The sequence below is a fragment of the Mycobacterium sp. TY814 genome, assembly GCF_030755175.1.
Classification (GTDB): Bacteria; Actinomycetota; Actinomycetes; order Mycobacteriales; family Mycobacteriaceae; genus Mycobacterium.
The window spans coordinates 230,686-288,356 of sequence record NZ_JAUFRY010000005.1; the positions used below are offsets into that span (position 1 = coordinate 230,686).

A 57,671-nucleotide genomic window follows, 5' to 3' on the forward strand; every position below is an offset into this window, starting at 1 on the left:
CTGCTCGAGCATGACCCGCCCGGCCGCCTGACTGACCAGCCACGCGCCCCGCACGTTGGCCCCCATCACCTTGTCGAAGTCCTCGACGGCCATCTCGGTGATGGGCTGGACGTGGTTCATGCCGGAGGCGACCAGCACCCCGTCCAGCCGTCCGTGACGCGCGACGGCAGCCTCGACCATGGCCTGTGCGTCGGCCGGGGTTTCGGGCCGGCACGGAACCACCACCGCACCGTCGATACCGGCGTCGTCGACCAGGTCGGCCAGGCCGGCCGCATTGCCGCCGGCCAGGGTCAGCCGGGCTCCCGCGTCGGCGAGCGCCCGCGCCGCGACACGGCCGAGTGAACCGGTCGCTCCGGTGATCAATATCGACTTGTCCCGGACGCTGAACCGCGTCTGGCTTTTGCTGAGAGCCTGCTGCGTCGTCATCGGAATACCTCGCTAATCCCACGATGCAGTCATCTATATCCGCTATACGAGAGATGTTAGGAAGCGTCGTCCGCGCATGTCAACGGCATATTCCTGTGACGTAGCTTTCTATGCCCGCATCGTGGGAATCATCAATGCGGGAGCGATTAAGCGGGTGCGATCAGCGGCGCTTGGCCGAGCGCTTCTCCCGCATGCGCACGTTGATCCGGATCGGGCTGCCCTCGAATCCGAACGTTTCGCGCAGCCGCCGCTCCAGGAACCGGCGGTAGCCGGCTTCCAGGAATCCGGTGGTGAACAGCACGAACGTCGGCGGGCGGGCAGTGGCCTGAGTGGCGAACAGGATGCGTGGCTGCTTGCCCCCGCGCACCGGCGGCGGCGTCGCCGCCACCACCTCCTTGATCCAGCTGTTCAGCGGCCCGGTCGGAATCCTGGCGTCCCACGAAGCCAGCGCGGTTTCCATCGCGGGCACCAGCTTCTGCACCGCCCGGCCGGTCTTGGCGGAGATGTTGACCCGCTGGGCCCAGCGCACCTGCACCAGCTCCCGGTCAATTTCACGGTCCAGCAGGTCGCGCCGATCCTCGTCGACGAGGTCCCACTTGTTGTAGGCGATCACCAGCGCGCGGCCGGCCTCGATCACCATCGACAGCACCCGCAGGTCCTGTTCGGTGAGCGGCTGCGAGGCGTCGATCAGGATGATCACCACTTCCGCCGCGTCGATGGCGCCTCGGGTGCGCACCGAGGCATAAAACTCGTGACCGCTGGCCTGCCCGACCTTGCGCCGTAGACCGGCCGTGTCGACGAACCGCCACACCTTGCCGCCCAGCTCGATCAGCGAGTCCACCGGATCGACCGTCGTTCCGGCGACGTCGTGGACCACCGATCGCTGGTCGCCGGCCAGCTTGTTCAGCAGGGAGCTCTTGCCCACGTTCGGTTTTCCGACCAGGGCTACCCGGCGCGGGCCACCGCCGCTCGACGTGACCTCCGAGACCTCGGGCACCGCGTCCAGCACCGCGTCGAGCAGCTCGGCGACGCCGCGACCGTGCATGGCGCTGATCGCGAAGGGCTCGCCCAGACCCAGAGACCACAGCTCGGCGGCGTCGGATTCGGCCCTCTCGCTGTCAACCTTGTTGGCCGCCAAGAACACCGGCTTGCCCGAGCGCAGCAGGATGCGGGCGGCGGCCTCGTCGGCCGCGGTCGCCCCGACCGTGGCATCGACCACCAGGATCACCGCGTCGGCGGTGCGCATCGCCACCGACGCCTGCTCGGCCACCAACTGCTGCAGGCCTTTTGCGTCGGGTTCCCATCCCCCGGTGTCCTGCACCACGAATCGGCGCCCGGTCCATAGCGCGTCGTAGGACACCCGGTCCCGGGTCACACCCGGGACGTCCTGCACCACCGCTTCGCGCCGGCCGATGATCCGGTTCACCAACGTCGACTTGCCGACATTGGGTCGCCCCACGATCGCCACGACGGGCGCCGGGCCGGCCTCGGCGAACTCATCCGATCCGGATTCCGCTATTTCCCAGTCACTTTCGTCGGACCAGGTACCGTCCTCGGTCATCGCACCGCCCCACTTCGCTGGATGACCAACTCCTGCAGATGAGCGATCACCTCCGCCTCGGTCATGTCGCTGGTGTCGACGACGATCGCGTCCGGCGCGGCGCGCAGCGGCGACACCGCCCGGGTCGAGTCGAGGTGGTCGCGGCGGCGGACGTCGGCCAGGACTGCCTCGTAATCATCGGCCAGCCCCGACCGGATGTTCTGCGCGTTGCGTCGCTGCGCGCGCGTCTCGGCAGAGGCGGTCAGGTAGATCTTCACCGGCGCGTCCGGAAAGACCACTGTCCCGATGTCACGTCCCTCGACGACGATAGTCTCTGGGCCCTCGGCCATCTGGCGCTGAATGTCGACCAGGCGGTGACGGACGGAGGGTACGGCCGACACCGCGGACACCGCCCGGGTGACATCGTCGCCGCGTATCTCGGCGGAAACGTCTTCGCCGGACAGGAAGAAGCTGCTCGCGTCGGGGTCGTAGCCCACCGAAAGCTCTGCCGTGGCGGCGGTTTCACTCACCGCCTCGGCGTCGGCGGGATCGATTCCGGCGCGCAGCACCGCCAGTGTCACCATCCGGTACATCGCTCCGGTGTCGAGGAATCGCGCACCCAGTCCACGCGCCAATCCCCTTGATACCGAGGACTTTCCGGTCCCCGCCGGACCGTCGATCGCCACTACCACGCTCACAACCCCACCGCCTTGTACAGTTGCCCGATCTCGTCGTGCCGCAGGGCCCGCACCGAGCCGGGGCGCTGCTTGCCGAGCGTCACCGCGCCGATGTCGGTGCGCACCAGCGCCTCGACCGGGAACCCGACCGCCGCCAGCAACCGGCGAACGATCCGGTTGCGGCCCTCGTGCAGCGTCACCCGCACCAGCGACTTGCCCGGAATGGAGTCCACCACCGCGAAGTCGTCGAGCCGGACCGGGCCGTCGTCCAATTCGATGCCGGCCCGCAGCTGCTTGCCCAGCCCGCGCGGCACCGCACCGGTGACGGTGGCGAGATAGGTTTTGGGCACCTGGTGGGAAGGGTGCATCAAGCGGTGTGCCAGCTCCCCGTCGTTGGTCAGCAGGATCAACCCTTCGGTGTCGGCGTCCAATCGCCCGACGTGGAACAACTTCTTGTTGCCGCGTACTTTTCGTTCGATCAGATCGCCGATGCACGGCCGGCCCCGATCGTCGGACATGGTCGAGTGCATACCGCGCGGCTTGTTCAGCGCGAGGTAGACCAGCGAATCGTCCAGGATCACCCGGGCACCGTCGACGCGGATCACCGAAGCGTCGGGATCGACGCGGGTGCCCAGCTCGGTCACCACCTGACCGTCGACCTCGACCCGGCCGTCGATGATCATGCGCTCGGCTGCCCGGCGCGAGGCAATCCCGGCCTGGGACAACACTTTCTGCAGGCGGATCCCCCGCTGCTCGTCGGAGTCGGCCATCAGTCGTGGTCCACGTCGAACGTCAGCGGCTGATCGGAGGGCCGGCCACCGTTGAGTTTGATAAATCGTGGCTCGCTGTCCAGGGACTCGCTGAGGTCGTCGATGGTGTCGACATCGGGCAACAACGGTGCGATATCGGGCAGTTCGGACAACGACGTCAGGCCCAGCCGTTCGAGGAACAGCTCGGTGGTGGCGAAAGTGACTGCGCCGCTGTCTTCGTCGTTGCCGACTTCGGTGATCAGACCGCGCGCCAACAAGGTTCGCATCACGGCGTCCACGTTGACACCGCGCACCGCACTCACCCGCGCGCGGGTCACCGGCTGGCGGTAGGCCACCACGGCGAGCGTCTCCAGCGCGGCCCTGGTGAGTTTGCTGCGCGCACCGTCCAGCAGAAGTTTCTCGACGTAGGGCGCAAAACGCGCCCGGGTGTAGAGCCGCCAGCCCTCGCTCGTCTGGCGCAGGTCGATACCGCTGTCGCGCTCGGTGAGTTCGTCGGCCATCAACCGCAGCTTGGCCGCGACCCGGTAGACGGGTTGCTCGGTGGCCGAGGCCAGCGCCTCCGCGGTCACCGGGGTGTCCACCACCAGCAACAGCGATTCGAGCACCCGGCCGAGCTCTTCGGGGTCCATCTCGGCGGGTTCGGCGATATCCGGGATGCCAGCATCCAGCTCGCCACCGGGCGGCAGTTGGGTCATCTACTGATCTCGCACTTCTAGCAACGATTCGCTCGTTGGCCGTTCCCCGGTCCACGAAACCTGGAGCACGCCAAGGGGCTCGGACTGGTCGAATGCTACAGCCCGCGACCGATACAGTTCGAGCAGCGCGAGAAAGCGCCCGACGATCTCGACCGGCACGGTGCAGTCGGCTACCAGCTCCGAGAACGAGGCCCACTGGCCGCTGCCGCGCCCTTCCAGCATGGTCAGGATGTGCCGGGCCTGCTCGGGCACCGACACCGGCTCCACGTGCAGATGCCCGAGGCCCACCGTCGGAACCGGACGCGGGGTGAAGGCGATTGCCGCGATCTCGGCGAACCGGTGCGCGTCGACACCGATCATCACCTCGGGCAGCAGGCCCTCGAAGCGCTCCTCGAGCGCCACCGAGCGGGGATAGCTGCGCATCGCGGTGGCTTCCAGCTCGGCGAACATCTCTGCGACGTGCTTGAAGGCCCGGTACTGCAACAGGCGCGCGAACAACAGGTCGCGTACTTCCAGCAGTGCCAGGTCTTCCTCGTCGTCGACCTGGCCGGTGGGCAGCAGCCGTGCGGCTTTGAGGTCCAGCAAGGTGGCTGCGACCACCAGGAACGCGGTCGTCTCTTCCAGGTCCAACTGCACGCCGATGGTCTTGGTGTACGCGATGAAATCGTCGGTGACCTGGTGTAGCGCCACCTCGGTGACGTCGAGCCGCTGGGCGAAGATTAGCTGCAGGAGCAGGTCGAACGGCCCTTCGAAGTTGGTCAGCCGGACCTGGAACCCGCTCTCGGATGGCGCCGGACTGTCAGGGCCGCTCACACGCCGAATCGGTCGATGAATTCGCGGGCCAGTGAACGATACGCAAGCGCACCTGCTGACCGGGGCGCCCATGTGGTGATGGGTTCGCCCGCGACACTGGTCTCCGGGAAGCGGACGGTGCGGGTGATCACGGTGTCGAACACTAGATCACCGAACCGTTCGACGACGCGGGCCATCACCTCGCGGGAGTTCACGGTACGTGGGTCGTAGCGGGTGATCACGATGCCGCTGATGTCCAGCTTGGGATTCAGGCGGTCGCGCACCTTGTCCACGGTGTCGGTGAGCAGCGCCAGGCCACGCAGCGAGAAGAATTCGCATTCGGTGGGGATGACGACGCCTTCGGCGCAGGCCAGGCCGTTGACGGTGAGCAGCCCCAGAGACGGCTGGCAGTCGATCAGCACGTAGTCATAGCGGTCCAGCACCGGATACAGCGCGCGGGCCAGCGTCTGCTCCCGCCCCACCTCGTTCACCAGCTGAATCTCGGCGGCCGACAGGTCGATGTTGCTGGGCACCAGGTCCAAGTTCTTGACCCGGGTGTTGATCAGCACGTCGTCGACCGACACCCGCGACTCCACCAGCACGTTGTGAATGGTTTTTTCCAGCTCGTAGTGCGGCACACCCAGACCGGCGGACAGCGCCCCCTGCGGGTCCATGTCCACCAGCAGCACCCGCCGGCCGTATTCGGCAAGAGCGGCGCCCAGGTTGATCGTCGATGTGGTTTTACCGACGCCACCCTTCTGGTTGCACATCGCGACGACCTTTGCTGGGCCGTGGCTGGCCAGTGGTTTCGGATCAGGAATCGCCCGCGGCGGCCGGCCGGTCAGGCCGATCTCTGGACCCGAGTGGTCGGTCATGCCCGGTGGCGGTGGGTGGTGACGGGCGTCAGCGTGGACATTGCAGGAAAGTCTAACGGCTGGGTGTGCTTGCGCCGGCAGACCCGCTGGCAAATCAATCGGCTGGGAGATCTGCGCCCGATGCGGCGGTACACGCCGCCACTTTCCAGCTGGGTGACGCTGACTTTGCGCTGAAGACATCGCAGCCCGTGGACGATGAGCGAGACCGATCCGACGATCGAGCCCGCGCCGGTCAACCAAGGCGGGCTCGCGCGCCGCGATCGATGAGCTCGTCCCGCAGGCGGATCCGGCGTGCGACTCGCAGCGGCCGAGCTCAGAGCCGGAAGTCCCCCATGCTGTCGTCGCCGGCCTGCTCATCGGCGTCGAGCAAAGCCAAGTGCTCTGGCTGGAACCACCTGCTGAGCAAAAGGCGCAACGGCACCAGCATCGCGATGAACAAGGGGAACAAGATTCCTGCCGGGCTGCTCTTGAGGATCCACAACACCACCAGACAAAGAACCTGGACCAAGGTGAACAGATGTATGACTTTCCAGGGAACATGACGAACGTAGTGGGTGTTGGGGTACAGGTTGCGGTCCGTCAACCACAGTTTCAACCGCGCATAGAAGTCCGTCCCGTTGAGGGTGGCGAAACCCATGAACAGGAATAGGCCGAAAAGTACCTCAGTCGGAATTTTCTTGATCAGCGGCAACACGAAGAGCGAGGCCGCAATCAGGATATGAATTGTGAGCGGGGAGACTCGATTTTCTCGGACAGTCAGGATGCGCTCGGCGCCGGACTCGTCGCCTTGAGACTGGTTTGCACCAAATCCCTGTGACACATAAGTGTCGACAGGTCGTCTGGTGGTCGCCAGACTCTTGACGTGGTTCAGGGAATGGACGGTGGCCGCCACAATCCAGGGCAAACCGAACACGGAGCACACCGCGGTGATGACGCCGACGACAGCCAGGTCAAGGTGATAGCCGCCACCTTTTCGGAGGGCATGCGAAGGGCTGTTGACCAGACGAGTCGTGATGTTCTGGTCGAGAAACAGCAGAACGGTGACCAGTACAGCCGGCCCGAGGCAAGCGACAATCACCGAGACTGGCACCGAGAACATGTCGACGAGCCAGGACCGGCCGGTGCTGGTGCCGAATTGGCTGGGAATGGCCACATCCGCCACCTGGACCTCCGGCAACGTCAAGGCGAATATTGTCATCAGCGCTATGGCGATGGTGGGCCCGAAATCTGCCACGAATTCGCGGAAAGTGCGCTGGACATACCTGGTCTGCAGGAAGGTCTTGAAGGTGCGGGCTAACAGGAATGTTCCCAAAGCGAGGACCAGAGTCATCAGGGCGGTCGCGTCGTTGCGCGGTGACGCGATGAAGGGCGACACCACGGAGCGCGCTGCTTCGACGATAAAGATGACAGCGATGAGGACGGCGAAGATCTCGTCGACGAAGCGGGTGAAGAATTTCATGAGCGCGCTGGCATCGGTCACCGCGAGGACCAGAATAAGAATGCCCGACCAGACTCCTACCCAGGCGTAGACCGGCAGAAATGGAAGGTCGAAACGCAGGCACATCGTGTACAGCAGGCCGGTGAAGATGACGATGGGGCCGGTGCCGCCCAAAATTGTCAGGGGTTGGGCGGACAAAAGCGCGAACAGGATTCCGCCGATGGCGGTTGCCACAATCATTTCCACGATGCCGACCTCACCGTGGGTCATGACACTGGTGAGACCACCGAAAGCAATAGCATTCGCAAGGCAGGCGAAAAAGAGAAAACTTACAGACGCCGAGACTTTCGAATGTAGCCCGTCCTTGAAGTCGCTGATATAGCAAGGTAGCTTTCGCCGTACATCCGCCCGAAGACCGCCGCCGAATCGGCCGGTGTAGGTCAAGAGGCCGATCTTCTGCGCTTGTGGGGCGTCCGGCACGCTGCTCCGTCTGCTTGACACGGATCCACCCTCCAGTCGAAACACACCCGACCCGCTCCGAGCCGAGTTGCCGACCAGACTTTCCGGCGCACCTATTGCCAACATGCCTTGCCGCCCTGACAAGAAGCAACCCCAGACTGGGTGCGCAGCGGTGCTCATTGGAGACTCATAGGCCAACCGGGGCGAAAAGAGATTCCGAATTGCGCGGCATGTGAGCGCCTATCGTGGAGGTCCATGGATCTCAAACGACGCATACCCCTGCTGCGGTGGTCGGTGTGGCGGATGGCCACCGGGGCACGCAACATCACCAGGACCGGCCAGATCGGTGACGGACGTGAGGCGGCGGTGGTCGACTACGTGGTGAACCACGCGCGCGCCGGTGACATCGACGACGTGTTGGCCACCATCGACAAGTTCGCCTACGAGAAGTCGATGTTGATCAATGTCGGCGACGAGAAGGGCCAACTGCTCGACGCCGCCGTGCGCCGCGCCAACCCGTCGCTCGCGCTCGAGCTCGGTACCTATGTCGGATACGGCGCCCTGCGGATCGCGCGGGCCGCGCCGCAGGCCAAGGTGTTCTCGATCGAACTCGCCGAGGCCAACGCCGCCAACGCCCGGCGGATCTGGAGTCACGCCGGCGTGGCCGACCGGGTGACGTGTGTGGTCGGCACCATCGGCGACGGGGGACGCACCTTGGACGTGCTGGCCGACGATCACGGATTCACCTCTGAGGCAGTCGATTTTCTCTTCCTGGACCACGACAAAGACGCCTACCTGGACGACCTGCAGAGCATCTTGGCCCGCGGGTGGCTGCACCGGGGATCGATCGCTGTCGCCGACAATGTCCGGGTGCCCGGCGCGCCGAAGTACCGCGCCTACATGCGGGAACAACAGGGCAAGACGTGGAACACCGTCGAGCACAAGACACATCTCGAGTATCAGTCGATGGTGTCCGACCTGGTGCTGGAGTCCGAGTACCTCGCTTAGGCGCGCGAGCAGGCGCAAAATCCCGTTGGAGCGAATGCTCCACGGTGATTTTGCGTCTGCTCGCGCCAGGTGGGTGACCCGCGCGCAGCGCCAGTTGGGTGACCCGCGCGGAGCGCCAGTTGGGTGACCCGCGCGGAGCGCTGGTCAGGTGGCGCGCGGGTGGGCGCCGGCCCACACCTCACGCAGCGCGTGCACCGTGACCAGGGTGTAGATCTGCGTAGTGGTCACCGACGCGTGACCGAGCAACTCTTGCACCACCCGTACGTCGGCGCCGCCTTCGAGCAGGTGCGTGGCGAAGGAGTGCCGCAGCATGTGCGGCGACACACCCGAGGTGATGCCGGCGCGTTCTGCCGCGTCCTGCAACACCTGCCACGCGCTCTGGCGCGACAACCGGCCGCCGCGGGCGTTGAGGAAGATGGCCGGGGTGCCGCGTCCCCGGCGGGCCAGGTCCGGGCGACCGCGCACCAGGTAGGCGTCGAGTGCCTGCACGGCAGGGCGGCCCACCGGGACCAGGCGCTGCTTGCCGCCCTTGCCACGCAACAACACCGACCTCGCGTGGGTGTCGATGTCGTCGACGTCCAAACCGACGGCTTCGGAGATGCGCGACCCCGTCGAATACAACAGCTCCAGCAACGCCCGGTTGCGCAGGGTCAGCGGCCCGTCGGACGCATCCTCGCCGCCCGCCGCCTCGAGCAGCGCCAGCACCTGGTCGACGGTCAGGCTCTTCGGCAGCCGCCGGCCCGGCGTCGGCGGTCGGACCGCCCGCGCCACATCCAGCTCCGCCAGCCCTTCGGCGGCCGCGAACCGGTGCAGACCCCGCACGGCGATCAGGGCCCGCGCCGCCGAGACCGCGGACAGCGCCACCGCACCCGTTTCGGGATCACCACGGCGCAGCGCCACCAGGAACTCGCTGACGTCGTTCTCGCCGACCTTGGCCAGATCGTGAATACCGCGTTCTTCCAGATGCTTTGAGTAGCGGCGCAGGTCGCGGCGATAGGAGCTCAGGGTGTTGGCCGCCACGCCACGCTCGATCGTCAGATGGTCGAGGTAACCCTGCATCTGCGCGTCGAGCGTCAGCGCCGCCGTCATGGCGCGGCCTTGCGCTTGGCGAATGCCGTCGGCCTGTCAATCCACGGGGTGTCCAGCGGACGCGGCTTGGCGATGCCGGCGGTGACCGCGTGGGCGGCGAAGATCCCCGCGATGGCAATCGAATTGACGATTTCGCCGCGAAACACCCGATCGATCGCGTTAGCCAGCGGAAACCACTGCATCGTCATGTCGGCTTCTTCGTCGTGCGCCGCGGGACGGCCGATGTCACTGAGGCCGGTGGCCAGAAACACCCGCACCGATTCGTCGCTGAAGCCTGGGGCGGTGTTGACGTCCAGCAGCACCTGCCAGGTACGGGCGTGCAGCCCGACCTCCTCCTCGAGTTCGCGTTCGGCGGTGAGGTGTGGCGCTTCTCCCGGCGCGTCGAGCAGTCCGGCCGGCAACTCCCAAATTCTGCGGCCATAGGTGTGCCGGTACTGGTAGACCAGTGCGATGTCGTCGTCCTCGTTCAGCGCGACCACCGCCACCGCGCCGTAGTGCTCGACGACTTCGCGTTTCGCGATGTTGCCGCCGGGCATCAGAACCTCGTCCCGGCGTAGCGCGAAAATGGCTCCCTGGTAGAGAATTTCGGACGAGACCGTCGCGAAGTCGTGTTCAGCCACGGGTGGCGGGTTCGGCTATCGACTGCCCTACCGCCGAACCGTCACTGTCTCGACGCTCGTTGCCGTTGGAAGCGTGGTGCTCCGGGATCTCGGGGATTTCGACGGGCAGCAGTTCACCCGCCTTGTAGTCGATGGCCGCCTTGACGAACGCCACGAAGAGCGGATGCGGCCGCGTCGGCCGGCTCTTGAGCTCAGGGTGGGCCTGGGTGCCGACGATGAACGGGTGCTGCTCCGGCGGGTATTCGACGAACTCGACCAGGTGCCCGTCGGGTGACGTCCCGCTGAAGCGCAGTCCGCTCTCGGCGATCCGCTCCCGGTAGGAATTGTTGACCTCGTAACGGTGGCGATGGCGCTCGGACACCTGCGTGGCCTGATACGCCTGGGCCACAATCGAATCGGGCTCCAAGACGGCCGGGTAGGCGCCCAGCCGCATGGTGCCGCCGAGGTCCGCCTCGCCGGCAACGGCCTGTTCCTGGTCGGCCATCGTGGAGATCACGGGATCGGGTGTGTCCGGCTCGAACTCGGCGGAGTTCGCCTCGGTGAGACCAACCGAGCGGGCGGCTTCGATCACGATGCACTGCAGCCCGAGACACAGCCCCAGCACCGGCAACCCACGCGCCCGCGCGTAGCGGATGGCGCCGATCTTGCCCTCGATGCCGCGGATGCCGAATCCGCCGGGGATCAATACGGCGTGCACGTCGCCCAGCGTGGCCGCCGCACCGCTGGGCGTCTCGCAGTCATCCGAGGCCACCCAGACGATTTCAACCTTGGCGCGGTGCTTGAACCCTCCGGCGCGTAACGCCTCACTCACCGACAGGTAGGCATCGGAGAGCTCAACGTACTTGCCCACCAGAGCGATTCGCACCGTGTCGTGCGGTTCATGCACCCGGCGCAGCAGGTCGTCCCATTCGGTCCAGTCGACGTCGCGGAACGGCAGGTTCAGCCGGCGCACCACGAAGGCGTCGAGTTCCTCGCGGTGCAGCACCTTGGGGATGTCGTAGATCGAGGGCGCGTCCGGGGTGGAGATGACACCGTCGATGTCGACGTCACACATCAGCGCGATCTTGTTCTTCAGCGCTTCGGGGACGTCACGGTCGCAGCGCAGGATCAGTGCGTCCGGGCTGATACCGATGCTGCGCAGCGCGGCGACCGAGTGTTGGGTGGGCTTGGTCTTGAGTTCACCGGACGGCGCCAGGTAGGGCACCAGCGATACGTGCAGGAAGAACACGTCTTCGCGGCCGAGATAATGGCGGACCTGGCGGGCCGCCTCCAGGAACGGCTGCGATTCGATGTCGCCGACGGTGCCGCCGATCTCGGTGATGACGACGTCGGGCCGGTGGCCGCTCGCGTCCGGTTCGGCCATCGCCAGGATTCGCCGCTTGATCTCGTCGGTGATGTGCGGAATCACCTGGACTGTGTCGCCCAGATACTCGCCGCGGCGCTCCTTGGCGATCACCGTCGAATACACCTGGCCCGTCGTCACATTCGCCGACCCGGACAGGTCACGGTCGAGGAAGCGCTCGTAGTGGCCGACGTCGAGGTCCGTTTCGGCTCCGTCCTCGGTGACGAAGACCTCGCCGTGCTGGAACGGATTCATGGTGCCCGGGTCGACGTTGAGGTACGGGTCCAGCTTCTGCATCGTGACGTGCAAACCGCGTGCGGTCAGCAACTGGCCGAGGCTGCTCGCCGTCAGGCCCTTGCCCAGTGATGAAGCGACCCCACCGCTGACGAAGAGGTGCTTGGTGGCAGTTTGCGGATGCTTACGCAACTAGGCGAACCTCCGTGAAGGGCAGGGCTGATGCAGAAAAGTCAAACGTGCTGGGCCTGCCGACCCACGGAAACTCACCCTAACATCCACGGCGGCCCGCCGTGTCGAACACGCCCTACTGCGGCACTGTCACCGACGTGGCGCCGTGCCCGGTGCCGTAGTGACCGGGATGGCCGCCGCCGACGAGATCGTGCAGGGCGAGGATGGCCGTGATGCGTCCGGGCTCGACGTCGACGTCGTCAACGGTGCTGATGGCAGCCGCCATGCCGGCGTCGGCGCGGGCCACCGCCACTGCGGCGCTACCGCCGGCCGAGCCGTCCCGGCCGGCCAGGACGGTGCCCGAGCCGTGCGGAGCCAGGGCAGCGGCGAACCGCGCCACGGTGACGCCCTGGTTGCCGGCGTCGGCGGGGACCGCCCCGCCGGTGACCACGATGGCGGCGTTGGCCGCTGCCATGTGGTTGTTGGGCTGGTAGGTGATGAAGCCGGTTTCGCGCAGGGCGCCCAGCACGGTGTCGCGCGACGTGTCGTCCACGGCCGGCGCCTGCGGGTTGGTGTTGACCAGCAGGGCGATGCCCAGCAGATCCCCGGCCTGTGAGCCCTGGTCGACCAGTTTGGTGCTCAACTGGGTGCCGGCGGGCAGGATCGAGGAGTTGACCACCGAGCGAAGCTTCTCCCCGGAGTTGGCCTCGACGAACTCGTGCGTCAACGAGACGGTACCGGCGACCGAGCCGCCGGCCTGCCCGATGATTTTCGACACCGCTGACACGTCGTCGTCCCTGGCGTCCGGGGTGCGGAACAACACCACCGTCTTGCCCGTCAATGCCTCGTGCACAATCCGGCCGAGCACTTGTGCATCGAAAGTGTTTGCTGCGCTGAGCTTCTCGTTCAGCTGATTGCGTTGGTCGTTGAGGCCGTTGACTTGACTGGCCAGGTCGCGCTTCTCGTTGCGCAGGCTGGACAGCACGGTGTCGGAGAAGAAGCCGGAGCCCAGCACCACGCCGATGGCCAGCGCCAGAAAGACGGCGGCCAGCGAAATGGCATGTTGGCGTAACGAGATCATCGGGGCACTTCCTAAGAGATCAGGTGCTGGATCCAGAGGGTGAAGCGGTTCCAGTACTCGACGATCCAGTGCATCACCACACCATCGGTGCGAGACACCCACAGCACGACGATGATCGCGATCAACATGGTGAGCGCGAGCAGCGCAATGGCACCGCCGGAGATGTGGTTGCGATACAGAGTGGCAACCGCTTTCGCGTCGACCAGCTTCTCCCCCACCCGCAGCCGGGTGAGGAACGTCGAGGGGTTGCTCTGCGAACGCGTCCGGTCGAAGAAGGTCTCGATGTTGGCGGTGTGCCCGGCGGTCACCAGGAGCGCGGCGCCGTGGTGATCGGCCAGCAGCAGAGCCAGGTCGGTGGCAGAGCCGGCGGCCGGGAAGGTCATGGCACCCACCCCGAGGTCCTGGATGCGTTCCAGGCCGGCGGCGTGTCCGTCGGCGTCGGCGGGCAGTACCACCTGGGCACCGCATTTGAGAACTTCGGCGCTGATCTGGTCGGGGTCGCCGACGATGAGCTGGGGACGGTAACCGGCCTTGCGCAGCACGTCGGCTCCCTGTCCGACGCCGACCAGGACGGGTTGGTACTCCTTGATGAACGGCTTGAGGGACTTCAGGTCCTCTTCGGCGCTTGGTTCTTCGGAGACGATGACCACGTGCCGGCGGCGCATGTCGACGTCGATGTCGGGAATGCCGATGCCGTCGATCAGCAGCGGGCTCTCGCTGCGGATGAACTCAATGGTGTTGCCCGCGAACGCTTCCAGGTGAGCGGCCAGCCCGCTCTTGGCCTCTCGCATGAGGTCGGCGATGTCGTGGTCGGTGCGCTCGGTGCCGCGGATCAGGCGGCGGTCCCCGGAGTAGACGCCGCCTTCATAGAGGCGGATCTTGGATCCGTCCTTGACCTTCTTGAAGATCTCGGGCCCGGTCTCGTCGATGAGGGTGACCCCGTTGTTGACCAGGACCTCGGGGCCCAGGTTGGGGTAGCGGCCCGAGACGGACGGGGATGCGTTGACGACGGCGGCGATGTCAGCTTCCACCAGTGCGTCGGCGGTGATGCGGTCGAGGTCGAGGATGTCGAGGACCACGATGTCGCCGGGGCACACCCTGCGCAGCAGTCGGTCGATATTCCGGTCCACTCGGGCGGTGCCCACGAGTCCGGGCCGGACGGTGTTGCGAGATAGAAGCGCTGACATCTTCATGGGAGCCGATTCTGTCGGCGATAGACGGCTGCATCGGGGAGGCGCGCCGTAACATCTGCCTCAGAAGTTATAAAGCGTCACATCTGTCACATCTTCATCGCGGGTTGGTTGCGAGGGTTTGGGCACGCCGCGCGTCTGCAGCCCGAGCGTGCGTGTCTGCACAACGACACGCCGCTGCAGCTGGCATTGAGCGCACGCTCACCCCAGACCAAGCCGCGCCCGGCCCCCGCCGGCGCGGGCTTACGCCACAGGTAACTACGCGCGGTCGGTCTGCGCGGTCTCGAGTAGTTCGCGAGCGTGCGCGCGGCCGCTGTCGGACTCCCCCAGCCCGGCCAGCATCCGGGCCAGCTCGGCCACCCGGTCCTCGCTGCTCAGACGGCGAACGCCACTGGTGCCCTTTGGTCCCTGGCTGTGCACCACCAGGTGCACGTCGGCGTAGGCCGCAACCTGCGGCAGATGCGTGACGACGATGACCTGGTGGGTGCGGGCCAGCCGGGCCAGCCGTCGACCGATCTGAACAGCCGCGTAGCCACCCACGCCGGCATCGACCTCGTCGAACACCATCGTGGTGCCGGTGGCCGAAGCCGACAGCACCACTTCCAGCGCCAGCATCACCCGCGACAGCTCACCGCCCGAAGCGCTCTTGGCCAACGGCAGCACCGACATGCCGCGGTGCGCGGCGAAGCCGAACTCCACCACATCGATTCCGTCGGTGCCGACGCGAGCCGGTTCACCGTCGGGCAGGATCAGCGCGGACGGGTCGTGCGGATCGGCGGTATCGGTACTGACGCCGATCGTGAAATCCGCGTTGTTCATCGCCAGGCCGGCAAGCTCCGCGGTGACCTCTTTGGCCAGCTTCTTGGCGGCCCTACGCCTGATCTTGCTGAGATCGATTGCGGCTTGGCCTAATTCGCGCCCGAGTTCCTCGACCCGGCGTTCCAACGCGGCCAGACCTTCTTCGGACACGTCGAGCTGCGCCAGCCGGTCGCGTGAATCCTGCGCCCACTGCAGCACACCGTCGATGTCGGCGGCATACTTGCGGGTCAGCGTGCGCAGTTGCGCCTGGCGGGCCAGTTTGGCGTCCAGTGCGCTGGCGTCGGTCGGCAGCGCCTCGAGGTAGTCACCCAATTCGCCGACCGCGTCGATCACTACCGTCAGCGCGCCGCCGATCTGGTCGCCCAGTGCCCGCAGCCGGGCATCGCCCGTCGATTCCAGTGCGCCCCGGGCGCGCCCCAGAGCGTCGGCCGCCCCGAACGCCTCGTCGGACGAACTGGAGAGCACCTCGCGGGCCGAGGCAGCGGCTTCGCGCAGAGTGTCCAGTTCGGAGAGCCGGACGATATCGGCGACCAGCGCTTCGTCTTCCCCCGGTTGCGGGTCGACGGTGTCAATCTCGTTGAGCGCGAACTTGAGTCGATCGGCTTCCTGAGCGATTTCGCGGGTCCGGTCCCGCCGGTCGGTGAGGTCGCGCCGGGCCGACAGCCACGCTTCCCGCAGTTTGCGGTAGCGCTCCAATGCGGCGCCGGTTGCCGCGAACCGGTCCAGCGCGCCGCGTTGCTCGTCGGGGCGCATCAGCCGCAGCTGGTCATTCTGCCCGTGCAGCGCCAACAGCTGAGTGGTGAAGCCGCTCAACGACTTCGCCGGCACGCTGCGGCCACCGAGGTAGGCGCGTGAGGGGCCGTCGCGGCTCACGGTGCGCAAGGCGATCACACTGCCGTCCTCATCGCGCTCCGCGCCGCAGGTGTCCAGGATCTCGTCGAGCCCCGCGGTGACCGCGTCGTCGACGTCGGATGTGGTGAAACGGCCCTCGACCACAGCACGCTCGGATCCCGACCGCACCCGCGTCGCATCGGCACGCGCGCCGCCGAGCAGATGCAGTCCGGTGACCACCATGGTCTTGCCGGTGCCGGTTTCACCGGTCAGCACCGTCAGCCCGCGATCGAACTCGGCGGTCGCAACGCTGATTGCACCCAGCGCCTCGATGCGAATCTCGTTGAGCACCGGCTACTTCCCGCGCCAACCCGTCACCGGCAACCGGAACTTGGTCACCAACCGGTCGGTGAACGGTGCGCTGTCCAGGCGCACCCACTTCACCGGCGTGGCAGAGCGCGTGACCTCGAGCCGGCTGCCGGCCGGCACCCGCATGTCCCGACGGCCGTCGCAGAACACCAGCGCGTCGTGACCTTCGGCCTCGATTTCGACCGCGATGGCGGCGTCTGGACTGGTGACCATCGGACGGCCGAACAGGGCGTGAGCGTTGTTGGGCACCACCAGAATTGCTTCCAGGTCCGGCCACAACACGGGTCCGCCTGCGGAGAACGCGTACGCAGTGGATCCGGTCGGCGTGGACACCAGCACGCCGTCGCAGCCGAACGTCGAAACGGGCCGGCCGTCTATTTCGACGACGACGCCCAGGACGCCGAGTCGGGGGCCTTTTTCCAGGCTGGCTTCGTTGAGCGCCCAGCCCGCAGCGATCACCTCGCCGCCCTGGCGCACCACGACGTCGAGTACCAGCCGGTCTTCCACCCGATAGTCCTGCGCGACAACGTGGTCGAGCACGGTGTCGATGTTCTCGGCCTCGGCTTCGGCGAGGAAGCCGATGCGGCCCAGGTTGACCCCCAGCACCGGAATGCCCGCATTGCGGGCAAGTTCGGCCGCCCGCAGGAACGTGCCGTCACCACCCAGCACCAGCACCAGCTCGCAACCCTCAGCGGCCATCGGGTCGGCGTCGACGACCTCGATATCGACACCCAGCACCCGCATGTCGTTGGGACTCAGCCGCAACGAGCCCTTGTCGACCGCCTCCGCGGACAAAGCTCGGAGCCCGATACCCTTGTCTTCCAATACTTTCTCGACGCGTCGGGCGGTCTCGGTCGCTTCGTCACGGCCGGAGTGGACAACCAGCAGAACGGTACGTTCGGTCACTTCGGGCTACTTTCCAAATGCCCGACGCCAACTCGGGGCGTTCCGCCCCGCATCGTCGTCGGGCTTACCCCCAATTGCCCGACTTCTCCTCGGGGCGTTCCGCCCCGCATCGTCGTCGGGCCGTCACTCACCGCGCGCTGGACCGCCCCGACGAGCTCATCGCCGGCCAGCCCGCGATCGGTCCGGGCACGCAGCCACAGAAAATACTCGACGTTGCCCGACGGCCCAGGCAGCGGGCTGGCCGTCACGTCGACGGTGCGCCAGCCGAGCTCAGCGGCGCGACGCGAGACTGCCAGCACCGCATCGGCGCGCAACTGTGGGTCGTGGACCACCCCGCCGGCACCGACCTGGCCCTTGCCTACCTCAAACTGCGGCTTCACCATCGGAACGATATCGGCGTCGGGAGAAGCGCAACCAACCAGCGCGGGCAACACGGTCGCCAACGAGATGAATGACAGGTCGGCGACCACCAGGTCGACGGTCCCGCCGATCTTCTCAGGGGACAGGTCACGCACGTTGGTGCGTTCCACGACGACCACGCGAGGGTCGCTGCGCAGCGACCACGCCAGCTGCCCATAGCCGACATCGGCGGCGATCACCTGCGCGGCGCCACGGTCCAGCAGCACCTCGGTGAACCCGCCGGTCGAGGCACCCGCATCCAGGCAGCGCCGGCCCTCGACCGTCACTCCGAACGCGTCCAGCGCACCAATAAGCTTGTGCGCTCCCCGCGACACCCAGGAGCGTTCGCCGTCGTCGGCCACCGTCAGCGCCGCAGTGATCGCCACGGAGGTGGCCGGCTTGACCGCGGGCAGCCCGTCGATTCGCACCCTGCCGGCGCCGATCAACTCCGCGGCCTGTTGCCGGGAGCGCGCCAGACCTCGCCGCACCAACTCGGCGTCGACGCGAGCACGCCGGGGCATGCTGTCACTCAGCCCTTCTCCGCCGACTCCAGCGCCCGCAGCAACACGTCGTGCGCCTCGGAGAGGCGGCGGGCGATGTCTTCGAGCTCCTCGAGGGACGGTCCGGTGGCCGCGTCAGCGTTGTCAGGCAGCTGGGCCACCAGAGATTCGATTTCCGCGCGGATCTGCTCAGGATCGATAGTCATTGCGCTCCTACGGTAGTCACCGGCTACTCGCCGTGCATCAGGGACCAGCGGTCCAGGGCGTCGCGGGCCTGTTCGTCGCCGGCTTCGATCTGCACCGGGCCCGCCGCCTCCCAGATGGCACTGGCGACGGCGCGGACGATCGCGAGGTCGTCGTCCTGGTGGTCGGCGGTGGCCGTCACGGTCGCCACCGCGTCCACGACCTCGACCTGCCAGCCCGGCTTGGGTCCCACCTTCAACAGCGTGCCGTCCTGGTGCAGCGACCGCAGGTCGTACCCGATATAGGTAGGTCGCTGCGCGGGTTCGGCGAAGACGGCGTCCCGGGCGGAGTTCACTCCGGTGAGCACCATCAGGCTGGGCAGCTCGGCTGAATTCGCGCCTTCGATGTCGGTGTCGAGCCGGTCACCCACGACCAGCGGCGCCGTGAAATCGCCACGGCCGATCGCGTCCTTCATCAATTGAGGCCCTGGTTTGCCGGCCACCTGCGGCTGCTCACCGGTGGCCGCCCGCAGGGCCGCCACCAGAGATCCATTGCCGGGCAACAATCCTCGCTCGGTCGGCAGGGTGACGTCGACGTTGGCCGCCACCCACAACGCACCCGCCCGGATGGCCAGTGCGGCCTCGGCCAGGTCGGGCCAGCCGATAGTCATGGAAAGGCCCTGTACGACGGCGTCCGGTTCGTCTTCGAAACGACGGACCGGACGCAAACCCGCGGTGGTGATCTCGTCGGCCAATGCGTCGGTGCCGACGATCAGCACCTTCGAACCCGGTGGCAACTGCGCAGCGAGCAGGTGGGCCGCACTTTGGGCGCTGGTGACGACGTCGTCGCTGCCGGCGGTGAAGCCGAGGTCGCGCAGATGCGCGGCGACTTCGTCGGCGGTGCGGGACGCGTTGTTGGTGACGAACAGCTTGCGGCTGTCTATCGCGTCCAGCGAATCCACGGCACCCTCGGTGGGCTGATGGCCGCGAAAGACTGTTCCGTCGAGGTCGAGTAGCAGGCAATCATATTGCCGCGCAATGCTATTCATCTCAGCCAAGTTCGCTGACCCGGTCTTCGGCATCGGTGATGCCCTCGATGTCGGCGGCCGCCGAACGCAGGAACCACTGCAGTGCTTCCTCGCCGCGTCCAAGCGCCAGCAGCGTTTCAGCGTAGGCATAGAACAGTCGGGCGGCCGTCGAGCCGGTGCGGGTCGGGTCGAGCTGCGGGGTGGACAACACGGTCAGTGCCTGATCGAGCTGGCCGAGGTCGGCGCGGGCACCGGCGGCGACGATGCGCAATTCGTCAGCGTCGTCACCGGTGAGCTCGGCAGCCTCGGGTCCGCGCGCCAGGTCGATCGCGCGCTGCGGGCGGCCGAGGCCGCGCTCGCAGTCGGCGATCAGAGCCAGCAACGGGGACTTGCTGCCCATCCGCCGGGCGGCACGGAATTCGGCCAGCGCCTGGCCCCAGTCGCCGCAGTGGTACGCGGCGATGCCTACCGCCTCACGAACCGCGGCGATCCGGCTGGCACGAGCGCGGGCCGCGCGGGCATGGCTGAGGGCGGCCTCGGGGTCTTCGTCGAGCAGACCACCCGCGGCGACGAGATGCCGGGCCACCGCGTCTGCAGTGGCCCGGTCCAGCGTGGTCAGCTCACGTCGCACATCGGGCGCCAGTTGCCGGGCCTCGATATCCGCGGGAATCGGCGGTCCGGCGGGGGCGGCATCGGCCTGCGGTTGTGCCGGTCGTGCCCGGCCCGGTCCCGATCGTCGCGGCACGCCGTTGGACCCGGACCGCGGTCGCCGCTCGCTGCTACGACCGCGCCTGTCATCGACCACCCGCTAGAGGTTACGGGTACGGCCGCTGCACTCATAATCTGCGGTCCTGTCGGCGCTGTGCCGGGCAGCGCTGCTACCAGCGCATTTCATGACTTTTATACTTCGCCTCACGCTCGCTGCCCAGCGTGAGCCATGCCTTTTGTCAGCGTGCTCCCCGAATTCGTGGCAGCGGCGATCAGTTCGTCGATCGGTGCCACCGATGTCACGGCCGCACTCTCCACGTCCGCGTTCGCTCAGCGGCTGTCGATGAGGTGTCGGTGCCGGTTGCGGCGTTGTCCGGTGGTCATGGTGTGCAGTATCAGCTGGTCAGTGCTCCGGTGCGGGCTTGCAGCACTAGTTCGTGGCCACGTTGAGCAATAGCTCGAGCGCCTACGCCGCCACCCCCGGTGGTGACAGCGGCAGCGCCGGCCGGCTCTACGGCAACGGCGGCAGCACCGGCCGTTTCGGATCCGCCGACCATGCCGGGTATTGGCACTAGGCCTGCAGCCGGTGCGGCAGCATCGGGGAGATCAGGGCCGGGCAGTAGGTCGCAATCGCGACGATGGTGAACGCGGCCGCCCGCTCCCGCGGCAGATTGTTGAGCTCGGCCATCTCGGACACGATGGAGTCGAACGATCCACCGGGCGAGAGCGCCTTGGGACAAACCGAGCGGCCCAGCGCTACCGCAGTGGCGGGCTGGCTGTACGGCACGCCCGCGTTGGTGAGCGCGTTCAGGAACGCGTTTCCCAGCATGTCGGCATGGATCGGTGCCGCGACCGTGGCCGACACTCCGAACACTCCGGTGGCCAGAGCCAGGAGCCTGAGGGCGATCGCGGGTGCGGTCATCGTGACAACAGTGCTGAACAACTGTCACATTCGCAACACGGTGAGGTAAAGCTTTGCCCACTAGCGCGTTTCGATGCCGCCTTTCCGGGCGGCCGCGACCTAACGCACGCGCTGTCCCCCGTTCGGTGGACACGCGGCTCATGCCGACGGCGGACCCGGATTTCCGCCGCCGATCAGCCGGCAGTGGGATACCGCGGCGACCCGGCGCAACCAAGAATTTGTCTCGAACGAAATCACAACCACGAGAGGACCGCCCGATGGCCTACGAGACCCTGTTCTGCGAAACCGAGAACGTCTACTCCGCGCCTGCCTTCCACGCCGGCGACGCCGAGTGATCTGAGCCCAGCCTGTCGGCGGAATCCCGCTTGTCCGCCAGACCAACCCCACAACACCGACGAAAGGTCATCCACGTGTCCCACGAGATCCTGTTCCACGAGAACGAGTGCGCCTATTCCATGCCGTTCTTCACGGTGGCCGACGCCACCGAATGACCAGACTCCCAGCGGGGTCTCATCGCATCCCCTCCCCCTCCCCTCGCGATGAGATCCCGCTGGACTTTTCCTGTCCAACCGAACCGAATGCCCACCGTTGATGCCCTTACTCAGTAGCGTGAAGCCCATGTCAGAACTGCCGGGCACCGGCACCGGGCGAATCACCGGCCCGGATTGGTCACATTGGCCCGCACGGGTATTGGGCCACGCCGATCCGCTCCGGATCGGTCACCACGCGGGCACCCACCGCATCATCTCTCCCGACCAGACCTGGGCGGCGATCCAGCCGCTGCTGATGACGGCCGGCATCACCCGCGTCGCCGATCTCACCTGGCTCGACGATCTGGGGATCCCCACCGTGCAGGCGGTGCGCCCGGCATCGCTGACGCTTTCGGTAAGCCAGGGCAAGGCCACCACGTACCGGGCCGCGCAGGTCTCCGCGGCCATGGAGTCCCTGGAGAACTGGCACGTCGAGAACATCAAGCCTGATCTATTGTCAACGCCCACAACGCAACTGACCGACGCACTGACCTATGACCCGGCCGATCTCAATCGCCCCGCCGGCAGTTTCTACCACCCCGGCGCCAAGCTCGACTGGATGATTGCAACGACCCTGCTGACCGGTCGCCGAACCTGGGTGCCCTGGCTGGCCACCGTCGTGAACATCTCGGTGAACGACTCTTGGGGGCCACCGATTTTCGGGATGGACACGACGGGACTGGCCTCGGGCAACAGCTATCACGAGGCCACCCTGCACGGTCTCTACGAGATCATGGAGCGCTACGGCATGGCCGCCGCGCAGCCCGGTTCCACCTTGTTCGAGGTGCCGATCGAGGATGTCATGCGCTCGGAGTGCGCTGAACTGGTGGAGATGATCCACCGTGCGGGCAGCGAAGTGCAGGTCGCCCGGATGGACGTCTGGGACGGCTTCTACTGCTTCGCCGCCGAGATCACCTCACCGATGATGGAGATCCCATTCAGCGGCAGCGGTCTGCATCACGACCCCAATGTCGCTCTGTCCCGGGCGATTACCGAAGCCGCGCAGTCACGCCTGACAGCGATCAGCGGAGCACGTGAGGATCTGCCCTCGGCGATCTACCACCGATTCGCCCGCGTCCACACCTTCGCACCCGCCCGCAAGTCGATGCAATCCATGCCCGAAGGCGATCCCACGCCGTGGCACGTCGCCAGCACCGACTCGCTGAATGAACTGCTCGCTTCGGCGGCAACGGCCGTGACGTCGGTAGCCGGCGCCGAACCCCTTGCGGTGGTGTGCGACTTTCCGCAAGCCTGCGTCCCGGTCGTCAAGGTGATCGCACCCGGCATGTCGGCGACGGTGCAGTCGCCACTGCGCACCCCACTGCAGGAGCACTCATGACCGCCACGGCCCGGATCGTCGTCACCGCGGGTCCGACGATCGCCACCGAGGACATCCATGCGGTGATTCCGCACGCTGAAGTGGTGCCACCGATTTCGTTCGGCGACGCTCTGCGCTACGGGTTGGCGCCCGGCGACACCCTGCTGATCGTGGACGGCCTCTTCTTCCAGAGCGCGTCGGTGCGGCACAAGGAACTGCTGACCCTGATGGACGACGGCGTGCGCGTGGTCGGTTCATCGAGCATGGGTGCGCTGCGGGCCGCAGAGCTGCACCCGTTCGGCATGGAGGGCTACGGCTGGGTTTTCGAGGGATACCGCGACGGCATCATCGACGCCGACGACGAAGTCGGCATGGTGCACGGTGACCCGGAAGACGGCTACCCGGTCTTTGTGGACGCCCTGGTCAATATCCGCCAGACCGTCGCGCAGGCAGTGACAACCGGCGTCCTGACGGCGGCGACGGGGGACCAACTCATCGATACCGCCCGCCGTACACCCTTCACCCAACGCACCTGGAACCGTCTGCTGGAATCCGCCGATGTCCCGGAAAGGGCCGTGCTGGCAAAGCAATTGAAGTCCATGCGGATCGACATCAAGCACGCCGACGCAGTGCTGGCACTGCAGGAGGTGATCCGCGGGCCGAGATATGTGGCGGTGCGTCCCGGTCCTCCGCCGACCGTGTGGTCGGAGCGCTGGCGGCAACGGTGGGCCCCGCCGACACCAGTCGAGGTGACACCCGGAGGCGACGACGTCGTCGACATCCTGGACATCGACGTCCTTTCGCTGCTGAGCGTGTGCGCCACCGACCGCTGGGCCTACCGCCCCGCCCTGGAGCAGGTGGCCGCCTGGTATTGGAACCTGACCAATCCCGGCGATGAGGGCAGCGTGCGCGACCGTGCAGCGCGGGCGGTCGCCGGCATCGGGGTCGACGACTACGAGCGAGCGCTGGAAACGATCGCCCACCGCTATGCGGTCGCATCGGGAATCATCGATGCCTCAGGCTTCCCCGAACATGTTCGTGCACATTGGCTTACCGACGAAGAGATGCAGAAGTTCGCCGACGACCCCGTCGCGGTCTCGGCGCGATTGACCACCCGCACCCTGTTCTTCACCCGGTCGCTGCCGGCAATCCAGCACTTCCTGGAGTTGCTGCGCACCGATCCCCGGTTGCCCGATTGGCGTGCAATGGCCGCGCAGGCATTGGCCCGTCGCGACGAACTGTCGCGGCAGAAGCCGAATCTGAACTTGCACCGGCCCGACCCCGTTCAGCTGAAGCGGCTGTTCAGCATGCGCTGGGGCACGCAGGTGGACCACATCGAACTCGCGCAACGGGGGCTGATGACCAACGACGCGTTCTACAACGCGGCAAGCCTGTTCGCCGTGTCGGCGGCCGACGACCAACTGCCCTCGATCGAAGTCGGCGCCTTGGGTGGCCCCGCCTAAACCTTCTCCACTCCCGCGACATTCCGCTTGCCCCGGCGCAGCACCAGCCACCGGCCATGCAGGAAATCGGTTGATTGCGGCGACCATTCTTCGCTGCCGACGCGAATGTTGTTGACCGACACGCCACCTTCGCCGATGGTGCGCCGCGCAGCTTTGCGACTCTCCGAAAGACCGCTGGCCACAAGCAGATCCACGATCCCGTCCGGCTCACCGGGTTTGAGCTCCGCCACGGACGTCTCACGCAGTGCCGCCGACAGGGTGGCCTCGTCGAGCCGGTCCAACTCCCCCTGCCCGAACAGCGCCCGGCTGGCGTGCTGGACGGCTTCGGTGGCGGCCTCGCCATGCACCAGGGTGGTCAGTTCGGCGGCCAGCCGGCGTTGGGCCGCCCGCTGATGCGGCCGCTCCGCCGTCGCCTGCTCGAGCTCGGCGAGTTCGTCGGCCGACAGGAACGTGAACCAGCGCAGGTAGCGGATCACGTCGGCGTCGGCGGTGTTCACGAAGTACTGGTACCAGGCGTACGGACTGGTCATCTGCGGATCCAGCCACAGGCTCCCGCCGCCGGTGGACTTGCCGAACTTCTTGCCGTCGGCCGAGGTCACCAGTGGCACGGTGAGCGCATGCACTGCGGCACCGAGCTTTTGGCGCACCAGCCGAACGCCGGCGATGATGTTGCCCCACTGATCCGACCCGCCGATCTGCAGCGAGCAGCCGTGCCGCCGGTGCAACTCGACGTAGTCGTTGGCCTGCAGCAGCATGTAGCTGAACTCGGTGTAGGAGATGCCCTCGCCCTCCAGGCGGCGGCGCACGGTGTCGCGATCCAGCATGACGTTGACCGAGAAGTGCTTGCCGATGTCGCGCAGGAATTCGATGGCCGACAGCGCGCCGGTCCACTCCAGGTTGTTCTCGACGATCGCACCCGTCGGCGAATCGTCGAAGTCGACGAAGCGCTCCAGTTGTCCCCGGATCCGTTCGGACCATTCGGCGACCGTGTCGGCTTCCTGCAGGCTGCGCTCCCCGACCTCGCGCGGGTCGCCGATCATGCCGGTCGCCCCGCCCGCCAGCACGATCGGGCGGTGCCCGGCGCGCTGGAAGCGGCGCAACGCCAGCAGCGGCACCAGATGTCCGGCATGCAGGCTCGCGGCGGTGGGGTCGAATCCGGCGTAGACGGTCATCGGTCCGCGCTGCGCCTCGGCCGCCAGCGCGTCGAGGTCGGTGGACTGCGCGATCAGCCCACGCCAGCCCAACTCGTCGAGAATCCCGGACGACTCGTTACCCATGGCCCAGATCCTTCCAGTTCGGTGACCGGCCGGTGCGCGCCGGATGGGTTCAGGCTGATTCCAGCCGGTGGCCTGCAGCGGGCGATCGGGTAGGTTGCGGAGGGTTATGGACAACCGCTTCTTCCCGTTGGTCGTAGTGGCGATCATGCTCGCCCTGGGCCTCACCCTCACCGTGGCCGACTTCCAGCGGGCCGCCAAACTGCGCAAGCCCCTTCTGGTCGCCCTGTTGTGTCAATCGGTCCTACTTCCGCTGGTGTGCCTGCTGGTCGCCGAGGCCCTCGATCTGGCGCCGAACCTGGCGGTCGGGTTGATGTTGATGGCGGCCACGCCCGGCGGGCTGCTGGCCAACGTGCTCAGCCATCTGGCCGACGGGGACCTGGCGCTCAACCTGACACTGACGGCCATCAACGCGGTGCTGTCGATTTTCGCGATACCGGCGATCCTGGCGTTGTCGATGACATGGTTCCTGGGCGGAGGCCGGTTCATTCCGCTGCAATTCGACAAGTTCTTCGGGGTGTTCGCGGTAGTGCTAATCCCCACTGCCGTCGGAGTGGCCATCCGCCATCGGTTTCCCGACCTGGCTCAGCGACTGCACAAACCGGTGCGAATCGCCGCGGCGGTCCTGCTGGTGGTCGCCCTGGCCGCCGGGTTAGCCGGTGGTCGGACGACGCTGATGAAGAACTTCGGCGTGCTCAGCCTGGCCGTGGTGTCCTTCTGCGCCCTCAGCCTGACTGTCGGTTACCTCGTTCCCCGGTTGATGCGGTTGGTTCCACGCCAGGCCATCGCGGTGAGCCTGGAGATCGGCCTGCACAACGCCGTGGTGGCGATCGGTATCGCGCTGAGCCCGCAACTGCTCAACAACGCCGATATGGCCACCCCGGCTGCGGTGTACGGCGTACTGGCACCGCTGGTGGCGCTGACGTTCCTGTTCGCCGTGCGCCGGCTGGATCCCGCCTACCGGGGGGCCTCCCGGCGCGGAACCTAGTCGCTAGTACCCGCGGCCGGCGCCCGGGGACTGCGCCGGTAGGCGGACACCTCCGGTCGGCCCGCCAGCCACAGCCGCCACGGCCGGTCGGCGGCCTGGCTGACGCCGACCCGCGGCCCGGCGGTGGGCGTCATCGGCGGGCCGAGCCGCAACGTCACCGGGGCGTCCGGGTCGAACAGGTCAATTCCGTTGTCATCCATAGTGATTCCCAGGGCCGCGCACAGGTTGCCGGGACCCCGGGCCAGCGCCGCCCCCCGCACCGCCGCGCCGCGGCGCGACCGGGCCACGTCGACGCCGTCCTCGATGGCGCATGCCCGCAACAGCACAGCGGCGGCCGTGCCGTCGGGTCCGCACGCGACATTGGCACAGACGTGGATGCCGTGACTGCGGTAGGTGTAGAGCCGCCCGGGCGGACCGAACATCACGGCATTGCGTTCCCGCATCCCCCGGTAGGAATGAGCCGCGGCGTCCGGCCAGGGACCGTCCGGCACGCCGCCGTAGGCCTCGACCTCGACGACCACGGCCGTGACCCCCCTGCCGCTCACGGTGGCGCCGAGTAGCCGGCGGGCGGCCTCGACCGGATCCACCAGCAGCTCGGTAGCGCTCACCACACAGATTCTGCCTGGCTCTTGACAACCCTCCGGCACATGGCGGATATTCATCACATGATGACTTCATCGTATGATGAATTTTCTGGGCCGGCTGTCAACGTCGAGCGGTTGCGGGTGATCAGGGGCAAACATGCGGCGCTGCATGACTTTTCGGTGCGGATCTCGCGCGGCACCATCACCGGGCTACTCGGGCCGTCGGGATGCGGCAAGACAACGCTGATCCGCAGCATCGTCGGCACCCAGATCATCGCCTCCGGCACCGTGACGGTGTTGGGCCGGCCGGCCGGCAGTCCGGCGTTGCGCCGACGGGTGGGATACGTGCCACAGGACCCGACCATCTACCGCGACCTGCGGGTCGTCGACAACGTCCGCTACATCGCGTCGCTGTACGGCTACGACAGTCACGCCGCCGAGGAAGCCATCGAGCGGGTCGGGCTCGCCGAGCACCGCACCGCGTTCTGCGAAAACCTGTCCGGCGGTCAGCGCACCAGAGTGTCACTGGCCTGTGCGCTGGTCTGCCGCCCCGAGCTGCTGGTACTCGACGAGCCGACCGTCGGATTGGATCCGGTACTGCGCGTAGACCTTTGGGGGCAATTCGCGGAGCTGGCCAACGCCGGCACCACTCTGCTGGTCTCCAGCCACGTGATGGACGAAGCCGACCATTGCGCCGACCTGCTGCTGATGCGGGAGGGACGCCTGGTCGCCCACACCACCCCGGCCCAACTACGAGAGGACACCTCATGCACGTCACTGGAGGAAGCGTTTCTGTCCATCATCAGGCGCAACACCGAGCGCCGAGCCGGGTAGGACTGGGCGCGCAGCTGAAGCCGTACACGGCGACCACCGCCAGGATCCTGCGTCAGGTGGCCGCCGATCACCGCAGCGTGGCAATGATCCTCGTGGTGCCCGTGCTGGTGATCACGCTGATGTACTTCATGTTTCAGAATGCTCCGCATCGCCCCGGGTCGCCCAGCCCGTTCAACAACGCCTGCTTGATCATGCTGGGCCTGTTCCCGTTGTTCGTGATGTTCATCATCACGTCGATCACGATGCAGCGTGAGCGGTCCTCGGGAACCTTGGAGCGCATCCTGACCACGCCGCTGCGCAGGCTCGATCTGTTGATGGCCTATGGAACCGCTTTCTCGATCGCCGCAGCGGTGCAGGCGATTGTGGCGTGCGTCGTCTCGTTCTGGCTGCTGGGCTTCTCCACTGCGGGGGCGCCGGTGTGGGTGTTCGTCATTGCGATCGACAATGCCGTCCTCGGAGTGGGCCTGGGCTTGCTGTTCAGCGCCTTCGCCCGCACCGAGTTTCAAGCGGTGCAGTTCATTCCGCTCGTGATGGTGCCCCAACTCCTGCTGGCCGGGGTGATCGTTCCGCGGGCCGCGATGCCGGGCTGGCTGGAGTGGATCAGCAACCTGTTGCCGGCCAGCTACGCGCTGGAGGCGTTGCAGCAGGTGGGGATCCATACCGCACTGTCGGACACCGCGATGCGCGACATGCTGGTGGTGCTGGCGTTCGCCGTCGCATCGCTGTGCCTGGCCGCCGCGACACTGCGCCGGAGGACCCCTTAGCGTGGCCGCCCGACGTCCGGGCCGGCCGGCGGGAAACTCCGACACCCGGGAGCGAATCCTGGTGAGTGCGCGGGAGCTGTTCGCGCTCAACGGCATTGACCGGACTTCCATCCGGGCGGTGGCCAGGGGAGCCGGCGTCGATTCCGCTCTGGTCCATCACTATTTCGGCACCAAAGAGCAGTTGTTCGCCGCGGCGATCCACATCCCGATCGACCCCATGCAGGTGATCGGACCGTTGCTGGAAGTCCCGGTCGAGGAGCTCGGGCTCAAGCTGCCCTCGCTGTTGCTGCCGCTGTGGGACTCCGAGTTGGGCGCGGGGCTGATCGCCACCCTGCGGTCGCTGATCGCCGGTGACGACGTGGGGCTGGCCCGCTCGTTTCTCGAGGAGATCGTCGGCGGTGCCGTGGGTTCGCGCGTCGACGATCCCCCGGGAACCGGCAAGCTGCGCACCCAGTTCGTCGCTTCTCAGCTGATGGGCGTGGTGGTGGCGCGCTACATCATCAAGGTCGAGCCGTTCGCGTCGCTGCCCATTGAGCAGATCGTGGCGACGATCGCGCCCAACCTGCAGCGCTATCTCACCGGTGACCTGCCGGGTCTCACGCCGTGAGCCGGGCGTGCTCCTCGTCGTCGACGTCGCGCGCCTCGTCGACCAGCAGGACGGGGATGCCGTCGTCGATACGGTAGGCGCGGCGCAGCCGCGGGTTGTAGAGCTCCCGGCCCTCGTTCACCAGTAGCAGCGGCCCGCGATCGGCCGGGCACACCAGGATGTTCAGCAGGGTGTCGTCAAGCATCGGCATTTACTTGCTTTCCGCTGAGCTCGGCGCGGGCCGTCGGGGTCAGCTTTCGAAATTCGTTGTTGGCGGCGTCGAAGTACCATGCCTGACGCCCGGACTTCGGGATTCCGGCCGCCCGCAGGGCGCTCACGGTCGGCCGGTAGGTCGCGCTGAGCGTCAGCTTAGGCACCACGTGCACGATGTCAGGTCCGAGCCCGACCGGCATGCTCTCGACCGCCTCGGTCAGGTCGGCGGCGGTGATGGTCGCGCCGGGCCGCAGCGTCACCGCCGCCACCGCCAACTGCCGGTCGCCGACCGAGACGCCGTAGGTCACGGCCAGGTCGACGGCGCTGATCAGGCCCAGCGCGTCGACGACCGGCTCCGCATAGACCATGCCGCGCACCGTGCGGATGACGGCGCCGCGGCGGCCGGCCAGCCAGAAGTCGCCGTCCTCGTCGCGCCGGAACAGGTATTCGGTCGAGATCCAGGTGTCGGCGGGAGCGAACACGCCACGCTTGACCGATGCGGTCGGGTCGATCGGACCGCGTGACTGCGCGAGCAGCACTCCAATCTGGTTGGGCGCGGCCACCTGCACGAAACCGTCATCGTTCTCCAGGATCAGATCGTTCTCCGGGTCGTAGGCGCCCAGTTCGACGCGACCGGCCCCCGGCAGCGGACGGCCCTTGCTGCCGACCTTTGCGCCCGACACGTTGGCGAGCACCGCCTGCCCGTCGGTGGTGGCGAAGAACTCCACGACATGGGCGGGCGCGAACGCGTCGACGACGCGCCCCCACAGGCCGGTCGGCATGCCCGAGCCGATGAACAGCCGTACCGGATGGTTGCCGTGCAGCCCGAACTCCGGGTCGTCCACGACGTCTCGCAACATCGCCCAGGTGTAGGACACCACCGTGACGCCGTACTGGCGGATCTCGGCGACGAACCGGTCCGGCCGCAGGCTGCGGGACAGCGCGATGCGGGTGCCACCGACCACCGCGCCGCCCAGGCTCACCAGCAGGGCGGATTCGTGGTGCAGCGGGGTCAGGCAGTACACGGTGTCTTTGCGGTCCAGTGCGGCCGTCGAAGCGGTTCCGAACGCCGACAACGCCCACCGGAAGTTCGTGATCTGCTTGGCGACCAGTTCGCCTCCGGCCGCGTTGAACGCGATGAAAGCCAGGTCCCGGGCAAAACCCGGGTTTGCGCGATACCAGGCGGGCATCTGTACCGCGTCGGGGTCGATCTGTTCCATATCGATGACGTCCGCGTCGTCGGGCAGGTGCAGATCGCGCGACTCACCACCGCCCAGCACCAGGATCTGCCCCGGGAGTTGGCGCGCCGCTTCGAGATTGGTGGGGTCGGTCAGGATCTCGCTGACTGCGCCCAGGCGAACCTGCGCGGCCAGGTCGACGTCCTCGCGCATCAGCACGGCCACCCCGCCCAGCCGGGACAGTGCGGCGATGGCGACCAGAGCGCTGGGCCGGGTCGCCATCAGCACACCCACCCGGTCGCCCTGGCGCACACCGACTTCGATCAGGCCGCGCACGACGTTGTTGATGCGCTTGTTGACCGCCTCGTAGGTGTGCACGCGGCCGTCGAACAATAGGAACTCGCCTTGCGGTGCATCGTGGGCCTGCTCATCGATGATGCGTCCCAACGAAATTCGGGTGTGATCGTTGAGCTGGCCGAGTCGCGCGAGCCGCGGCAGCGTGCGCACGGTCTCGACTGCCAGGGTGCGCATGGAGCGGTTGGCCGCCACCACAGCGTCCGCCGCACCGCGGGCCAGCGCGAGCGCCGCCTCGGACACTTCCCCCAGGCCGTGCGCGATGCGCGAGCTGAAGGCCACACCGCTGTCGTTGTGCTCTTCAGACTGCTCCACCATCAGGCTGATGCTGGCCGGTTTGTCGCCGTTGCTGGAGATCCAGCGCACCCACTCGGCGACGGTGGGCCAGCTCTGCAAAGCGGCGCGCGACCCCACCACCAAGCCGAAATGCCCTGTGCGGATCAGACATTCGTACACTTCGGTGTTCGGTGCCGCCCGCCGGATGCCGCGCACCGAGGCGGGCTGACCGATGTCGTCGACCTCACCGACGAACGCCAGGATGGGACAGGTGATGTCGGTCAACGTCACCATCTGTCCGTTGATCGCGAACCCGCCGGTCATCATCCGGTTGTGCGCGATGAACTGCTTGAGCAGTTCCGAGATGGCCGGCCCTGACCAGGCGATCCATCCCTCGCGTTCGAGGAACCTGCGCTGCTGTTCCCGGGGCAGCAGCGCCTCCCGATCATGCAGCTGGCGCACGAAGTCGATGCGGGCCTGAGCCGTCTTGATCGGATCCATCATCTGAAAACCGGTGCGCGCCATCCAGCTTGGAATGTTCAAGCGGTTGAAGACGTGGTCGGCCATGAAATCGGCGACGCCCGGGGCGATGTTCGCCGGAATGCCCATGGGCAGCGCGGCAAGGGTGTCGACCGGCGAGCCGAACGCGACGATGCTCGCCAGGTTCCTCGAGCGCCGGTAGGCCGCGACCTGGTAGCACCACATACCGCCCTGGGAATATCCGACCAGATGCACGTCCTGGCCGGCGGTGTTCTTGACGGTGTCGATGGCCTGGTCGAGAGCGACGATGTGGTCGGCCAGGGTGCGCTGCATGCCGCCCTCGACCTTGTCGGGCGAGCCGAAGTCGATCACCCACGGGTCCAGACCGCTGGCGTGCAGGATGCCCACCGCGCCGTCTTCCCGGGTGACGTCCCACATGTCGGCCGACATCATCATCGGGTGCACCATGAGCACCGGCGGGCCGACCGGCGGCTGGCCGGGGCGATTGTCCGGCGGGAAGTACCGTCGCAGCTTGTACATCGGCACGCTCTCGACGACCTGCGACGGCGACGGGATGCTGCCCGTTTCCAGGCCGCCCAGGCGGAGCACTTCCAGACCGTTCTGAGCGGTGGCTACCAGCCGCTCGACGGGTCGGGTGACCATCGAAAAATTGAGATCCACCACTGCTCCTCAATGCTCCTGACGTCGGCCTTGACCAGCGAGGACATCATGGCACATCGGCCTTGGCGGGTGGTCTGGGTCACGGGTGTTTGCCGCTGGGGGCGTCAGGTGACGACGGTCTTCACCCTGCCCCGTGCTCGCCCTGCCACGTTGCGGGCAGCATGGGAACCCGCGGCCCGCTACCGAATTCGTCTTCGGCCAGGGTGGTCACGCCCGCAGCACCGACACCCCGGCCGGCCGCGGCGCCGGCGAACCCGGTCGCACCCGTTCCCGACGCGGTCACCTCGGGCTCGAGGTCCATGTATTCGTAGCCCCGGCCCAATTGGGCGACCTTCGCCCGCCGGCGGCGCGGCGCGCCCACCGGTTCCCTGGGAGCCGGCGCAGCGGTCGGCTCCTCCGCGCCGTCGGGTTCCGGCGCCTGCTTCCGGGCTCCGGATACGGCTGCTTTCCTGGCGACCGAACCGAGGTCACCGACCAGGTAGCCGAAATTCTCCATGCCGGCACCCAGGCCCAGACCCACACCGGTGCCGGTGAAGGTCGGGGGCGCCGCGGTCGGCGGCGGCGCGGTGGGTGCGGGGGCCGACCCGGTCACCTCTGCCGGCGCGGGCGCAGGTGACGAGGTGGATGCCGGAACGGACGGGGCGAGCGCGGCGAGCGGCGGCGTGACCGGCGGTGCCACCGGGGGCGCCGGCGGCGCGACAGCCAGGGCGGCCAGGCCCTTGATGCCGATCGGCGCCAGCACCGCGCCGGCGGCCAGTGGCACCAAGGGGGCGGTCAGCAACGGCACCACCACCGCGAGCAGCACGATGGTCTGCTCGAGGAGCGTCTTGAGCAGGGCGATGGTGTCGGTGATGACCGTTCCGATGATCTCCACGGTGACGAACAGGATGGTGAAGCCGATCGTCGTCGGGTTGCCCGAGGCGAACGCGGCGGTGAGGTCCAGGGCGACGAAGGAGAACATCTGCGACAGCAACAGCGCATAGGTGCCGAAATCCATCGGATAGCCGAGGGCGAACGCGACGTTGAACGGGCTGAAGTAGGTCAGCGGGTTGCCCAGGATCACCAGATAGGGATCGAAGCCCGAGAACAGCGCCTGGAAGAACGGCAGGTTGGACAGCGCGTCGATCAGCGGCTGAATGTAGTTGTCGTAGAAATCGATATACCCGATGTCGGTCAGCCACTGATAGAAGTCGTTCTGCCGGTCGGGAGGCAGATCGTCGGCGGCCGCCAATGCGCCGGTGGTGACGATCTCCGGCGCCACGGCCGTCTGTGGTGCGGTCTCCACCGCGGCCGCGGCCGCGCCTTGATAGGTGCTCATCACGGTGGCCGCCTGAATCCACATCCGCATATAGTCGGCCTCGTTGAGTGCGATCGGAATCGTATTGACGCCAAAGAAATTGGTGGCGACCAGCACCGCATGCGCGGCGTGATTGGCTGCAAGTTCCGCCAATGTGGGCATGGCGGCCACAGCGGTGGACCAAGCGATAGCCGCGGTCTCCTGCCGGGCAGCCATTGCCGCACTGTCCGTCCCGGCCTGCATCAGCCATGCCAGATACGGCAGGTGCGCGGCAACGTAGGCCTGCGCGGACGGACCGTCCCACTCGCCGGCCTGCACGGACGCCAGCACCGCAGCCAGGTCCTGGGCAGTCTCCAGGTACGAAGTGCTCAGCGAACTCCAGGCCGCGGCCCCGGCCAACAGCGGACCGGGCCCGGGACCGCTACTGAGTAGCGCCGAGTGCACTTCCGGCGGGGCTGCCATCCAGACTGGCGCGGTCATTGCGCACCCGCTCGATCATGAACCGAATACTCTGCGGGCGTTGGTAATTGACAAATAAGAAGCCGAAGACACATCGGACGGCGATCGCTCTCTCGGGGTACACCGCCCCGGGTCGCAGGACGCGATGACGCGAGTATCCTGGCTCTCGGATCGCCGCTCGCCTCGCCTTCCAGCTATTCGCCGTGGCGTATGAGGGTCGCTCCCCGATTACAGTGGCGGGACCGCGCCGGTTTCACACCGGCTTCCTGCATCGTCATTGCCTTACCGGTGCATTGTCGCATCTTGGCCGGTCTCAGCGGTAGCCGACAGCGGGGCCGGTAGCCTCGGTCCGGTGGCACACCTGCTCGGAGCCGAGGCGGTACACCTGGCATATCCGACCCAGGTGATCTTCGAATCGGTCACCCTCGGAGTCAACGACGGCGCCCGTATCGGCATCGTCGGCCGCAACGGCGACGGAAAATCCAGTCTGCTGCGGCTGCTCACCGGGGAACTCACGCCCGACTCCGGCCGGGTCACCCAGCGCAGCGGATTGCGGGTGAGCGCGCTGTCCCAGGCCGACACGCTCGATCCCGAGCACACCGTCGGCTGGGCGCTGGTCGGTGACCAGCCCGAACACCAGTGGGCCGGCAACAGCCGGGTGCGCGACGTGGTCGCCGGATTGGTGTCCGATATCGCCTGGGATGCAATGGTTTCCACGCTGAGCGGCGGTCAGCGCCGGCGCGTGCAGCTGGCCCAGCTGTTGATCGGCGACTGGGACGTGATCGCTCTGGACGAACCGACCAACCATCTCGACATCGAGGGCATCACCTGGCTGGCGGGTCACGTGAAGCAACGCTGGGCGCGCAACAGCGGCGGGCTGCTGGTGGTCACCCACGACCGCTGGTTCCTGGACGAAGTCGCCACCACGACATGGGAAGTGCACGACGGGATCGTCGAACCGTTCGAGGGTGGATACGCCGCATACGTGCTGCAGCGCGTCGAACGCGACCGGCAGGCCGCCGCCTCGGAAGCCAAGCGGCAGAACCTGATGCGCAAGGAGCTGGCCTGGTTGCGCCGCGGTGCCCCGGCCCGCACCTCCAAACCCAAGTTCCGCATCGAGGCCGCCAACCAGCTGATCGCCGACGTCCCGCCGCTGCGCAACACCGTGGAACTCGCCAAGCTCGCGACGGCCCGGCTGGGCAAGGACGTGATCGATCTGCTGGACGTCTCGGTCTCCTACAACGGACGACAGGTGCTGCGCGACGTCGAGTGGCGGATCGCCCCGGGCGAGCGGACCGGGATCGTCGGGGCCAACGGCGCCGGCAAGTCCACGCTGCTCGGTTTGCTGGCCGGAACCGTCGAACCCGACTCCGGCCGCGTCAAGCGCGGCAAGACGGTCCGGTTGGCGGTGCTGGACCAGCAGGGCGATGCGCTCACCGCCTTGGCCGGTGAGCGCATCGCCGAGGTCCTGGGCCGGCTGCAGAGCGGATACGAGGTCGAGGGCCGCGAGATGACCCCGGCGCAACTGCTGGAGCGGCTGGGTTTCAGCAGCGGACAGCTGTCGTCGCGGATCGGGGAATTGTCCGGTGGACAGCGGCGCCGCCTGCAACTGATGTTCACCCTGCTGGCCGAACCGAACGTGCTGCTGCTCGACGAGCCCACCAACGACGTCGACACCGACATGCTGACCGCCACCGAGGACCTGCTGGACTCCTGGGCCGGCACCCTGATCGTCGTCTCCCACGACCGCTACCTGCTCGAACGCGTCACCGATCAGCAGTACGCGATCGTCGACGGCCGGTTGCGACACCTACCCGGCGGCATCGACGAGTACCTGGCACTTGCGGCTCACTCGCCCGCGAAGCCGGCGCAACCGGCCGAGCCGTCACCGCAGCCGGCGATGTCCGGGGCGCAGCGTCGCGCCGCGGAGAAGGAACTGGCCTCAGTCGACCGACAGCTGGCCCGACTGGCCGCCCGGATCGAGGGCAAGCACACCGAACTCGCCGAGCACGATCAATCCGACCACGTCGGCATCACACGGCTGACGCGGGAATTGCGCGGCCTGGAGGACGACGTCGCCACACTGGAAGCCCAATGGCTGGAACTGTCCGAGGCGCTGGAGTGAAGCCGGTGGTGTCCTACCCGCCCGGTGAGGCGCTGCTGGCGGCCTACCGGCGCCGTGGCCCGGTACTCAACGCCGGGATCGGCCGGCGCGGCTTCGTCTATCTGCTGGGGCCCGAAGCGAACAAGTTCGTCTTCGCCAACGCCGACTCGTTCAGCTGGCGGGAGACGTTCGAGACCCTGGCGCCGGTGGACGGCCCGACTGCGCTGATCGTCAGCGACGGTGAAGACCACCGCCGCCGGCGCAGCGTGGTGGCGCCGGGATTGCGTCACCGCCAGGTCCAGGAATACGTACAGACCATGGCGCGCTCCGTCGACGTCATGATCGACGGATGGCGTCCCGGCCAGCGGTTGGACATCTACCAGGATTTCCGTTCGGCGGTGCGGCGCAGTACCGCGGAAAGCCTGTTCGGTTCCCGAATGGCCGCGCATTCGGATTTCCTCGGTACACAATTGCAGCCGCTGCTGGACCTCACTCATCAGCTACCGCAGGTGATGGCGCTGCAGCGGCGGTTCAACTCCCCCGGCTGGCGAAAGGCGATGGCGGCCCGCGCGCGCATCGACGCGTTGATGGACGCCGAGATCGCCGATGCCCGTGCCCGGCCCAGACCTGACGACCACCTGCTGACGACGCTGCTGCACGGACGGTCCGACGAGGGACAGACGTTGTCGGACAACGAGATCCGCGACCAGATCGTGTCGATGATCACCGCCGGCTTCGAAACCACCAGTGGCGCGCTCGCGTGGGCCGCCTATCTGCTGTTGACGGTGCCGGGGGCGTGGGATACCGCGGCCGCCGAGGTGAAACACGTGCTGGGCGGTGCGGCCCCGACCGCCGCGGATCTGCCCGCCCTGACGTACCTCAACGGCGTTGTGCACGAGACGCTTCGGCTGTACCCGCCGGGAGTGATCTCGGCGCGCCGGGTGATGCGGGAACTGCGATTCGACGGGCACCGGATCCCCGCGGGACGGATGCTCGTCTTCAGCGCATACGTCACCCACCGGATCGCCGAATTATGGCCGCAGCCAACGGAATTCCGTCCGCAACGATGGGACGCAACGGCCCCGGGCTACCGCAAGCCCGCTCCACACGAGTTCATTCCGTTCAGCGGCGGCTTGCACCGGTGCATCGGCTCGGTGATGGCTCTGACCGAGATGACGGTGATGCTGGCCCGGCTGCTGGCACGGACCACGCTGAGCCTGCCGGACCAACGCCGCATTCGGGCCGGCAACTTCGCCTCGCTCAGTCCCCAACCGGGTCTGACGGTGCAAGTCCTCGAGTCAGTGCCAGCGCAGTAGCACGAGCTCGGCGCAGAAACCCGGTCCCATCGCCAGCATCAGGCCGGGGCTACCGCTGGGCGGCCGCTTCTCGATGGTGTCGCGCAGGATGTGCAGCACCGACGACGAGGACAGGTTGCCGATCTCCCCGAGGGAACGCCAGGTCAGCTCGAGCGCCTCCGGCGGTAACTCGAGAGAGTTGGTGATCGCGTCGATCACCTTCGGGCCCCCAGGGTGACTGACCCAGGTGCCGATGTCCTGCCTGGTCAAATCGTGCAGAGCAAGGAAACCGTCGACATCGGCGGGCAGGTGCGCCTGGATGAGGTCGGTCAGGTCCGGCGACAGGCGCAGTTGCAGGCCATGCGAGCCCACATCCCAGCCCATGATGTCCAGCGATTCGGGGTACAGCCGGCTGCGGGAGTCGACGATGGCCGGGCCGGTGGCGTTGATCTGTTCGGCGCGACGGTCACCGACGGCCACGACCGCAGCGGCGCCGTCACCGAACAGCGCGGTCCCGATCAGGCCGGACACCGTGGGTTTGACCGCCGGGTAGGTCAGCGAACAGAGCTCGACGGAGATCAACACCGCGACGCCGTCGGGCGCCCCGCGCAGGTAGTCGTTCAGGCGAGCCACCCCGGCCGCCCCGGCCACGCAACCCAGCCCGAACAGCGGCATGCGGCGTACATCAGGCCGAAGACCGAGCCGCCCGGCGATCCGGGCGTCCAGCGAGGGCACCGCGACGCCGGTGACCGTGGTGGTGGCGATCAGGTCGATGTCCTGCGGCTGCAGACCGGCCTCATCCAGCGCGCCCATCAGCGCCTCGATGCCAAGGTCGACCGCCTTGTCGATGAAGATCTCGTTGGCGTCGCCGAAGTCGTTCAGCGCCGGGTAGCGCTCCAGCGGCAACACGAAGTGGCGGTTGTTCACCTTGGCGGACTTGTGCAGGCGCCGAACGATCTCTTCGTGTTCCTTCAACCCGGGAAACTCGACGAACAGATCGGTGATCTCACTCTGGCTGTATCGGTGTGGTGGCAACGCACCGAAGACCCCTGCGATGACGCTCATTGACCCTGCCTCATTCAGTTGCTCGCCGGATAGCCCACCCCGAAAAGACTTCTCAAAACCCGGAGTTTAGTGGCGATTTTGTGGCCTGGCAAAAACGGTGATATTCAACACCTGTCTTATTTGTGTGAGAAATATGTGCGGAGAGCACCCTTTGTCAGCCTTTATCATCTCCGGGCTCGAGGGTCATTGCGATTAGCGCATCAGGACTCAGCGAGTCGATTACATCCTCGCTGGACGTGTCTTCTGAACTGGGGTTTTCTGGCTTGCCCGCCAGCAGCAGCAGTTTGTCGAGTAAACCGGTACGCCGCAGCTCGCGGATTGGAATCGTGTTCAATAAGGACCAAATGCGGTGGTCCTCGGATTCGTCGCCGGCATCGTCTGACAGTTGTCGCGCGAGGTGCTCGGCCAGATCATGCGGAGTCGGATAGTCGAAAATCATGGTGCGCGATAGTGACAATCCCGCCAAAGTGCTGTCCGTTTTCAGCCGGTTGCGCAGTTCCACACCGCTCATCGAGGTGAAGCCCAGGTCTTGGAACGCCTGTCGGGGACCGATGTCGCCCGGCCCGGCATATCCGAGTACCGCGGCGGCATGCAAGCACACCAAGTCGACCAGCCGGCGATACCGCTCGCCGGAATCGAGCTCTCGCCACCGTTGCGAACGCGGTGCGCTGTCCGGCGTGTCCGCTTCGGCCTCAACCCAGAAGTGTCGCCGCGCGAATGCGTAGGTCGGCAGCTCGACGCGGCGGGCTTTGAGACCGCTGAACGTGGCCGCCCAGTCGATGTCCACTCCCCTGGTGAACAGCGCCCCCGCGGCGGTCAGCACCGTATCGGCCTCGGCAACACCGTCCGACAACGTCACGACCGAGACATCCTGATCACCCGTCAGACCGGCGCCCGGGCCGACTTCGATGAACACCCCGCCGCCCAGGGCGGTCGCGGTGCGCACCCCGTCGGCGAACCGCACCGGCTTGCGCACATGGTCCACCCAGTACCGGGCCGAACCGTATCCGGCGCCGGCGGCCTCACCAGTGATGTTGGATATCAACCCGATTCGCGGCTCCGAGAAACCGAGACCGGACAGTGCGGTCGAGAACTCTTCGAGCATGGGCTCCATCAGCGCCGAGTGGAACGCGTGCGACACGGCCAGCCGGTGTACCCGGCGGCCCTGTGCCGCCAACTGATCGGCCACCGCGCCCACCGCAGCTTCCGGCCCGGACAACACGACGGAATCCGGCGCGTTCACCGCGGCCAGACTGACCCGCTGCCCCAGCAACGGCTGCACGTCAGCTTCCCCGGCGGCTACCGCGACCATCACCCCGCCCGCCGGCAGCCCGGCCATCAGCCGGCCGCGAAGAGCGACCAGCCGCGCCGCATCCGCCAGTGACAACACCCCGGCCAGCTGCGCGGCCGCGATCTCACCCACCGAGTGGCCCAGCAGCAGCTCAGGGGTCACGCCCCAGGACCGCACGAGTGCGGCCAACGCCAGCTGTACCGCGAAAAGGCTCGGCTGAGCGAACTCGGTGCTGTGCGACAACGTCTGGTCGCGTCCCCACATCACTTGTCGCAGTGGCAATCTGAGATGCGGATCCAGCGCGGTGGCCACCTCGTCGAACGCCGCGGCGAATACCGGGAACCGGCGGTGCAGCTGCCGACCCATGCCCAGGTACTGCGAGCCCTGTCCTGGAAAGACGAACACCGTCTTTCCGGGACCGCCGGCCCGGCCCACCACCACGCCGGAACCCGGCGTGCCCGACGCCACAGCGTGCACGCCGGCGATCATCTGCGCCCGGTCGCAACCGACGATCACGGCCCGATGATCGAACACTGCGCGGGTGGTCGCCAACGACCAACCCACGTCGGCAATTGCACCGTCGGCCTGTCCGGCCAGCCGCGCCGCCTGACCGGCCAGCGCGTCTGCCGAGCGCCCGCTGAGCACCCACGGGACGGTGACCACGTCGGGCGACGCCTCGTCGACCGGCGCGGCGTCGAACCGCTCGGGCTCGGGAGCCTGTTCGACGATCACGTGAGCGTTGGTGCCGCCCATGCCGAACGATGAGACACCGGCGCGCCGCGGCGCCGCCCACGGTGTCAGGGCGGTGTTGACCCGCAAGCCCGCCGCAGCCAGGTCGATCGTCGGGTCGGCGAAGTTGAGACTGGCTGGAAGCGAACCGTTTTCGAGCGACAGCACCACTTTGATCAGGCCCGCAACCCCGGCTGCCGCACCGGTGTGCCCGATGTTGGTCTTGACGGAGCCGATGGCCACCTGGTGACGCCCACCGAACACGGATCCGAGTGCCCGGGCCTCTACCGGATCCCCGACCGCGGTCCCGGTCCCGTGGGCCTCCACATAGCCGACGTCGTCGCACTCCAGACGGGCGTCGGCCAGTGCGCGCCGGATGACGTCGGCCTGGGCGGCGGCCGAGGGCACCGTCAGACTGCTGCTCTCGTGGCCTGCGTTGCCGACGGCGCTGCCGGAAATGACGGCACGGACGCGGTTTCCGTCGCGCACGGCGTCGCCGAGCGGCTTGAGCAGGACCAGACCGGCACCGTCGCCGCGCACATATCCGTCACCGCGCCGGTCGAAGGCGTAGGTGTGCCCGGTCGGCGACAGCGCACCGAATTCCGTTTCCAGCAGCGCTGTTTCGGATGCCAGGTTGAGGTGCACGCCGCCGGCGACCGCCATCGCCGCCGTGCCTGCCCGCAGCGCGGCGCACGCCTCGTGGACCGCGACCAGAGACGACGACTGCCCGGAGTCGACGGTCATGCTGGGGCCGCGTAAACCGAACGCATACGAGACGCGGTTGGCAATCATCGCCCGGCTCAGACCGGCGAACGAATGGTGGTCGACCTGCCCCGCCAGGGTCAGCAGCGCGTAATCGTCGTTCATGGCGCCGAGGTAGACGGCGACCTGCTCACCACGCACGGTCTCCGGCACCAGGAATGCGTCTTCGAGCAGTTCCCAGGTCAATTCCATCGCCAGCCGTTGCCGCGGGTCCATGGCGCACGCCTCGCGCGGTGCGACATTGAAGAACTGGGCGTCGAAATCGCCTGCTCCGGTGAGGGGTTCGATCACCTCACGTCCGTCGCGCAGCAGCTGCCAGAATTCGCGCGGGCTCGCGGCCCCCGGAAAACGGCACGCCAACCCGATGATGGCAATGTCCGTCGGCTGCACGGCGACCCTCTCAGGGAGTGAAGTCGTCATCGAGGAGAGCGCGAAGCTCACTCTTGGCGGCCTCATCCTCAGCGGCCGGAGCGCTCAGTTGGGCGATGAGCGCCTGCAGCCTGGTGGTGACTTGGGTCTTCTCTTCGGGGCTCCAGTCGGGCCGGCGGACCAGGGTGTCGAGTTCACGGCTGACGTCCTCGAAGCGGGCCAGCAGGTTCTGCGGTTCGCCGGCCGGCGGCGCACCGGTGTCCAACTGATCGGCCAGGTATTGCGCCAGTGCGGCCGGCGTCGGGTAATCGAAGATCAAGGTGGGTGAAAGGGTAAGTCCGGTCGCGGTTTTCAGCCGATTACGGAGCTCCACGGCGGTCAGCGAGTCGAACCCCAGTTCCTGGAATGCCTTGTTGCCGTCGATGTCGACCGCGCTGCTATGACCCAGAACCGTTGCGGCACTTGAGGAGATCAGCTCGGTGAGAGCCTGGAGACGTTGCTCGGGGGCCAGGGTGTGCAGTCGCTCGACCATGCTGCCGGCCGCCGAGTTGGTGTCGGCGGCATCGATCACTCGTCGGCTCGGACGAGTCACCAGGTCATGCCAGAGCGGGGGCAGGTCGGCCTCGCTGGTCAGGGCGGTGGTGTCCAGGCGCGCAGCCACGGGCACCGGGTGATCGGCAAGCAGGGCGGCATCGAGCAGTCCCAGCGCCTGTTCGGTGGGCAGCGGCGACAATCCGACCTGCCTCATCCGCGCCAGGTCCCGTTCGCCGAGTTTGCCGGTCATCGCACTGGTCTCTTCCCAGAGTCCCCAGCCGATCGAGATCCCGGGCAGATTGTGTTCGCGACGATAACTCGCCAGCCCGTCCAGAAAGGCGTTGGCCGCGGCGTAGTTCCCCTGTCCCGGACTGCCGACGACGCCGGCGAGCGACGAAAACATCACGAACGCAGCCAGATTCGCGTCGCGGGTCAGCTCGTGCAGGTTCCAGGCACCGTCCACCTTGACCCGTAGCACCGCATCGAGGCGCTCTGGTGTCAACGAGGTGATGACCGTGTCGTCGATGACGCCGGCGGCGTGGAACACGCCCTTGAGGGGGAATCGTTCGGGTATCTGCTTCAGCATGGCGGCCACCGCGGCGCGGTCGGCGACATCGCACTCCGCGACCGCCACCTGCGCCCCGCCCTGCTCCAGCCCGGCCACCAACTCGGCCGCGCCCGCCGCCCGCGAACCGGACCTGCTGACCAGCACCACATGCGCCACCCCGTAGCGGTCGACGAGATGCTGCGCCACCGCGGCACCTGCCATTCCGGTGCCGCCGGTGATCACCACGGATCCGCCGGTCAACGGCGACTGTGCGCCGGCCGGCCCGTTCGGGACGGTCAGCACCACTTTGCCAATGTGCCTGGCCTGGCTGACGAACCGGTATGCCTGCTGGATGCGTCGCACATCGAAGACGGTGACCGGCAACGGTTTCACCGCACCGTCGCGCAGCAGCCCGAGGATTTCGGCGTACATCTGCGCCATCAGGTCGGGTCCGGCCTCGAACAGGTCGAACGCCTGATAACGCACTCCGCGGTGCTCCTCGGCGACAAGCAGCGGGTCGCGGACGTCGGTCTTGCCCATCTCGAGGAACCGCCCACCCGGGGCCGTCAGCCGTAACGAGGCATCGAGGAACTCGCCGGCCAGCGAGTTGAGCACGACGTCGACCCCTTCGCCGCCCGTGACCGCCCGGAACTTCTCCTCGAACTCCAGCGTCCGCGAATCGCCGATGTGATCGTCGTCCAAACCCATGGCCCGCAGGGTGTCCCACTTGCCCCGACTGGCTGTGGCGAAAACCTCGCATCCCCAGTGCCGCGCCAGTTGGATGGCGGCCATACCCACCCCACCGGCGCCGGCATGAACCAGCACCCGCTCGCCGGCCCGGAGACCACCCAGCACCGACAAGCCGTAGAGCGCCGTCAGGAACACCACGGGCACGCTGGCGGCGGTGGCCAGCGACCAACCCGCCGGCACCGCGGTCACTATCCGCTGATCCACGACCGCTTCGGAGGCTGCCGCGCCCAAATGACCCATCACCGCGTCGCCTACCGACAACCCGGTCACCCCGGGACCCACCTCGACGATCACCCCGGCACCTTCGACGCCAAGCTCCGCCACGCCCGGGTACATGCCCAGCGCCAGCATCACGTCGCGGAAGTTCACACCCACCGCCCCCACAGCCACCCTGACCTGACCGCGACCCAATTCCACCCGCTCACCGGGGCGAACGGTGAGTTCCTCCAGCGTTCCGCCGGCGCCGGCGCCCAACCGCCACAGACCCTCCGGGAGCGCGAGCACCGGCGACGCGGCGCGCACCAGGCGGGCGCCGTACACCACCCCGGAGCGCACCAACAGTTGCGGCTCCGCGTAGCGCAGCGCCTCCTGCACCGGCACCGAATCATCGGTATCGATCAGCACGAACCGCCCCGGGTTCTCGGCCTGGGCAGAGCGCACCAGACCCCACACCGCGGCGGCCGCCAAGTCCGACACGGCTCCGTTGGGCGGGGCGACACCTCCCCTGGTCAGGACCGCGAGCACCCCGGACGAACTGAGGTGCTCCTGCAGCACCCGCAACGCGCGGTGGGTCGCGCGCGATACTGCACCGGGCAGCTGCGCATCTGACTCCGGTTCCCACACCGACGCCACACTCGGCACATCGGAGCCGTTGTGCTGCAACGGCTTCCACGTTACGTCCAACAGGCCGCCAGCCGTTCTGGCTCCGGTCGGCACCGCCGCCGCCAGTGCTTGCCCGGAAACCGCGCGCACCACCAATTCCCGGACCGACAGCACCGGCAATCCGGCGGAGTCGGCGAGTTCCACCGACACCGAGCCGGCGCCGGTGGGCGCCAGCCGGACCCGCAGCCGTGACGAGCCTGTGGCGTGCAGGGTCACCCCTTGCCAGGAGAACGGCAGCGCCAGCTGCGCACGGTCCTCGACGAATCCCCATGCGTGCAGCGCCGCGTCCAGCACCGCGGGGTGAATCCCGAAGCGCCGCACGTTGACTCCCTCGGGTGCGACCACCTCGGCGTACACCTCACGTCCCCGTCGCCACACCGCCCGGACGCCCTGGAAGGCTCTACCGTAGCCGTAGCCCCGCGCGCCCAACTGGTCGTACACGCCCGACACGTCCACGGCCGAGGCGCCGACCGGCGGCCATGCCGACAGATCCGCTCCGTTCCGGATACCGCCGGGGCCCAGCACGCCTTCGGCGTGCAGAACCCACGAATCGCCGGACGCCGAATACACCCGTACCGCGTGGCGTCCGGAGTCGTCGGCGGCACCCACCACCACTTGCACGGGCACGACACCAGTTTCCGGCAGCGCCAGCGGTGCCACCAGCGTGAGCTCCTCGATGACCGGGGCACCGGCCTCGTCGCCGGCGCGCAACACCAGTTCGACGAAGCCGGCTCCCGGGAACAGCACCACGCCGCTGACGACGTGATCGGACAACCAGTTCTGGACCGCCGGCGACAGCGAGCCGCTCAACACCACACCGCCGACGTCCGGCCGTTCCACCACCACACCCAGGAGTGGGTGGCCACTGCCGGTCAGGCCGACCGTGGCCAGCTGCGTCGGTCCCACACCCAGCTCCGCCAGCCAGAAGTGTTGCCGGTTGAAGCCGTAGGTCGGCAGCGGCACCCGCTGAGCGCCGAGGCCGGAAAATGCCTCGCGCCATTGCACGCCGACGCCGGCGGTGAACAGCCGGCCGAGACCGAGCAGCAGCGTGTCGACTTCCGGACGATCCTTGGCTATCAGGGTGGCGGACACGGGTTCGCCCGCAAGCGACTGCTCGGCCAGCGCCATCAGTCCGCCGCTGGGACCGACCTCGAGAAAAACCTTGGCCCCCAACGATTCGGCCAGCTGGGCGCTGTCGGCGAACCGCACCGGCCGCCGCACGTGCTCGACCCAGTATTCGGCGGTTCCGTACCCCGGTCCGGCCAACTGACCGGTCACGTTGGACACCAGGCTGATCCGCGGTTCGGAGCAGGACACCCCGGCGAGGGCCGCCGCGAACTCGGCGAGGATCGGTTCCATCAGTGCGGAATGGAAAGCGTGCGAGACGGCCAGTCGGTGCACCCGCCGGCCCCGGGCCGACAGCGACGCCACCACGGCGTCCACCGCCGCCTGCTCACCCGAGATAACCACGGCGTGAGGTGCATTGACCGCGGCGATGCCCGCTCCGGGAATCAGCTCCGCGACTACCTCCTCCTCGCCGGCCGCCACCGCAACCATGACTCCGCCGGCCGGAAGACCCGCCATCAGCCGGGCGCGGGCCGCCACCAATCGCGCCGCGTCCTCCAGCGACAGCACCCCGGCGACGTGTGCGGCGGCGATCTCGCCGACCGAGTGGCCGAGCACGACATCCGGTACGACGCCGCAGGATTGCAGCAGCGCCGCCAACGCCACCTCGACGGCGAACAGGGCCGGCTGGGCGAACTCCGTACTCTCCAGCAGACCCGCGTCGTTGCCCCACACAACCTGCTGCAACGGAATTCGCAAATGACCGTTCAACGCGTCGCCGGCCGCGTCGAAGGCCTTGGCGAAAACCGGGAATCGCTCGTACAGTGCACGGCCCATGTTCAGGTATTGCGCGCCCTGCCCGGGGAAGACGAACACCGTCTGACCCACCGGGCGGGTGCGACCCACCGCCACCTCGCCAGTCGCCGCTCCGGCGGCAAGGCCGGCGAGAGCGTCCAGGAACTGCGCGCGTTCGCCTGCCACGACCACGGCACGGTGTTCGAACAGCGAGCGGGTGGTCACCAGTGACCAACCCACATCGAGCGGGCGTACCCCGGCATCGGAGCGCAGCTGCGCCAGCAGGCGCCGGGCCTGGTTGGCCAGGGCAGCCGGCGAACGGGCCGACAGCACCCACGGGACGGTACCGGAGAACGGTTCGGGCTCAACGGATTCCGGTGCGGGGGCCTGCTCCAGGATCACGTGCGCGTTGGTGCCGCTGATCCCGAACGACGACACGCCCGCTCGGCGCGGCCGGCCGGGCTCCGGCCACGGGCGCGCCTCGGTCAACACGGACACAGCACCGGCTGACCAATCCACGTGCGGCGTCGGCGCGTCCACGTTCAACGTTTTCGGCATCACGCCGTGCTGCATCGCCAACACCATCTTGATCACGCCGGCCACGCCCGCCGCGGCCGAGGAGTGGCCCAGGTTCGACTTGATCGATCCCAGCCACAATGGCTCGTCGCGGTTCTGGCCGTAGGTCGCCAAGATCGCCTGGGCCTCGATCGGATCACCCAGCGTGGTGCCGGTCCCGTGTCCTTCGACGACGTCCACGTCGGCCACGCCGAGGTGTGCGCTGGCCAGCGCCGCCCGGATAACCCGTTGCTGCGACGGGCCGTTGGGCGCGGTCAGCCCGTTGGACGCGCCATCCTGATTCACCGCCGAACCCCGCACCACCGCCAGCACCTGATGCCCCAGCCGCTGCGCATCGGCCAGCCGCTCAACCACCAGGACACCGGCGCCTTCGGCCCATGACGTACCGTCCGCCGCAGCCGCATACGCCTTGCATCGACCGTCGGCGGCCAGAGCGCGCTGCCGGCTGAATTCCACGAAACCGCCGGGCGTGGCCATCACCGTCACCCCGCCGACCAGTGCCAGGTCGCACTCGCCGGAACGTAACGACTGGGCGGCCAGGTGCAGTGCCACCAGTGACGACGAGCACGCCGTATCCACCGACACTGCCGGGCCCTCGAGACCCAGCACGTAGGCCACCCGTCCCGAGGCCACACTCAACGTGGAACCGGTGAGGCCGTAACCCTCCAGTTCGCCCTTGACTTCGCCCCCGTAACCGGCGTGGATCACACCCGCGAACACCCCGGTGGCAGTGCCCCGCAACGTGGTCGGGTCGATTCCCGCGCGCTCCAGCGCTTCCCACGACACCTCGAGCAGCACCCGCTGCTGCGGGTCCATCGCGAGAGCTTCGTTCGGACCGATGCCGAAGAATCCGGCGTCGAAATCGCCGGCGTCGGCCAGAAAGCTGCCCCGCCGCGTGTAACTTTTGCCGAGCGCATCCGGGTCTGGATCGTACATGCCGTCGACATCCCAGCCGCGATCCGCCGGAAAGTCCGAGACCCCGTCACGCCCGTCGATCAGCAACTGCCACAGCGCCTCTGGCGAATCCGCACCGCCGGGATAGCGACATCCCATGCCCACAATCGCCACCGGCTCGGACAGCCTGCCCTCCAACTCAGACAGGCGGCGCCGGGTGCGGCGCAGATCCGCGGTGAGGCGCTTCAGGTAGTCAACCTGCTTGGTGGCGTCCACTGGTTATTCCTCGGATTCTCAGGATTCGAGTTCTTCGTCGAGAATGGCGAAGAGTTCGTTTTCGCTGGCGGCGGCCAGGTCGTCGTCGAGGGACAGGTCGGCCAGGATCTCGTGCAATCGATGTGACAGACGTGCTTTGTCTTCGTCCTCCCAATCACTGTTTCGGACAATGTCGTCGAGTTCGCGGGTGATGCGGTCGATGCGCGCCGCCGGGTCGGCCTGTCTCGCGGGGGCGGACAGGCGCGTATCGAGGTGCTCGGCCAGCGCGCCCGGATTGGGGTAGTCAAAGATCAGGGTAGGCGAAAGCGCAAGCCCGGTAACGGTTTTCAGGCGGTTTCGCAGCTCTACGGCGGTCAGCGAGTCGAAACCCAGTTCCTGGAAGGCGCGCTGGGCGCTGATGTCGGCGGCGCCGGAACGTCCCAGCACGGTCGCCGCGTTGCTGCGCACCAGATCGACCAGCTCACGATGGCGTTGTTCGGCGGTAAGCCCGGCCAGCCGGTGAGCCAGGCCGGTCGTCGAGACGTCCGTCGTCTCGACAACCCGCCGGACGGGGCGGTGGACCAACTCACCGAGCAGAGTGGGTGCCTCCTCGCCCAATGCGGCGGTGTCCAGTCGGGTGGCCACCACGACGGGCGAATCCGTCACCAGTGCGTCGTCGAACAGTGCCAGCGCCTGTTCGGTGGACAACGTCGCCAAACCGATTCGGCTCATCCGGGCCTTGTCGCGGTCGCCGAGATGCCGCGTCATCGCACTGGCTTGTTCCCACAGTCCCCACGCCACCGACGTCGCCGGCAATCCCTGCGCGCGACGGTGGACGGCCAGCCCGTCCAGAAAGCTGTTGGCCGCCGCATAGTTTCCCTGCCCGGCGGTGCCCAGAATGCCGGCCATGGACGAGAACATCACGAAGGCAGCCAGATCGAGGTCCCGGGTCAGCTCGTGCAGATGCCAGGCCCCGTCGACCTTGGCCCGCAACACCGTGTCCAGCCGCTCGGGGGTCAGCGACCCGATCAGCCCGTCGTCGAGAACGCCGGCGGCGTGGATGACCGCCTTGAGCGGGAACTGCGCCGGGATCTGCGCCAGCAGCCCGGCTAGGGCATCGCGGTCGGCGACATCCGCGGCCACCACCGACACCTGGGTGCCGGCCTCGCGCAACTCCCGGGCCAACTCCGAAACATCCTGCGCCGCAGCACCGGACCTGCTCACCAGGATGATGCTGGGCACCCGGTGCCGGGAAACGAGGTGGCGGGCCAGTGCGGCACCGGCCATCCCGGTGCCGCCGGTGATCAGCACCGTGCCGCCGGAGAGCGGCTCGACGGTCAGCACCACCTTGCCGATGTGCCTGGCCTGGCTGACGAACCGGTACGCGTGGCGAGCCTGCCGCACGTCGAATGTCCTGACCGGCAAGGGTGACAGCACGCCCGCGTCGAACAGCGCCATCAGATCGGCCAGCATCTGCGCCGTCAGGTCCGGGCCCGCCTCGATCAGATCGAATGCCCGGTAGCGCGCCCCGAGTTCGGCGATCTGCTGCGGATCGCGGACATCGGTCTTGCCCATTTCGATGAAACGCCCGCCCGGGCCCAGCAGCCGCAGCGAGGCGTCGATGAACTCCCCGGCCAGCGAGTTGAGCACCAGATCGACTCCGGCACCGCCGGTGGCCGCACGAAACTTCGCCTCGAAGTCCAGCGTCCGCGAGTCACCGATATGGTCATCGTCAAATCCCATGGCGCGCAGCGTGTCCCATTTCCCGCGGCTGGCGGTGGCGAAAACCTCGAGGCCCCAGTGCCGGGCCAACTGCACGGCGGCCATGCCGACGCCGCCGGTGGCCGCATGCACCAGCACCCGCTCGCCGGGCTTGGCGTCGCCGAGCACCGATAGTCCGTACAGCGCGGTCAGAAACACCACCGGTACCGCCGCAGCCTGCGGCATCGACCAGCCGGCCGGAACGGCGGTCACCAACCGACGATCCACCACGGCTTCGGGTCCCACCAGACCCAACAGGCCGAGCACCGAATCGCCCACGGTGACATCGCGAATACCGGAACCCACTTCGACCACCACGCCGGCACCTTCGACACCCAGCTCGCCGCCGCCGGGATACATGCCCAGCGCCACCAGGACGTCGCGGAAATTCACCCCCACCGCCGCCACCGCGACGCGCAGCTGCCCGGGGCCGAGCTCCGCCCGTTCGCAGGGGCCCACCCGGACGTCGTCGAGTGTGCCGCCGCCGCCGGTCACCAGCCGCCACGGCGTCGCGGGCAACTCGAGCGTCGACGCGCCAGACGGCTTGAGCCGTGCTTTGTACGCGGCGCCGTCGCGCACCATCAATTGCGTTTCGCCGCAACCGATCAGCTCGCGGGCATCCAGCGTCCCGTCGGAATCCAGTAGCATTACCCGCCCGGGGTGCTCCGCCTGCGCGGAGCGCACCAGGCCCCATACCGCCGCGCCGGCCAAGTCCCGGACGTTCTTACCGGACATGCCGACAGCACCGTGCGTTCGCACCACCAGGGTCCCGCTGTCCTCCCCTGCAAACCAGGATTGCAACCGGTCCAGCGCCGCGTGGGTCGCCGAATACACCGACGCCGGGTGGTCATCGGCAAACGGCAACTCCCACACCGTCATCGGCGTGCCGGCCGCCGGGGCCGTGGTGACCGGCATCCACTCGATCTCGAACAACCCCGCATTGCCGCGTCGTGGCGTCGCGAGCGCCTGGGTGGTCAGCGGGCGGAAAGTCAGCTCCCGCACGGTCAGTACGGGCACACCCCACGGGTCGGCGAGTTCCAGAGCCACCGCATCGCCGCTTACCTGGCTCAGCCGCACCCGCAACCGGGTCGCGCCGGCGGCATGCAGCGCCACCCCCTGCCAGGAGAAGGGCAGAACCGTGGCGTCCTGCCCACCCGCCACTCCCCATGCCTGTAGCGCCGCGTCCAGCAGTGCCGGGTGGATGCCGAAGCCGGTGGTGGTCAATCCGTCGGGAAGCCCGACCTCGGCGTACACCTGGCCATCCGACGTCCACAACGCATGCAGACCGCGGAAAGCGGGGCCGTACTGGTAGCCGCGGGCAGCCAGTCGTTGATAGGCGTCGGTGAGGTCGACCGCCGCCGCCCCGGCCGGCGGCCACACCGACAGATCCGCCTGCGGGGTTGGCGCGTCCGCCCCCAGGGTGCCCGAGGCGTGCAGTGTCCATTCCGATCCCAAACCGCGGGAATACACGGAGATCTCGCGCGCACCCGCCTCATCGGCCGCGCCCACCACGACCTGCACCCGCGTCGCGGCATCGTCGGTCAACGGCAGCGGCGCCGCAAGGGTCAACTCCCGCACCTCCGGGCTGCCGACCTCCTCGCCCGCCCGCAGGGCCAGCTCCACGAACCCGGCGCCGGGGAACAGCACCGTGCCGGTCACGGCGTGGTCGCCCAACCAGCGCTGGGCCGACAGCGACAACCGGCCCGTCAGCACCAATCCACCGGAGTCGGGGCGTTCGACGACCGCACCGAGCAGCTCGTGCGCGGCGCCCACCAACCCGGCGCGGCGGACATCCTGATCCCCCGACTCGGTCAGCCAGAACCGCCGCCGCGCGAATCCGTAGGTGGGCAACGGCACCCGGCCCGCTCCCTCGAAGACCGGCGACCAGTCAACGGCCACACCGGCCACCTGGGACTGGGCCGCCGACAACCAGAACCGCTGCAGCCCTCCGTCGTTGCGGCCCAGCGACGGAACGGTCACCGCCTCATCGGCGCCGAGCGTCTCCTCGATGCCCGCGATCAGCACCGGGTGCGGGCTCGACTCGATGAAGACCTGGCAGCCGGCGTCGGAGGCGGCACGTACGGCACGCTCGAACTGGACTGTCTGCCTGATGCTCTGGTACCAGTAGTCGGCGCCCAGCCCGACGGTGTCCAGCAGCGCGCCGGTGAGCGTCGAGTAGAACGCCACCGGTGTCGAACGCGGCACAATGTCCTGCAGAGCAGCGGTGAGGTCGTCCCGGATGGCATCGACTTGGCCGGAATGCGACGCGTAATCCACATCGATGCGGCGTGCCCGGATGTTCTCCGCGTCGCACCGGCTTATCAGTTCGGTGACGGCGTCCACCTCGCCGGACACCACGATCGACGAAACCCCGTTGATCGCAGCAATATTCAGCCGGCCGCTGAACGATGTCAGCAACTGCTCGGCACGGCTGAGATCCACGGCCAGCGACACCATCCCGCCGGCACCGGAGACCTGCACCAGCAGACGACTGCGCAGCGCCACCACCTTGGCGCCATCCTCCAGCGACAGCGCACCGGCCACACAGGCGGCCGCGATCTCCCCCTGCGAATGCCCGACGACGGCGTCCGGTGTGACACCGAGGGACCGCCACAACTCGGCCAGCGACACCATGATCGCCCACAGTGCCGGTTGCACCACATCGACCCGGTCCAGGCCCGGCGCGCCCGGCACCGACCGGATCACATCGATCAACGACCAGTCCACATATTCCCGCAGCGCCTTTTCACACCGCTGCAGGTGATCGGCGAACACCGCTGAGCTGTCCAGCAATTCGACGCCCATACCGACCCATTGCGAGCCCTGACCGGGAAACACGAACGCCGTCCTGCCCAGTGGCCGGGCCCGGCCGACCACCACCCCGCTCGCCGGTTCACCGGCGGCCAGGTGGGTGAGCCCATCGACGAACTCAGCGGGATCGGCGCCCACCACCACGGCCCGGTGGTCGAACAGCGATCGGGTGCTGAGCAGTGACCACCCGATATCCAGCGGCCGGGCCTGCGTCGCGTGCGCCGCCAAACGGTGAGCCTGATTGGCAAGTGCCTCAGCAGAACGCGCCGACACCACCCAGGGCACCACGCGGTGATCCGGCTGCGGGCTTTCGGCATCGACGGCCGGGGCCTGTTCCAGGATCACGTGCGCATTGGTCCCGCTGATACCGAACGAGGACACCGCCGCCCGGCGCGGCCGGTGATGCGGCGGCCACGGCCGCTGTTCGGTCAACAGCGACACCGCACCCGCCGACCAATCCACGTGCGGCGTAGGCACGTCGACATGCAAGGTCTTGGGCAGCACCGCGTGCTGCATGGCCAGCGTCATTTTCATGACACCCGCGACGCCCGCCGCGGCCGAGGTGTGGCCCATGTTCGACTTGATCGAGCCCAACCACAGCGGCTCGTCGCGATCCTGGCCGTAGGTCGCCAGAATCGCTTGCGCCTCAATGGGATCGCCGAGCGTGGTGCCCGTTCCGTGGCCTTCGACGACATCCACGTCGGCCGCTGTCAGACGGGCACTGGCCAGGGCGGCACGTATGACCCGCTGCTGGGAGGGACCGTTCGGCGTGGCCAGGCCGTTGGAGGCGCCGTCCTGATTGACCGCCGATCCCCGCACCACGGCCAGCACCGGGTGACCCAACCGCTGCGCGTCGGCCAACCGCTCCACCACGAGGGCGCCGGCACCCTCGGCGAAGGCGGTCCCGTCGGCGGCACCGGCATAAGCCTTGCAGCGCCCGTCGACCGAAAGTGCGCGCTGCCGGCTGAATTCGATGAACATGGCCGGGGTGGCCATCACCGTCACCCCGCCGACCAGCGCCAGATCACACTCCCCCGACCGCAGCGACTGCACGGCCAAATGCAGCGCCACCAACGATGACGAACACGCCGTATCCACCGACACCGCCGGACCTTCCAGACCCAGCACGTACGCGACCCGACCGGAAGCCACACTGAGCGTCGAACCCCGCAGGCCGTAGCGCTCCAGCTCACCGGGCACCCGGCCCTGCCCGCCATAGGAACCGTGGAACACTCCGGCGAACACGCCGGTCGGTGAACCACGCAGCGTCATCGGATCAATTCCGCTGCGCTCCAACGCTTCCCAGGACACCTCCAGCAACAGGCGTTGCTGGGGATCCATCGCCAGCACCTCGCTTGGCGCGATCCCGAAGAACTGCGCGTCGAAGCCCGCGACGTCGGCCAGGAACCCGCCGGAGCGGGTGTAGGACTTGCCGGGCGCGTCCGGATCGGCGTCGAACAATCCGGCCAGGTCCCAGCCCCGGTCCGTCGGGAAGTCGGTGACGACGTCGCGTCCGGCTGCCACCATCTCCCACAGGGCCTCCGGTGTATCCACGCCCCCGGGATATCGGCAAGCCATGCCCACCAACGCAATCGGTTCGGTGGCCCGGGCCAGGTAGTCGCGGTTCTCGCGCTTGAGCCGCTCGTTTTCCTTCAGTGATCTCCGCAGGGCCGCAACGAGCTCGTCTTGAGTGCTCACGGCGTTCAGTGCCAGCGCAAAAGGACCAGCTCGGAACAGAAGCCGGGACCCATCGCGATCATCAGGCCGGGGCTGCCGCTGGGCGGTGGCTTGGCGAGGGTGTCACGCAGCACATGCAAGACCGACGCTGACGACAGGTTGCCGATCTCGCCCAGCGAGCGCCAGGTCAGCTCCAGCGCTTCGGCAGGCAAATTGAGGGTTTCGGTGATCGCTTCGATGATCTTCGGTCCGCCCGGATGAGTCACCCAGGCACCGATATCGGCGGTGGTCAGGCCGTGCTCGGCCAGGAATGCGGTGACGTCGGTGCGCAGATACTGTTCGACGACGGCTGCCACATCCTTGGACAGCACCAGCTCGAAACCACCGGCGCCGACATCGAATCCCATCGTACGCAGCGAATCCGGGTAGAGATGGCCACGCGAATCGACGACGCTCGGTCCGCCGGCAGCCACCTCGGCCGCGCGCCGTTCTCCGACCGCGATCACCGCGGCGGCACCGTCGGCGAACAGTGCGCTGCCCACCAGGCCGGCGACCGAGGGCTTGTATCCGGGGAAGGTGAGCGAGCACAGCTCCACCGACACCAGGGCGGCTACGCCGTCTGGGGCGCCGCGCAGGTAGTCGTGCAGGCGGGCCACCCCGGCGGCCCCCGCCACGCATCCCAACCCGAACAGCGGCACCCGTCGCACGTCGGCGCGCAGCCCGACCCGCCCGGCGATCCGGGCGTCCAGCGAGGGCACCGCAAGACCGGTGACCGTGGTGGTGATGAGCACGTCGAGATCTTCGGGGCGCAACCCGGCCTCGTCGAGCGCACCCATCAACGCCTCGACGCCCAGGTCCACCGCCTTGTCGATGAAGATGTCATTGGCCTCGCCGAAATCCTTCAGCCGCGGGTACTGCTCGAGCGGCAGGACGAGGTGGCGACTGTTGACCTTCCCGTTGGCGTGCAACTGCCGGACGATGTCCTCGTAATCCTGGAAATCGGGAATGCTGACGAACATGTCGGTGAGTTCTCGCTGCGAATAGCGATGGGGCGGCAGGGCCCCGAAGACACCTGCGATGACACTCATTGGTCCCACCCCTTTGACACGAACACCACGGCCGTCACGTTCATCCGAATGGCTTAGAGCTGGCAGTTTAGTCGTGGCTAACCTGCCCGGCAAAAAGAGCAGCGTGCGGCTCAGCGCCGCAACTGCTGGCGCAGTTGACCCGCGACTTCGGTGACGGCGAGCAGTTGTTCGGCGACGCGGTCCGGCGCGGTGCCGCCGCGAGCGTCGCGGGACGACACCGATCCCTCGATGGTGAGCACGTCACGAACCGCTGGTGTGAGTTCGGGGCTGATCGCGGCCAGCTCGTCGTCGGTGAGTTCTTGCAGGCCGACGCCGCGCTGCTCGGCGGCGCGCACCGCCGCGCCGGCGGCCTCGTGCGCGGACCGGAAGGCCACGCCCTGGCGGACCAGCCATTCGGCAATGTCGGTGGCCAGGGTGTAGCCGAGCGGCGCCAGGGCCGCCATCCGGTCGACATGGAACGTCAGGCTGCCGACCAGCCCGGCCATCGCCGGCAGCAGCAGCTCCAGCTGGGCCACCGAGTCGAATACCGGTTCCTTGTCTTCCTGCAGGTCGCGGTTGTAGGCCAGCGGCTGGGCCTTCAGCGTCGCCAGCAGCCCGGCCAGGTTGCCGATCAGCCGCCCGGACTTGCCGCGGGCCAGCTCCGCGATGTCCGGGTTTTTCTTCTGCGGCATGATCGAGCTGCCGGTGGACCAGGAGTCGTGCAGGGTCACATAGCCGAATTCGGTCGAGCTCCACAGGATGATGTCCTCGGCCAGGCGCGACAGGTCCACCCCGATCATGGCGAGGACGAATGCGGCCTCGGCGGCGAAATCCCGGGCGGCGGTGGCGTCCACGGAGTTGTCCGCGGCGGCGGCGAAGCCGAGGTCCGCAGCGATCGCGTCGGGGTCCAGGCCCAGTGAGGAGCCGGCCAGCGCGCCCGAGCCGTACGGAGAGATGGCGGCACGCTCGTCGAAGTCGACGAGGCGGTCCACGTCGCGCAGCAACGGGTGCGCATGGGCGAGCAGGTGGTGTGCCAGCAGGATCGGCTGAGCGGACTGCAGGTGGGTTTTGCCCGGCATGATGGCCGTCGGGTGGGTGCCGGCCTGTTCGGCCAGCGCAGCGACCACCTCGAGCACGCCGTCGGCAACCCGGCGGACCGCGTCGCGCAGCCACATCCGGAACAGCGTGGCCACCTGGTCGTTGCGGGATCGCCCGGCCCGTAACCGGCCGCCGAGATCGGGGCCGACCCGGTCGATCAGACCGCGTTCCAGCGCGGCGTGCACGTCCTCGTCGGTGACCAGCGGTTCGAAGCTGCCGTCGGCGACGTCCTCGGCGAGGCTGTCCAGGCCGACCAGCAGGCCGTCGCGCTGTTCGTCGGTGAGCAGCCCCGCCCGGTGGAGCACGATGGTGTGCGCCCGGGACGCGGTGATGTCATAGGGCGCCAGCACCCAGTCGAAGTGGGTGGACTTGCTCAGCGCGGCCAGCGCGTCGGACGGGCCGCCGGTGAAGCGGCCGCCCCACAGCGAACCCTCGTTGGTGCTCACGGGGTCACCTCCTCCCCGCGAGCAGACACAAACTCGCAGTCGGACCGGCGTGTCGGTGCGAGTTTGCGACTGCTCGCGAAAAGAACGTCACCGCATGTCCCGGCGGGCGGACAGCTTGGACGACAGCCCGTGCACGTACACGAACCCCTTGGCCATCGACTGGTCGAAGGTGTCGCCCTCGTCGTAGGTGGCCAGGTTGAAGTCGTAGAGCGATTCGGCGCTGCGGCGTCCGTTGACCGCAATGTGACCGCCGTGCAGGACCAACCGGATCTCGCCGGTGACGTGCTCCTGGGTGGTGGCCACGAAACTTTCCAGAGCCACCTTGAGCGGCGAATACCACAGGCCGTCGTAGACCAGCTCGGCCCAGCGCTGATCGGTGTGCCGCTTGAACCGGCCCAGCTCGCGTTCCAGCGTGACGTGTTCGAGTTCGGCGTGCGCGGTGATGAGCACCATGGCTCCGGGCGCCTCGTAGATCTCGCGGCTCTTGATGCCCACCAACCGGTCCTCGACGACATCCAGACGTCCCACACCCTGCGCGCCGGCCCGGC

General features: G+C 67.7%; 43 protein-coding genes, 1 pseudogene and 1 riboswitch (2 of these 45 only partly in view). Of the genes and pseudogenes, 12 read left to right on the top strand and 32 right to left on the bottom strand.

The window, feature by feature from the left end; translation table 11 throughout:
- From QXH22_RS29020 to QXH22_RS29055, 8 genes are all read right to left on the bottom strand, one after another.
- Positions 1-426, bottom strand: partial view of an SDR family NAD(P)-dependent oxidoreductase gene (locus QXH22_RS29020; protein WP_306240675.1) — the 5' portion only. 375 nt of this gene lie to the left of the window's left edge; the window shows 426 of its 801 coding nt (coding positions 1-426); the start codon lies at positions 424-426; its stop codon lies beyond the left edge, outside the window.
- Positions 427-586: 160 nt separating this feature from the next.
- A complete protein-coding gene (gene der, locus QXH22_RS29025) occupies positions 587-1,987 on the bottom strand; it encodes a ribosome biogenesis GTPase Der (RefSeq protein WP_306277712.1) in 1,401 nt (466 codons plus the stop codon).
- Positions 1,984-2,664, bottom strand: coding sequence for a (d)CMP kinase (gene cmk, locus QXH22_RS29030; RefSeq protein ID WP_306277713.1), 681 nt, complete (start codon positions 2,662-2,664; stop codon positions 1,984-1,986). The genes der and cmk overlap by 4 nt, the downstream gene beginning before the upstream one ends.
- Positions 2,661-3,413: a pseudouridine synthase gene (locus QXH22_RS29035; RefSeq protein ID WP_371934344.1), complete on the bottom strand. Its 753-nt coding sequence runs from the start codon at positions 3,411-3,413 to the stop codon at positions 2,661-2,663. The genes cmk and QXH22_RS29035 overlap by 4 nt, the downstream gene beginning before the upstream one ends.
- Positions 3,413-4,108: an SMC-Scp complex subunit ScpB gene (scpB, locus tag QXH22_RS29040; protein WP_306277714.1), complete on the bottom strand. Its 696-nt coding sequence runs from the start codon at positions 4,106-4,108 to the stop codon at positions 3,413-3,415. Before scpB ends, QXH22_RS29035 begins: the two co-directional genes overlap by 1 nt.
- Positions 4,109-4,921: a segregation/condensation protein A gene (locus QXH22_RS29045; protein WP_306277715.1), complete on the bottom strand. Its 813-nt coding sequence runs from the start codon at positions 4,919-4,921 to the stop codon at positions 4,109-4,111. It lies immediately after the preceding gene.
- On the bottom strand, positions 4,918-5,775 hold the full coding sequence (locus QXH22_RS29050) for a ParA family protein (protein ID WP_306277716.1): 858 nt from the start codon (positions 5,773-5,775) through the stop codon (positions 4,918-4,920). Before QXH22_RS29050 ends, QXH22_RS29045 begins: the two co-directional genes overlap by 4 nt.
- Positions 5,776-6,088: 313 nt before the next feature.
- Positions 6,089-7,693 (bottom strand): sodium bicarbonate transporter family protein, encoded by a 1,605-nt coding sequence (locus QXH22_RS29055; protein ID WP_306240682.1) that lies wholly within the window; start codon positions 7,691-7,693, stop codon positions 6,089-6,091.
- A gap of 234 nt (positions 7,694-7,927) precedes the next feature.
- On the opposite strand from QXH22_RS29055, the gene QXH22_RS29060 reads away from it, so the two are divergent.
- Positions 7,928-8,680, top strand: coding sequence for an O-methyltransferase (locus tag QXH22_RS29060; RefSeq protein WP_306240683.1), 753 nt, complete (start codon positions 7,928-7,930; stop codon positions 8,678-8,680).
- Positions 8,681-8,824: 144 nt separating this feature from the next.
- On the opposite strand, the gene xerD is transcribed toward QXH22_RS29060, so the two are convergent.
- The 11 genes and pseudogenes from xerD to QXH22_RS29115 form a co-directional block, all read right to left on the bottom strand.
- A complete protein-coding gene (gene xerD, locus QXH22_RS29065; protein ID WP_306240684.1) occupies positions 8,825-9,769 on the bottom strand; it encodes a site-specific tyrosine recombinase XerD in 945 nt (314 codons plus the stop codon).
- Positions 9,766-10,389 carry an NUDIX hydrolase gene (locus tag QXH22_RS29070; protein ID WP_306240685.1) on the bottom strand — a complete coding sequence of 208 codons (624 nt, stop codon included), beginning with the start codon at positions 10,387-10,389 and terminating at the stop codon, positions 9,766-9,768. The genes xerD and QXH22_RS29070 overlap by 4 nt, the downstream gene beginning before the upstream one ends.
- Positions 10,382-12,157, bottom strand: coding sequence for a CTP synthase (locus tag QXH22_RS29075; protein ID WP_306240686.1), 1,776 nt, complete (start codon positions 12,155-12,157; stop codon positions 10,382-10,384). Before QXH22_RS29075 ends, QXH22_RS29070 begins: the two co-directional genes overlap by 8 nt.
- 115 nt (positions 12,158-12,272) lie before the next feature.
- The gene (locus tag QXH22_RS29080) at positions 12,273-13,217 is read right to left on the bottom strand and encodes a copper transporter (protein WP_306277717.1); all 945 of its coding nucleotides are present in this window, start codon (positions 13,215-13,217) and stop codon (positions 12,273-12,275) included.
- An 11-nt stretch (positions 13,218-13,228) separates the two neighbouring features.
- Entirely contained in the window at positions 13,229-14,410 is a 1,182-nt protein-coding gene (steA, locus tag QXH22_RS29085) for a putative cytokinetic ring protein SteA (RefSeq protein WP_306240688.1), read from the bottom strand.
- A 255-nt stretch (positions 14,411-14,665) separates the two neighbouring features.
- The gene (gene recN / locus QXH22_RS29090) at positions 14,666-16,408 is read right to left on the bottom strand and encodes a DNA repair protein RecN (protein WP_306277718.1); all 1,743 of its coding nucleotides are present in this window, start codon (positions 16,406-16,408) and stop codon (positions 14,666-14,668) included.
- A gap of 3 nt (positions 16,409-16,411) precedes the next feature.
- Complete coding sequence (locus QXH22_RS29095) at positions 16,412-17,332, bottom strand: NAD kinase (RefSeq protein WP_306277719.1); 921 nt, start codon at positions 17,330-17,332, stop codon at positions 16,412-16,414.
- Between the two features lie 116 nt (positions 17,333-17,448).
- Positions 17,449-18,252: pseudogene (locus tag QXH22_RS29100) on the bottom strand (TlyA family RNA methyltransferase); the annotation flags it as partial.
- Between the two features lie 8 nt (positions 18,253-18,260).
- A complete protein-coding gene (locus tag QXH22_RS29105; RefSeq protein WP_306240691.1) occupies positions 18,261-18,437 on the bottom strand; it encodes a hypothetical protein in 177 nt (58 codons plus the stop codon).
- A 23-nt stretch (positions 18,438-18,460) separates the two neighbouring features.
- Positions 18,461-19,462: an HAD-IIA family hydrolase gene (locus tag QXH22_RS29110; RefSeq protein WP_306277721.1), complete on the bottom strand. Its 1,002-nt coding sequence runs from the start codon at positions 19,460-19,462 to the stop codon at positions 18,461-18,463.
- A gap of 1 nt (position 19,463) precedes the next feature.
- Complete coding sequence (locus QXH22_RS29115; protein ID WP_306240694.1) at positions 19,464-20,246, bottom strand: tetratricopeptide repeat protein; 783 nt, start codon at positions 20,244-20,246, stop codon at positions 19,464-19,466.
- Between the two features lie 125 nt (positions 20,247-20,371).
- Here QXH22_RS29115 and QXH22_RS30605 point away from each other — a divergent pair, with 125 nt between their 5' ends.
- Positions 20,372-20,599: a PE family protein gene (locus QXH22_RS30605; protein WP_371934345.1), complete on the top strand. Its 228-nt coding sequence runs from the start codon at positions 20,372-20,374 to the stop codon at positions 20,597-20,599.
- Positions 20,587-20,724, top strand: a complete 138-nt coding sequence (locus tag QXH22_RS29120; protein ID WP_306277722.1) for a hypothetical protein — start codon at positions 20,587-20,589, stop codon at positions 20,722-20,724. Before QXH22_RS30605 ends, QXH22_RS29120 begins: the two co-directional genes overlap by 13 nt.
- Here QXH22_RS29120 and QXH22_RS29125 read toward each other — a convergent pair.
- A complete protein-coding gene (locus QXH22_RS29125; protein WP_306240695.1) occupies positions 20,721-21,071 on the bottom strand; it encodes a DUF732 domain-containing protein in 351 nt (116 codons plus the stop codon). The two genes, QXH22_RS29120 and QXH22_RS29125, sit on opposite strands and share 4 nt — an antisense overlap.
- Positions 21,072-21,436: 365 nt before the next feature.
- Between QXH22_RS29125 and QXH22_RS29130 the strand changes: the two genes are divergently transcribed.
- The 3 genes from QXH22_RS29130 (at position 21,437) to QXH22_RS29140 (ending at position 24,382) form a co-directional block, all read left to right on the top strand.
- Complete coding sequence (locus QXH22_RS29130) at positions 21,437-21,562, top strand: hypothetical protein (RefSeq protein WP_306277723.1); 126 nt, start codon at positions 21,437-21,439, stop codon at positions 21,560-21,562.
- Positions 21,563-21,689: 127 nt separating this feature from the next.
- Positions 21,690-22,940: a YcaO-like family protein gene (locus QXH22_RS29135; protein WP_306277724.1), complete on the top strand. Its 1,251-nt coding sequence runs from the start codon at positions 21,690-21,692 to the stop codon at positions 22,938-22,940.
- The gene (locus QXH22_RS29140; RefSeq protein ID WP_306277725.1) at positions 22,937-24,382 is read left to right on the top strand and encodes a TfuA-like protein; all 1,446 of its coding nucleotides are present in this window, start codon (positions 22,937-22,939) and stop codon (positions 24,380-24,382) included. The genes QXH22_RS29135 and QXH22_RS29140 overlap by 4 nt, the downstream gene beginning before the upstream one ends.
- Here the strand turns inward: QXH22_RS29140 and tyrS are convergent.
- Complete coding sequence (tyrS, locus tag QXH22_RS29145) at positions 24,379-25,659, bottom strand: tyrosine--tRNA ligase (RefSeq protein WP_306240699.1); 1,281 nt, start codon at positions 25,657-25,659, stop codon at positions 24,379-24,381. The two genes, QXH22_RS29140 and tyrS, sit on opposite strands and share 4 nt — an antisense overlap.
- A 106-nt stretch (positions 25,660-25,765) precedes the next feature.
- Here tyrS and QXH22_RS29150 point away from each other — a divergent pair, with 106 nt between their 5' ends.
- Positions 25,766-26,644 (top strand): bile acid:sodium symporter family protein, encoded by an 879-nt coding sequence (locus QXH22_RS29150; RefSeq protein ID WP_306240700.1) that lies wholly within the window; start codon positions 25,766-25,768, stop codon positions 26,642-26,644.
- Here QXH22_RS29150 and QXH22_RS29155 read toward each other — a convergent pair.
- Complete coding sequence (locus QXH22_RS29155; protein ID WP_306277726.1) at positions 26,641-27,252, bottom strand: DNA-3-methyladenine glycosylase; 612 nt, start codon at positions 27,250-27,252, stop codon at positions 26,641-26,643. The genes QXH22_RS29150 and QXH22_RS29155 overlap by 4 nt on opposite strands.
- 57 nt (positions 27,253-27,309) lie before the next feature.
- On the opposite strand from QXH22_RS29155, the gene QXH22_RS29160 reads away from it, so the two are divergent.
- From QXH22_RS29160 to QXH22_RS29170, 3 genes are read left to right on the top strand one after another with little or no spacing between them, the layout of a single operon-like run.
- Positions 27,310-28,062 (top strand): ABC transporter ATP-binding protein, encoded by a 753-nt coding sequence (locus tag QXH22_RS29160; protein ID WP_306277727.1) that lies wholly within the window; start codon positions 27,310-27,312, stop codon positions 28,060-28,062.
- 14 nt (positions 28,063-28,076) lie between these two features.
- Complete coding sequence (locus QXH22_RS29165) at positions 28,077-28,826, top strand: ABC transporter permease (RefSeq protein WP_306277750.1); 750 nt, start codon at positions 28,077-28,079, stop codon at positions 28,824-28,826.
- Position 28,827: 1 nt separating this feature from the next.
- Positions 28,828-29,433 (top strand): TetR family transcriptional regulator, encoded by a 606-nt coding sequence (locus QXH22_RS29170; RefSeq protein WP_306240703.1) that lies wholly within the window; start codon positions 28,828-28,830, stop codon positions 29,431-29,433.
- Here QXH22_RS29170 and QXH22_RS29175 read toward each other — a convergent pair.
- From QXH22_RS29175 to QXH22_RS29185, 3 genes are all read right to left on the bottom strand, one after another.
- The gene (locus QXH22_RS29175; RefSeq protein WP_306240704.1) at positions 29,423-29,617 is read right to left on the bottom strand and encodes a Trm112 family protein; all 195 of its coding nucleotides are present in this window, start codon (positions 29,615-29,617) and stop codon (positions 29,423-29,425) included. The two genes, QXH22_RS29170 and QXH22_RS29175, sit on opposite strands and share 11 nt — an antisense overlap.
- A complete protein-coding gene (locus tag QXH22_RS29180) occupies positions 29,610-32,597 on the bottom strand; it encodes an acyl-CoA synthetase (RefSeq protein WP_306277728.1) in 2,988 nt (995 codons plus the stop codon). Before QXH22_RS29180 ends, QXH22_RS29175 begins: the two co-directional genes overlap by 8 nt.
- Before the next feature lie 118 nt (positions 32,598-32,715).
- Complete coding sequence (locus QXH22_RS29185) at positions 32,716-34,371, bottom strand: PPE domain-containing protein (RefSeq protein ID WP_306277729.1); 1,656 nt, start codon at positions 34,369-34,371, stop codon at positions 32,716-32,718.
- A 110-nt stretch (positions 34,372-34,481) separates the two neighbouring features.
- Positions 34,482-34,669: riboswitch (cobalamin riboswitch) on the bottom strand.
- A gap of 33 nt (positions 34,670-34,702) precedes the next feature.
- Here QXH22_RS29185 and QXH22_RS29190 point away from each other — a divergent pair.
- Both QXH22_RS29190 and QXH22_RS29195 read left to right on the top strand, forming a co-directional pair.
- Positions 34,703-36,475 carry an ABC-F family ATP-binding cassette domain-containing protein gene (locus QXH22_RS29190; RefSeq protein ID WP_306277730.1) on the top strand — a complete coding sequence of 591 codons (1,773 nt, stop codon included), beginning with the start codon at positions 34,703-34,705 and terminating at the stop codon, positions 36,473-36,475.
- Between the two features lie 8 nt (positions 36,476-36,483).
- A complete protein-coding gene (locus tag QXH22_RS29195; RefSeq protein ID WP_306277751.1) occupies positions 36,484-37,770 on the top strand; it encodes a cytochrome P450 in 1,287 nt (428 codons plus the stop codon).
- Here QXH22_RS29195 and QXH22_RS29200 read toward each other — a convergent pair.
- The 7 genes from QXH22_RS29200 to QXH22_RS29230 all read right to left on the bottom strand — a co-directional run.
- Entirely contained in the window at positions 37,753-38,814 is a 1,062-nt protein-coding gene (locus QXH22_RS29200; protein ID WP_306277731.1) for a type III polyketide synthase, read from the bottom strand. The two genes, QXH22_RS29195 and QXH22_RS29200, sit on opposite strands and share 18 nt — an antisense overlap.
- Before the next feature lie 154 nt (positions 38,815-38,968).
- A complete protein-coding gene (locus tag QXH22_RS29205) occupies positions 38,969-41,986 on the bottom strand; it encodes a type I polyketide synthase (RefSeq protein WP_306277752.1) in 3,018 nt (1,005 codons plus the stop codon).
- 10 nt (positions 41,987-41,996) lie between these two features.
- Positions 41,997-48,284 (bottom strand): type I polyketide synthase, encoded by a 6,288-nt coding sequence (locus tag QXH22_RS29210; RefSeq protein ID WP_306277732.1) that lies wholly within the window; start codon positions 48,282-48,284, stop codon positions 41,997-41,999.
- Positions 48,285-48,302: 18 nt separating this feature from the next.
- Positions 48,303-54,533, bottom strand: a complete 6,231-nt coding sequence (locus QXH22_RS29215) for a type I polyketide synthase (protein WP_306277733.1) — start codon at positions 54,531-54,533, stop codon at positions 48,303-48,305.
- Positions 54,534-54,538: 5 nt separating this feature from the next.
- Positions 54,539-55,600: a type III polyketide synthase gene (locus QXH22_RS29220; protein WP_306240711.1), complete on the bottom strand. Its 1,062-nt coding sequence runs from the start codon at positions 55,598-55,600 to the stop codon at positions 54,539-54,541.
- A gap of 110 nt (positions 55,601-55,710) precedes the next feature.
- Positions 55,711-57,123, bottom strand: a complete 1,413-nt coding sequence (gene argH, locus QXH22_RS29225) for an argininosuccinate lyase (protein WP_306240713.1) — start codon at positions 57,121-57,123, stop codon at positions 55,711-55,713.
- 87 nt (positions 57,124-57,210) lie between these two features.
- Positions 57,211-57,671: the final stretch of an argininosuccinate synthase gene (locus QXH22_RS29230; RefSeq protein WP_306277734.1), read on the bottom strand. The gene runs 736 nt beyond the window's last position; 461 of the gene's 1,197 nt are visible here — the last part of the coding sequence; the start codon falls outside the window, past its right edge; the stop codon is at positions 57,211-57,213.

Excerpts from the sequence above, each read along its gene's own strand:
- QXH22_RS29080 (WP_306277717.1), bottom strand. The coding sequence starts at position 13,217 with ATGATCTCGTTACGCCAACATGCCATTTCGCTGGCCGCCGTCTTTCTG.
- der (WP_306277712.1), bottom strand. The coding sequence starts at position 1,987 with ATGACCGAGGACGGTACCTGGTCCGACGAAAGTGACTGGGAAATAGCG.
- QXH22_RS29125 (WP_306240695.1), bottom strand. The coding sequence starts at position 21,071 with ATGACCGCACCCGCGATCGCCCTCAGGCTCCTGGCTCTGGCCACCGGA.
- QXH22_RS29035 (WP_371934344.1), bottom strand. The coding sequence starts at position 3,413 with ATGGCCGACTCCGACGAGCAGCGGGGGATCCGCCTGCAGAAAGTGTTG.
- QXH22_RS29060 (WP_306240683.1), top strand. The coding sequence starts at position 7,928 with ATGGATCTCAAACGACGCATACCCCTGCTGCGGTGGTCGGTGTGGCGG.
- QXH22_RS29175 (WP_306240704.1), bottom strand. The coding sequence starts at position 29,617 with ATGCTTGACGACACCCTGCTGAACATCCTGGTGTGCCCGGCCGATCGC.
- QXH22_RS29140 (WP_306277725.1), top strand. The coding sequence starts at position 22,937 with ATGACCGCCACGGCCCGGATCGTCGTCACCGCGGGTCCGACGATCGCC.
- scpB (WP_306277714.1), bottom strand. The coding sequence starts at position 4,108 with ATGACCCAACTGCCGCCCGGTGGCGAGCTGGATGCTGGCATCCCGGAT.
- QXH22_RS29220 (WP_306240711.1), bottom strand. The coding sequence starts at position 55,600 with ATGAGTGTCATCGCAGGTGTCTTCGGGGCCCTGCCGCCCCATCGCTAT.
- QXH22_RS29135 (WP_306277724.1), top strand. The coding sequence starts at position 21,690 with ATGTCAGAACTGCCGGGCACCGGCACCGGGCGAATCACCGGCCCGGAT.
- QXH22_RS29150 (WP_306240700.1), top strand. The coding sequence starts at position 25,766 with ATGGACAACCGCTTCTTCCCGTTGGTCGTAGTGGCGATCATGCTCGCC.
- tyrS (WP_306240699.1), bottom strand. The coding sequence starts at position 25,659 with ATGGGTAACGAGTCGTCCGGGATTCTCGACGAGTTGGGCTGGCGTGGG.
- QXH22_RS29185 (WP_306277729.1), bottom strand. The coding sequence starts at position 34,371 with ATGACCGCGCCAGTCTGGATGGCAGCCCCGCCGGAAGTGCACTCGGCG.
- QXH22_RS29200 (WP_306277731.1), bottom strand. The coding sequence starts at position 38,814 with ATGAGCGTCATCGCAGGGGTCTTCGGTGCGTTGCCACCACACCGATAC.
- steA (WP_306240688.1), bottom strand. The coding sequence starts at position 14,410 with ATGAAGATGTCAGCGCTTCTATCTCGCAACACCGTCCGGCCCGGACTC.
- QXH22_RS29105 (WP_306240691.1), bottom strand. The coding sequence starts at position 18,437 with ATGACTATCGATCCTGAGCAGATCCGCGCGGAAATCGAATCTCTGGTG.
- xerD (WP_306240684.1), bottom strand. The coding sequence starts at position 9,769 with ATGACGGCGGCGCTGACGCTCGACGCGCAGATGCAGGGTTACCTCGAC.
- QXH22_RS29110 (WP_306277721.1), bottom strand. The coding sequence starts at position 19,462 with ATGAATAGCATTGCGCGGCAATATGATTGCCTGCTACTCGACCTCGAC.
- QXH22_RS29050 (WP_306277716.1), bottom strand. The coding sequence starts at position 5,775 with ATGACCGACCACTCGGGTCCAGAGATCGGCCTGACCGGCCGGCCGCCG.
- QXH22_RS29160 (WP_306277727.1), top strand. The coding sequence starts at position 27,310 with ATGATGACTTCATCGTATGATGAATTTTCTGGGCCGGCTGTCAACGTC.